The sequence below is a fragment of the Lysobacter olei genome, from assembly GCF_054777355.1.
Genome location: NZ_BAAHAT010000003.1, coordinates 167,589 through 224,970, shown reverse-complemented (window position 1 = coordinate 224,970; position 57,382 = coordinate 167,589). Strand labels below are relative to the sequence as shown.

The window sequence follows — 57,382 nt, the reverse complement described above, 5'->3', positions numbered from 1 at the left end:
GCGGGCGGGAGGACGCGGCCTTCCAGCGTCACCACCCCGTCCAGCGAGGCGACGAAGGTGTCGCCCACCTGCAGCGGACCCACCCCGGCGGGCGTGCCCATGAACACCAGGTCGCCGGCCTTCAGTACGAACAGCTTGGACAGCTCGTGCAGGATCTCCGGCACCGTCCAGATCAGGTCGGACAGCGCGCCCTGCTGGCGCACCGCCCCGTTGATGGTCAGGGTCAGGCCGCGGTCGGCCAGCCCGGACACCTCGGCGACCGGCACGATGGCACTGATCGGCGCGGAGTCGTCGAACGCCTTGCCGGTGTCCCACGGCAGGCCCTTGGCCTTGGCCGCGCCCTGCAGGTCGCGGCGGGTCAGGTCCAGGCCGACTGCGTAGCCGTACACCAACGCCTCGGCGTGGGCCGGGTCGAGCACGCCCGCCGGCGCGTCTTGGCCCAGCGCCACCACCAGCTCCACTTCATGGTGCAGGTCCTGCGTGCCGCGGGCGTAGGGCACCTGGCCATCCAGCACCAGGGCGTCCGCCGGCTTGCAGAAAAACACCGGCTGGCCGCGTTCGGCCGGGGAGGCGGGCACTGCGGCACCCATCTCGCGGGCATGGTCGGCGAAGTTGCGGCCGACGCAGAAGATGCGGCGGACCGGGAACGTGGCGGACACCTGCCCGCCGAGGCGGACCGGGACGCGCGGGATGGCCGGCGCCGGAATGACGTCGCTCATGGGGGTCTCGCGAAGGTAGGAAACCGATAGTGTGCTACGTCGGCGGCGGGCCGTCAGGGGGGCCGGGCCGCGGCGCGGCGGCGTCAGCGGTTCTGCGTCAACGCCTGCGGCGCCACCACGCGGTACTCGCCTTCCACCACGTTCGGGGCCGCGACAAGCGGCTTCGCGCGGCGCTTCCACAGGCGATAGAGCAGGCCGCCGCCGATCATCACCGCGCCGATCACCAGGCTGAAGGCCAGCAGCACCAGCACCAGCCCCAGCCCGACCAGCCCCAGCACGAAGCGCAGGACGCGGTGGCGCGGCTTGCGCGGGCCCAGGGCGGCTCGCAGGCGGGATTGGAAAGTGAAGCTGTCAAAGCGAAAGGCTTGGGCGGACATTCGGCTCGTCATGACACAATGGCGCAATACGCCGGTCACCCAAGTATCGTTCAGCCTTTCCGGTGGAGGTGTGATGGATTCGTTAAACGAGGCCCCGACCCAGGGGCCCCTGCTGGCACTTGACCGCCTCCCCGAGGGCGGTTTCGCCGAGACCGAGGCCGTCGTCGACGGCGATGCCGAGTCCCTGATCCTGTATCGCGAAGGCGACACGGTCCGGGCCTGGTTCAACATCTGCCCCCACGCGGGACGCCGCCTGGACTGGGCGCCGGGTGAGTTCCTGCGCAGCAAGGACGGGCTGCTGGTGTGCGCGGCGCACGGCGCCAGCTTCGAGCTGGGCGGCGGCGAGTGCGTGGCCGGCCCGTGCCGGGGCGAGGCCCTGCGCGCGGTTCCGGTGGTCATCCGCGATGGGGCGGTGTTCCTCGCTTAGGGCAGTCGAGGGTTCTGGAGGGAGCGGCGCAGCCGCATTCCCCGGCCACCGCAGCGCGCTCAGAACATCAGGTTGACCATCACCACCGCGATCACGGTGTAGATCAGCGACAGCGGTCCGCCCACCTGCCACAGCTCCTTGCCGGTGTAGCCGGCGGGGCCGGTCACCATCGAGATCACCGGGTTGGACGCGGTCATGAAGTTGTTGGACGCCGACAGCGCCACGATCAGCGCGTAGGCGGTCGGACTGCCGCCGGCCGCCAGCGCCAGGTTGACCGCCAGCGGCACCATCACGATGGTCGCGCCGACATGGCTGATGACCAGCGAGAACGCCGTGGTTAGCAGGGCCAGCGCCAGCTGCATCACCCAGGCCGGCGTCCCGCGGGGGAACTGCTCGATGCTGTGGCCCGCCACCCACGCCGCCGCGCCGCTGGAGTCCATCGCCCAGCCCAGCGGGATCAGGCAGGCCATCAGGAACACCGTCTTCCAGTTGATCGCCTCGTAGGCCTCGTCGATGTTGATCACGCCGGTGATCAGCATGCCGGCCACGCCGGTCATCAGCGCGATCGACACCGGCAGCCGCGAGGACAGCGCCAGCAGCATCGCCACCGCGAAGATCGCCAGTGCGACCCGCAGCTTGTGCGGGCGCTGCTCGCCCTTCGGGTAATCGGTCACCACCACCAGGTCCTTGGACTTGGCGGTCTCGGCCAGGTCCGTCCAGATGCCGTGGATCACCATCATGTCGCCCGCGCGCAGCGCCACGTCGCGCACGTTCTCGCGCAGCACGGTCTTGTCGCGGTTCACCGCCAGCAGGTCCAAGCCCATCTGCCGCCGCAGCGCCAACGCCCGCGCGGTCTTGCCAATGAACTTGGACGTGGCCGGGATCACCGCCTCGGCGATGCCGGCGCGGCTGGGGTTGAACAGGTCGCCGAAGTTGCGCAGGCGCGCGTTCATCCGCAGGAACTGGTTCTGCGCGAAATCGCTGATCTGGTCCTTGGGCCCCATCGCCCCGAGCACGCTGCCCACCCACAACCGGGTGTCGGCCGGCGGCGCCAGGCGCGCGTCGTCCCCGGTCTTCAGCGCCAGCAGCAGCGGCGCGTTGTGCAGCGCCTCGGCCTCGCCCAGCGACATGCCCACCAGCGGGCTCTCGGCGGTCACGGTCAGTTCGTAGACATCGCCCTCGATGCCGTAGGCCTTGGCGAAGTAGCTCTGGGTGCGGGCCGGCGTGGCGCCGGTGCCGTCATCCTCGCGCTCCAGCTTGTTGCCGCGGAAATGGAAGTAGGCCAGCGAGGCGGCCAGCAGCGCCAGGCCGATCGGCAGCGGCGCGAACATCTTCAGCGGCTCGATGGTGGCCGCGCCGGAGGGCAGGTTGCTGTTGGCCGCCAGCAACAGGTCGTTGAGCAGGATCAGCGGCGAGTTGCCCACCATGGTCAGCCCGCCACCCATCACGATGGCCGCCGCGATCGGCAGCAGCAGGCGCGGCAGGGTCAGGCCGGTGCGGGAGGACAGCCGCGAGGCGACGGGCAGGTACAGCGCCATCACCGACGGGTTCTGCATGATCGACGAATTGAGGCCGGCCACCGCGCCGGTCAGCAGCATCAATCGCGCTTCCACGCCGTGCGCGCGGCGCAACAGCCAGCCGGCCAGGCGGTTGAGCGCGCCGGTGCGGTCCAGCCCCGCGCCCAGGATCATCGTGGCGATGACGCTCATCACCGCGTTGGACGAGAAGCCGTTGAAGATCTCTTCCGGCGCCACCAGCCCGGCCAGGCCGAGCATCACCAGCACCACCAGCGCCACCACGTCGGCGCGGATGCGCTCGAACAGGAACATCACCATCGTGAAGCCCACCAGCCCGAGCACGAGCATCATGTCGGTGGTGAGCGTCAGCGCGGTGTCTTCCATGCCGTTGGGGTCAGGCTCTCAGGTCAGGTGTCCGCGACGCGGTCGTAGACAAGGTCCCACACGCCGTGCCCGAGCTTCTGGCCGCGCGTCTCGAAATGGGTCTGCGGACGCCATTCCGGACGCGGCACCGAGCCACGCGGGCCGGCACGGTTGCGGATGCCGGGCGTCGCGTCGAGCACGTCCCACATCTGTTCCGCATAGTCGTGCCAATCGGTGGCGAGGTGCAAGCGGCCGGTGGGCGCGAGTTTACGTACCAGCAGGGCGGCGAACTCGGGGTTCACCAGCCGGCGCTTGTTGTGTCGCTTCTTGTGCCACGGGTCCGGGAAGTAGATGCGGATCTCGTCGAGGCTGCCGTCGGCAACTTCGTGCTCCAGCACTTCCACCGCATCGTGGTGGTAGACGCGCACGTTGTCCGAGCCGTCCTCCGCCAGCGCGTTGAGCACGCGGCCCACGCCCGGGGCGTGCACTTCCAGGCCGATGAAGTCGCGGGCCTTGTCGTGGGCGCCCGCAAAGCGCAACGCCTCGCCGTTGCCAAACCCAATCTCCATCACCCGCGGCGCGTGACGGCCGAACACGGCGTCGAAGTCCTTGGGCGTGCCGGCGTAGTCCAGCCCGAAGCGCGGCCACAGCGCGTCGAACGCACGCTGCTGCGCCGGCGTGAAGCGGCCCTGGCGCAGCACGAAGCTGCGGATGCGGCGATGCCCTTCCTCGATGGTGAAGGGCTTGGGCGGCACCTTGGCGCCTTCGCTGTTGAACGGATCAGTCATGGTTCACGGGTTTGGCGCGCAATGCCGCCATCAGCCGATGAGGCCATCGATGGGTGACGAGGCGCTGGCAAAGCGCTTGCGCGGAATGCGGCCGGCCTTGAACGCGGCGCGACCGGCTTCCACCGCCAGCTTCATCGCGTGCGCCATCAGCACCGGGTCCTTGGCACCGGCAATCGCGGTGTTCATCAGCACGCCGTCGCAACCCAGCTCCATCGCGATCGCCGCGTCCGACGCGGTGCCCACGCCCGCATCGACGATGATCGGCACCTTGGCGGTCTCGATGATCTCGATCAGGTTGTACTTGTTCTGGATGCCCAGTCCCGAGCCGATCGGCGCGGCCAGCGGCATCACCGCCACGCAGCCGATCTCCTCCAGCCGCTTGGCCAGGATCGGGTCGTCGCTGGTGTAGACCATGACGTCAAAGCCGTCCTTCACCAGCAGCTCGGCCGCGGCCAGGGTCTGCACCACGTCGGGATACAGCGTCTTCTGGTCGCCCAGCACTTCGAGCTTGACCAGCTTGTGGCCGTCCAGCAGCTCGCGCGCCAGGCGGCAGGTGCGCACCGCGTCGTCGGCGGTGTAGCAGCCGGCGGTGTTGGGCAGGATGGTGTAGCGGTCCGGCGGCAGCACGTCGAGCAGGTTGGGCTGGCCCGGGTCCTGGCCGATGTTGGTGCGGCGGATCGCCACGGTCACGATTTCGGCACCCGCGGCCTCGGTGGCCCAGCGGGTCTGCTCCAGACCGGTGAACTTGCCGGTGCCGGTCAGCAGGCGGGAACGATACGACTTGCCGGCAATGACGAGCGCGTCGTCGGCCAGCGGAGTGGGGGCGTGCAGGGTCATCCCCGTATGTTAGCAGCGGCGCCCGTCGGCTGGCCGGCCCCGGTGGTCGCCCTGGGGGTGCCCGCGGGCACGTGCGTGGCCGGATTGGGTGCGGGCGCGCGTACTGACAAATGGGCGGCGCATCCAGACAGCCGGCGTTCCCCCCTGTACCCGGCGCAGATCGCAGCCCGCGGCACAGGTCCGCGAGGTACGAAATGGCACGGCTGGCGCATGCCAGCTTCGCAAAGCTTCGGGTCCGGACGCTCAGGAGGAGTGGCGGGCGGCCGGGTTACCTCACCTCGCGGAGCCTGTCCGCATTTCTCTCGTCCGGCGCGGTCCATTGACGCGCCTTCACGCGTCGCGTCGCACGCGGCCGCCCTCAGCCTCCGCCCAGCGCGTGGACGATCTCGACCCGGTCGCCCGCACAGAGCTGCCAATCGGCATGGCGGCTGCGCGGCACGATCTCTCCGTTGACTTCCACCGCCACGCGGCGGTTTTCCAGGCCTTCTGCGTGCAGCAGCAGCAGCACCGTGGCCGGGGCATGCAGGCTGCGGGGTTCGCCGTTCAACAGGATTTCCATCCGCGCATTGTCCTCGCTCCCCCGCGGCGCGGCCAGCCCGTCGTGCCGGACGGCCGCGGATTGTTAAGGAAATGTCGCGCTGCATCTTGTTCCGTGACGGCGGGCATGCTTCGATGCTCCATCCGCGAGGGTACGTTTCAGGGGGGGCGTGCCTACCGCGATCGCTCGCACCACCATTTCCGGGGAGTTACATGAAGAAGATTGTTCGCACGGCGCTGGCAGCAGCGCTGGCATTGGCGGCCGCACCGACGCTGGCACAGACCTATTCGCAGACCGTGTTCTTTGGCGACAGCCTGACTGACACGGGCTTCTATCGTCCGCTACTGGTCCAGCAGAACCCGCAGGCCGCGATCCTGGGGCGGTGGACCACCAACCCCGGACTTGTCTGGGCCGAGTACCTCGCCGACTTCTACGGCACCGGCGCCGCGCCGGCCTGGGGCCTGACCGCCACGGGTGTGGTGAATGGCACCGGCACCAACTACGCGGCAGGCGGTGCGCGGATCACCCTGCAGCCCGGCTTCGCGCCGCAGCCGCCCACCAATGCAGCGCCTTCGCTGGCGATGCAGATCAACGCCTACCTGGCACGCAACGGTGGGCGCGCAGACCCGAACGCCCTGTACACCGTCTGGGGCGGCGCGAACGACCTGTTCTTCCACCTCAACGGCCTGACCACCCAGCAGCAGTTCCTGACCGCGGCGGCCCAGCAGGTCGGCCTGGTCGGCACGCTGCAGACCGCTGGCGCGCGTTACATCCTGGTGCCGACCATGCCGGACGTGGGGCGCACGCCGTTCGGCCTGTCCCAGGGCGCGGCCGGTTCCGCGGGCATCACGGCGCTGGTGAACGGCTACAACCAGACGCTGTTCGGTGGCCTGGCGCAGGGTGGGTTGCGTGTCATTCCGCTCAATACCTTCGGCCTGCTGCACGAAGTCACGGCCTCGCCGGCGGCCTATGGCTTCAGCAACGTGACCCTGCCCGCGTGCGGCCTGACCACGTCGTTGATCTGCAGTCCCGCCAATTACCCGGCCGGCGCTGCGGAATCGTTTGCCTTCGCCGACGGCGTGCACCCCAGTTCGAGCACCAACCGCATCATCGCCCAGTACGCCGTGTCGGTGCTGGAGGGGCCGCGCCAGATGGCGCTCCTGCCCAACGCCGCCTCGATGGTCGGCCGTGCCCGTGCCGAGCGCGTGGCCGCGCAGCTGACGCCGGCCGACGGCGATGGCATGCGCTGGTGGGCCGACGTGCGCGGTGACTTCCAGCGTTATGGAAAGGGCAACACCTACGACGGTGCCGGTCCGGCGTTGAGCGTCGGTGCGAACTGGGCCCGCGGCAACGTGGTGTTCGGCGCGTTCGGTGGTTACGGCCAGCAGGCGCAGGATTGGGGCCAGAACGGCGGCAGCTTCGACCAGAGCGATGCCAGCCTGGGTGGCTTCATCGGCTGGAAGGCCGAAGGCGGTCTTTGGGCCAACGCGCAGGCCAGCTACACCCAGCTGGGCTTCGATACGGACCGCAACGTGGTGCTGGGGCCGGCGACCCGCGTCCATAGCGGCTCGTTCGACGGCAGCAACGTCACGGTCGGCGCCAGCGCAGGTTGGGAGTTCGGTGAGGGTTCGCTGCGCCACGGCCCGGTGATTGCCGTGCTGTCGCAGAAGATCGAAATCGACGCGTTCGCCGAGAACGATCCGAGCATGTCCACGTCGCTGGCCTACCCGGAGCAGAGCTTCGATTCGCTGATCGGTTCGGTGGGCTGGCAATTCAGCGGCACCATCCACGAGCACCTGAAGCCCTACGCCCGCATGACCTGGGACAAGGAGTACGAAGACGCGCCGGCCGAGGCGTTCGCGCAGCTGCAGTCGATGCCAAACACGCTGCCGTACGCGGTGCCGGGCCAGAGCTTCGACCAGTCCTACGGCACGCTCACCTTCGGTGCGCGTACGCAGCTGATGGGCATGGATGCCAACCTGGGTACCAGCATCACCGTGGGGCAGCAGGGTGGCAACCACGCCACCGTGTTCGCCTCGGTGGGCATGGGCTTCTGAGTCGGTTGCGCGGCGTCCGGTCGACGGACGCCGCGTTGCCAAGCGTGTGGCTCGCGGCATAGACTTGCCACGTCGCGGGTGTAGTTCAATGGTAGAACTGCAGCTTCCCAAGCTGCTAGCGTGGGTTCGATTCCCATCACCCGCTCCAGATCCAACGGCGGTCAACCTCGTGACAGGTTGACCGCCGTTTTTGGTTCCGGCGTCGCGGTCATCGTTGCGCAACCGCGGGCCTGAATGCTGTCGTGGACGGCGGTGCCGCATGGGTTCACCTTGGATGCGCCACGCTGTGGTGAACCGGCCGTCGCATGCGTCCCGTCCCGTCCGCTCCTCCTGCCTTGGGCGACCTCGCCATGAAGCTCGCGATCCTTTCGCGCAACACCAAGCTCTACTCCACCCGACGGCTGGTCGAGGCAGCGCGCGAGCGCGGCCACACGGTGCGCGTGCTGGACCCGCTGCGCTGCTACATGCGCATTTCCAGCGAGGGGTTCCAGATGCATTACAAGGGGCGCGAGCTGCGCGGCGTTGACGCGGTCATCCCGCGCATCGGTGCCTCGGTCACCCGCTATGGCTCGGCGGTGTTGCGCCAGTTCGAACTGATGGGCACCTGGACCCCCAACCCGTCGGATGCCGTGCTGCGTGCGCGCGATAAGCTTCGCAGCCACCAGTTGCTCGCCGCGCAGGGGATCGGCCTGCCCGTGACCGTGTTTGGCGACAACCCCGATGACACCTCGGACCTGCTGTCGATGCTGGGTCCGCCGCCCCACGTGATCAAGCTCAACGAGGGCAGCCAGGGCGCCGGCGTCATGCTGACCGAGAAGCCTTCGGCCTCGCGCGGGGTGATCGAGGCGCTGCGCGGCCTCTATGCCCAGTTCGTGGTGCAGGAGTTCATTGCCGAGGCCAAGGGCGCGGACCTGCGCTGTTTCGTGGTGGGCGACCGGGTGGTGGCGGCGATGAAGCGGCAGGCACCCAAGGGCGACTTCCGCTCCAACCTCCATCGCGGGGGACAGGCCAAGGGCATCAAGCCGACGGCGCTGGAGCAGGCCACCGCCGTCCGCGCGGCCCAGGCGCTGGGGTTGGGAGTGGCCGGCGTGGATCTGATCCGTTCCGCGCGTGGCCCGCTGGTCCTGGAGGTCAATGCGTCTCCGGGGCTGGAGGGCATCGAAGAGACGTCCGGCGTGGATGTGGCCGGCGCCGTGGTCGACCATGTGGCCGGGCAGTTGCGCTTGCGTGCGGAGGCACCTGTCGTTTCCGCGGGTTATTCCTATTTGGCGACAAATGCCGACATGATTGGCGCGAATGACGGAAGTTCCGCGCGGCGTGCCCGCAAGCGGGTCACGCGTCCGCGGCGCGCATGACGCCAGACACCCTGGTGCGGGCCGGCGACTTTAACGGCCCTTTAATCGGACCCTGCGTAACCTGCCCCTACCGCAGCTTTGCCTCTCCGCGTCAGGAATGGCCCGGGTCAGCGGGCTTCGGTATCGGGGCAACACCTTTTGGCCCAGGCGTGGCGAACCCACGTCTGGGTCTTTGTTTTGGTCGACGTCGCGCTTGCCGCCGCGCGCGATCGATTGCACCGTATGCGCATGCGACGGGCATGAAGTGGATGCTGACGGACGCTCTGGCAGAATCGGACCATGCGATGGCGCTCGCGCCATCGCGAACACTGGAACCCGCACGCGGCAACGCGGTCGAAAGACCCACACACAGGACGGTTCAATGCGCATCCTAGTCATTGAAGACAACCAGGACATTGCCGCCAACCTTGGCGACTTCCTCGAAGACCGCGGCCATACCGTGGACTTCGCCGCCGATGGCATCACCGGCCTGCACCTGGCCGTGGTGCATGATTTCGACGCCATCGTGCTCGACCTCAACCTGCCGGGCCTCGACGGCCTGGAGGTGTGCCGCAAGCTGCGCAACGAAGCGCGCAAGCAGACGCCCGTGCTGATGCTGACCGCGCGCGACAGCCTGGACAACAAGCTGGCCGGGTTCGATTCGGGCGCCGACGACTACCTGATCAAGCCCTTCGCCCTGCAGGAAGTGGAAGTGCGCTTGAATGCGCTGGCCCGCCGCGGACGTGGCGTGCAGACCCGCGTGCTCAACGTCGGCGACCTGGAATACAACCTCGATACGCTCGAGGTGCGTCGCCTGGGCAAGCTGCTGCAGCTCAACCCCACGGCGCTCAAGATCCTGCAGGCGCTGATGGAGGCGTCCCCGGCGGTGGTGACGCGACAGGAGCTGGAAACGCGGGTGTGGGGCGAGGAGCTGCCGGATTCGGACAGCCTGCGCGTGCACATCCACGGCCTGCGCGCCGTCGTGGACAAGCCGTTTGGCGAACCGATGATCCAGACCCGCCACGGCATCGGCTACCGCATTGCCCCGCCCGATGGCGCCAGCTGAGCCGGCCCCCGCGCCGCGCCGCAACCGGCGGCGTTACCGCAGGCGGCTGCGCAGCCGCATCATCCTCGGCTTCGTCCTGCTCGGCTTCGGGCTGACGATGCTGTTTGCGTTCGCGACCAACTGGACCCGCACCCGGGTCGAGAACACGCTGGTCGAGGACGTGATGAACCGCAACATCACCGAGTACGCGCGCCAGTACTTCGCCGCCCCCGACAAGAATCCTGAGCTGGGCGTGCAGCAGATGTACGGCCGCGTGGTGGGCCGCGACCGCTTCGAGGCGCTGCGGCTGGAGCAGCCCGACTGGTACGACCTCGGCGATGGCATCCACAACATCACCGGGCGCAACCCCGACGGCAGCCCGTTCGCGTACAAGCTGGCGGTGCGCAAGACGCCCAACGAGTGGTTCTTCCTCGCGTACGACATGACCCAGTCGATGCGCGGCGAGACCCAGTTCAACCGCGCCATCTACAGTTCGGTCGTGGTGTTCACCCTGCTGTCGTTGCTGGTGGGGTGGTGGTCGGCATCGCGGGTGATGAGTCCGGTGTCGGAGCTGGCGACGCGACTGAAGAAGTCCGGCCGCACCGCCCAGGCCGAAGCGCTGGCAAGCCATTTCCCGGACGACGAGGTCGGCCAGCTGGCCGCGGCCCTGGACGATTACGCCGAACGCCTGACCGAAGTCGTGCAGCGTGACCGCGAATTCAACGCCGACGTGAGCCATGAGCTGCGCACCCCGTTGGCCGTCATCCGCGGCGCAGTGGAATTGTTGCTGTCCAAGTCCGACCTTGACGACAAGACCCGCGGTCGCCTGCAGCGCGTCCAGCGTGCCGAACAGCAATGCACCGACCTGATCAGCGCGCTGTTGCTGCTGTCGCGCAACGAGCGCGGGCACGGCGCGACCGACGTGGCGCGGCAGGCCGAACAGTTGCTGGACGCGCATCGTGCGCAACTGGGTGGCAAGCCACTCGCACTGCGGCTGGAAGGCGAGCGTGGGCTGGTGGTGGACGCGCCCGAGGCTGCCGTGGCCGTGGCCCTGGGCAACCTGATCGGCAACGCGGTGAAGTACACGCCCAGCGGCGAGGTCGTGGTGTGCATCAAGGGCCAATCGATCGAGGTCATCGACTCCGGTCCGGGACTGAGCCCCGAAGATGCCGCCAAGCTGTTCCAGCGCGGCTACCGCGGCACCCACGCCGGCCATTCGCAGGGCGGGGGCATTGGCCTGTCGATCGTGCGCCGCCTGTGCGACATGTATGGCTGGGACGTGAGCGTGCGTCCGGGTGACGAGCGCGGCGTCGTGGCCACGCTCCGACTGGCGCGCTGAGCCCTAGAACGCGCGACGCCGCCGGGGATGCCGGCGGCGTCGGTGGATTGCGCGGCCCGGGAAGTCCCGGGTGTGGGCAGGGACCCCACGGGCGCCCGCCCGGTGGAATCAGTCCAGCATTTCCAGCCAGCCGTGCTTGTCGGCGGTCTTGCCGTTGAACAGGCCGAAGAACAGCTCCTGGATGCGGCGAGTGACCGGGCCGGCGTGGCCCGCGCCCACCTGGCGGCCGTCGACCGAGCGAATCGGCGTGATCTCGGCGGCGGTGCCGCACATGAACAGCTCGTCGCACAGGTACAGGTATTCGCGCGGCATGTCGCGCTCCACCACTTCGATGCCGGCGTCCTTGGCCAGCGTGATGATGGTGTTGCGGGTGATGCCGTTGAGCAGCGCGGCCGACACCGGGGTGGTGTGCAGCGCGCCATCGAACACCAGGAACAGGTTCTCGCCGGCGCCTTCGCTCAGCAGGCCGGTGGAGGCCAGCGCGATGCCCTCGCCGAAGCCCAGGCGACGCGCCTCGCGCGCGATCAGCTGGCCCGACAGGTAGTTGCCGCCGGCCTTGGCGCCAGCCGGGATGGTGTTGGGCGCGAAGCGCTGCCAGCTGGACACGCAGGCGTCGATGCCGGCTTCCAGCGCGCCTTCGCCCAGGTACGGGCCCATGAACCACGACGCCACCGACATCTCCACCGGGGTGTCGGCCGACAGGCCGAAGCCGCCCAGGCCGCGGTAGGCGAATGGACGCAGGTAGGCCTTGGTCAGGTCGTTCTTCTTGATCACCTCGCGGCAGGCCGCGTTGATCGTGGCCAGGTCGTACGGCATCGGCATGTCATAGATCCGGGCCGAGGCGTACAGGCGCTTGTTGTGGTCAGTCAGGCGGAAGATCGCCGGGCCGTTGGGCGTCTCGTAGCAGCGGATGCCTTCGAACACCGAGGAGCCGTAATGCAGGGCATGCGCCATCACGTGGGTGGTGGCCTCGGCCCAACGCTTGATCTCGCCGTTGTGCCAGATCCATTCGGGGTATTGCATGCTCATGCCAGCGTCTCGGTGGGGGCGAAACCCCGCATTTTACTGGCTGGCGGCGCGGACTGGAGGGATGGTTGCGCCGGCGAGGGTTTGGGCCGGGCCGTCGCAGGCCAGCCGGAGACGCGGCGGGACGTGCCCGGTGGGCGGCCTCAGAAGGTGATCCAGAGGCAGCCCACGTGGCGTTTCAGCGCGAAGAACGTGCGCGAAGGCGTGCTGCCATTGGGCAGCGTCTGCTCCAGCCGCAGGCCGATGGGGGCTGCACCTGCCGTCGTCTGCGGGTAGTAGTTCCCGTCTTCCCCGTCGGCCGTGGCCGGCATCACCGCTACGACATCGACCAGCGGTCGCTCGACGATGGTGCTCAGGCGCCCCATGACGCGGTACGCCGCCTCGTTCGGCATGCCCGTCCAGTGGTAGAGGGCGGCGAGGCGGTTGGGATCCCGCCGGTCGATGGCGCTGGTGACCTCATAGACCAGGTCCTGGAGGTTGCGCGGGCAGCGCGGCAGCCGGGCGCCCTTGATCACGGCCCCGCCGGCGGCAGGCCGCGGGGGCGCCGCTTCGGCCCCGATGTCACGGCAACGCTGGTCGGTGTAGGTGATGCGCCCATCCGGGGCCACGCAACGCCGCACCTGGGCCGCCACGTCGCCCGGCAGGGCGGCGAGGGAGGCCATCGCCGACGTCGCCAGGGCGAAGGGAATGAGGATGGACCGAAGCGACATGCGGGCAGGGTAGCGCCGGCGGGGAAGGGCGAACAGTGCGGGCCGTCGCGTTAGGGCGCGAGGGTTTGGGCGGGGTTCACGCCCCAGCGTCGCGACATTCCGGGCGCCCGTTCCAAGCTTGCAGCCGTGCGTCGCGGGCCGTGGGTCGTAAGGCCTCCCGCGTCGTGCGCGCGTCAGAACGCCACGAAGTAACAGCCCTGATAGCGCTTGACGTCCAGATCGACGATGCGCTGTGTCCCGCCTTCGCCAAACCACAGCTGCATGACGCCAGCGTTCGCGTTGGCCATCGCCGTGGAGGCGTCCGCCATTTGCAGGCCGGCCAAGCCGATGGTCGCGTCCAGGTAGCGCGCATCCACCAGGGGCGCGTCGTTCAGCCGATCAATGCGCTCCATGCCCATCTGGCCTTCACGGTGGCTCATCCCCGCCCACTGGAAGCTTTCCGCGATGCGATTGATGTCACCCAAGGCAAACGCACCACGCAGGTCCATGGCCAGCTGTGTGGCCGAACGTGCGCAACCGGCGGTGGGCGAGCGTCGGCCGGGGGCGCTGGGTGCGGCAAACGAAGCGTTTGCATCGGCCTGGTCGTACGAAGTGTTCGCATCGGCCAGGTCGTAGTGGGCTTCTGCCATCGCTTCCTCGCGGGCGATGCGCGTCATCAACTCACCGGACATCGGTGCCGCGGTGGCGCCGTGCACAGAGCACGGCTTATCCGTGTACACGACCGTTCCGTCGGCGCTCTGGCAGCGTTGGATGCTCGTGGCCGCGCTTACGGGCGTGGCGACGGGAATCGATGCGGCAAGCAGGGTGAGGGTGGCAATGGCACTGGCATGGAGCGTTTTCATGGCACGTGCAACGCATTACGTGGGGGTACGCAAATGCTCCCCGCGCCATCGTCAACGTCGTGTTTGAAAACAGCCCCTGGGGCTGAACCCTGCTCAAACCCCGCCGATTCGGCTCATGACGTTCAGTGTCGGTTTTGAAAGATTGAGCGTGTAGAAATGCAGGCCCGGTGCGCCGCCGTCGATCAGGCGACGGCACAATTGCGCGACCACGTCCGCGCCAAATTCGCGCACGCTTTCGACATCGTCGGCGAATGCACTCATGCGTTGCGCGACCCAGCGTGGGATCTCGGCGCCGCACAGGTCCGAGAACCGGCGGATCTGGCTGTAGTTGGAGATCGGCATGATCCCCGGCACGATCGGGATGTCGATGCCGGTCTTGCGCACGTCGTCGACGAAGCGGAAATACGAATCCGCGTTGTAGAAGTACTGCGTGATCGCGCCGTTGGCGCCGGCCTTGACCTTGGTGACGAATGCCTTGAGGTCGGCGTGCGCGTCGCGCGCCTGGGGATGCGTCTCCGGGTAGGCCGCCACTTCGATGTGGAAATGGTCGCCGGTCTCGTTGCGGATGAACTCGACCAGCTCGCTGGCGTAGCGCAGGTCGCCCGGGCTCACCATGCCCGAGGGCAGGTCGCCGCGCAGGGTGACCAGGCGGCGAGCGCCCAGCGCCTTGTAAAGCTTGAGCAGGCCGCGGATCTCCTCGCGCGAGCCGCCCATGCATGTGATGTGCGGGGCCGCGTCGTAGCCGTGCGTGCCGCGCAGGTGCTGGATGGCCTCGGGGGTGTGGCTGAGCGTGGAACCGCCGGCGCCGAAGGTGACGCTGACGTAGTCGGGGGTCTGCGCCTTGAGCTTGGCGGCCGTCTTGTCGAGCTGGGCCCGCTGCTCGTCGGTCTTCGGGGGGTAGAACTCGAAGCTGATGGGGAGGGACATGCCGGGGCCCGATGCAGGAATGGTCATCATTATATCGCTTCATCGCGATGAAGCAATCAAGTATTGGAGCGCCGTGGACCTGGCGGCACGACACCCCGCAATGGGACCGCTCCCCCGTCCGTCCCGCCGTCCAGCACGCCGGACAGCCACTCGTCACGGAAACCCTGCGGGTGCGGGGCGGCGCCGCCACGCTATGGCCACACCCAACGCAAGGAGCCCGCCATGAAGTACCTCGTCCAGTCGACCTTCCGCCATGCCTTCCGTGGCCTGGTTGCCACCCTCGCGCTGTCCTGTGCCGCGTGGCAGTCGGCACAGGCCGCCGCGCCGCAGTCGTTCCATGGGCTGGCGGTCGAAGTCGTGGGCCAGGGGCGTCCGTTGCTGATGATCCCCGGCCTCAACAGCGCCGGCGAGACCTGGCGCGACACGTGCGCCGCGTTGCAGGCCGACCAGGTGCAGTGCCACATCGTGCAGTTGCCCGGGTTTGCCGGCCTTCCGGCGGCGGCGGACGCCAGCAAGGAGGCCTGGCTGGCCGACATGCGCGAGCGCCTGCTGGCCTATGTCGACGCACGCAAGCTCAAGCGCCCGGTGGTGATCGGCCACAGCCTGGGCGGCTTCCTGGCCATGGACATGGCCAGCCGCCGCCCCCATGTGTTCGATCGCGTGGTCATCGTTGATTCGCTGCCATTCTTCAGTGCCATCCAGAATCCCGCGGCCACGGCCGAAACGGTCAAGCCGATGGCCCAGGCCATGCGCGCCCGCATGTTGTCCCAGGACGACGCCAGTTACCGCGCCGGCGTGTCGGCTTCACTCAGGGGACTGGTGCGCGACGCAAGCCGCATCCCCACGCTCACCCAGTGGGGCAACGCCAGTGACCGTGCCGTGACCAGCCAAGCAATGTACGAACTTATGACCGTCGACCTGCGTGACCAGTTGGCGCAGATCCGCACTCCCACGCTGGTGTTGGGTTCGTGGGCGGCCTATGCCCCCATGGGTGCGACCAAGGACTCCACCGCGGCCATCTTCAAGGCCCAGTACGCCAAGCTCGACGGCGTGCGTATCGAGATGAGCGAAGGCGGCTACCATTTCCTGCAGTGGGATGACCCGCAGTGGCTGCAGCAGCAGGTGCGCGAATTCATCGCGACGAAGTAATCCCGCCTGACGGGCGAGGGCCGGCCAACGCCGGCTCTTGCCTTGCGAGTGGCACCCGTTCGACAACTGGAAAGGAAACCGTCTGATGTCACGTGCCGACCTCCGCTTTGCCTTGCTCAACCTGCTGCCGGCCGCGCTGTATGCCGCGTTCATCGTGGCCGGCTTCGCCAGCATGGGCGGGCCGGTGGATGTGGCCTGGTGGCTGGGGCTGAGCTTGGGCATGGGGCTGTGGCTCGCGACGGGCGTGCTGCGCACCTTGGCGCTTCGACGCAACTGGTTTGCGCTCGGGGCCGGGGCGTTGCTGCTGCGCTTTGCGGCCGTGGTGCTGCCGGGCGCGGTGATCGTGCAGTTCGGCGCGCGCCTGGCCGTCCAGGCGGCGACTGCGCTGGGGCTGCTCCAATCGCTGCCGGGTGACGACTATGGCATCCGCGAACTGATTGCCTACTCGATCCAGGTCGCACTGATCCTGTGGCTGTGGGTCGCTGGATGGGCGGGTTGGCACCTGTTGCGCCACCGACGCCAAAGCGAGATCGCCCGCCTTCGCGCGGAATCGCAGCACAGCGCGCTGGAGCTGGACGCACTCCGGGCGCGACTCAATCCGCACTTCGTCTTCAATGCGCTCAACAATGTCCGCGCGCTGATCAACGAGGAGCCCGCCCAGGCACGCGAAGTGGTGACCCGGCTCTCCAACATCCTGCGCCACGCTCTGGAACACAGCCAGCGCGATTCGGCATCGCTGGGCGAGGAGTTGACGGTGGTGGAGGACTACCTCGCGGTCGAAGGCGTGCACTACGAGGAGCGCCTTCGCGTGCATCGCGACATCGCCACCGAGGCACGCGACGCGCGGCTGCCGCCGATGCTGCTGCAATTGCTGGTGGAGAACGCCATCAAGCACGGCATCGCGCGCACGCCGGGCGGGGGTGAACTGGGCATGTCGGCGTGGTGTGACGATGGCCGGTTGGTGATCGAAGTCAGCAATCCGGGGCGAGTGGACCAGTCCGCCGGCGGCCACGGCGTCGGGCTGGCCTACCTGCGTGCCCGCCTGGCGCGCACGCCGGGCGATCGGTTCGAACTGGTGCAGAACGGGGCGCGCGTGCTGGCGCGGCTGGAGATCGGACAATGAGTGCCCGCCCATCGCCACTCAAGGTCCTGATCGTGGACGACACCCGCCTGGCGCGCCAGGAACTGCGCACGTTGCTGGCGGACGTGGCAGACGTGGATTGCATCGGTGAGGCCGATGACGTGCCCGCCGCGAAAGCTGCCATCGAAGCGCTGCGTCCCGACCTGGTGCTGCTCGACATCCAGATGCCCTCGGGCACCGGCTTTGACGTGCTGGACGGGCTGGATCATGTGCCGTTGGTGGTATTCACGACGGCCTACGACCACTACGCCGTGCACGCCTTCGATGCCAACGCGCTGGACTACCTGGTCAAGCCGGTCGTGCCCGAGCGCCTGTCCGCAGCGCTGGCCCGCGCCCGCGCGCGGCTCGCCACCACGGCGACGGCCGACACCGAGCCGAGAACCCTGCTGGGCGCCAACGATCAGGTGTTCCTGCGCGATGGCGAGCAGTGCTGGTTCGTCGCGCTGCACGAGATCAGCCGGATCGTGGTCGATGGAAACCATGCCCGGGTGTGGTTCCGTGAGGAGAAGGCGTTGTTGCCGCGCAGCCTGAGCGCGCTGGAGGCTCGGCTGGATCCGGCGCTGTTCTTCCGCGCCAATCGCAATACGCTGGTGAACCTGCGCATGGTCAAGAACATCGACCTGGCCGTGGGGGAGGGCTACGACCTGACGCTCAAGGATGGCAGCGTGGTGGAGGTGTCGCGTCGGCAGGCGCGGGAACTGCGCGAGCGCCTGGCCCTTTGACCGGTGAGGTGTGTGCGGACGCGGCGGCCGGAACGCTTTGCGACCAGCCCGGTTGAATGAAAACGGGCGCCTGAGCGCCCGTTTTCAGTGCGACGAATCCCCGCAAGGGATCAGTAGCGGTAATGGTCCGGCTTGTACGGACCGTCCACCGGCACGCCCAGGTACGCGGCCTGCTCGGCGGTCAGCGTGGTCAGCTTCACGCCGATCTTCTCCAGGTGAAGGCGCGCGACTTCCTCGTCCAGCTTCTTCGGCAGGATGTAGACCTTGGGGTCGTACAGGTCCTTGTTGGCCCACAGGTCGATCTGCGCCAGCGTCTGGTTGGAGAAGCTGTTGCTCATCACGAAGCTGGGGTGGCCGGTGGCGCAGCCCAGGTTCACCAGACGGCCTTCGGCCAGCAGGAAGATGCTGTTGCCATTGGCGAAGGTGTACTTGTCGACCTGCGGCTTGATGTTGGTGCGTACCGCGCCCGACGCATTCAGCGCATCGACCTGGATCTCGTTGTCGAAGTGGCCGATGTTGCAGACGATGGCCTGGTCCTTCATGCCCTGCATGTGCGCCAGGGTCAGCACGTCCTTGTTGCCGGTGGTGGTGACATAGATGTCGCCACGGCCGAGGGTGGCCTCGACGGTGTTGACCTCGAAGCCCTCCATCGCCGCCTGCAGGGCGTTGATCGGGTCGATCTCGGTGACCACAACGCGCGCGCCGTAGGCCCGCAGCGAGTGCGCCGAGCCCTTGCCGACGTCGCCGTAGCCGCAGACCACCGCGACCTTGCCAGCCAGCATCACGTCCATCGCGCGCTTCAGGCCATCGGCCAGCGACTCACGGCAGCCGTACAGATTGTCGAACTTGCTCTTGGTGACCGAGTCGTTGACGTTGATCGCCGGCACCAGCAACTGGCCTTCCTGCGCCAGCTGATACAGACGGTGCACGCCGGTGGTGGTCTCTTCCGACACGCCCTTCCAGTCGCGCACGACGGTGTGCCAGTAGCCCGGGCGCTCGGCGGCGACGCGCTTGAGCAGGTTCTTGATCACCTGCACTTCGTGGTTGTCGGACGGGGTGTTGACCCAGTCGCTGCCGTTCTCCAGCTCATAGCCCTTGTGGATCAGCAGGGTGACGTCACCGCCGTCGTCCACCACCAGCTGCGGGCCGAGGAAGCCACCCTTGCCATCGGGGAAGCTCAGCGCGTCCAGGGTGCAGTCCCAGTATTCCTCCAGCGTCTCGCCCTTCCACGCGAACACCGGAGTGCCGGTCTTGGCGATGGCAGCGGCGGCATGGTCCTGGGTGCTGAAGATGTTGCACGAGGCCCAGCGCACGTCGGCGCCGATGTCCTTCAGCGTCTCGATCAGCACGCCGGTCTGGATGGTCATGTGCAGCGAGCCGGTCACGCGCACGCCCTTGAGCGGGGTGGTGGCGGCGTACTTCTTGCGGATCGACATCAGGCCCGGCATCTCGTGCTCGGCGATGTCGAGTTCCTTGCGGCCCCAGTCGGCCAGCGAGAGGTCGGCAACCTTGTAGTCGCCTTCCTGGGAGAAGGTCTTGGCAACAGCGTTCATGTGCAGCTCCGAATGTTGAAGTCCGCGCGGGGCGGGCTTTGCGGGGCACGGCCGAGAGGCTGGGTGCGGTCCGCGGACATCGGGCGCCGTTGATGCACGGCAGTGGCCTGCCGCTGGGTCCGCCGAGCCTGGCCGTGCTCTTGGGTCACGGTCGCAGCGCCCCTCGGCGAAGGCTCCCATTGTACTGCGGAAGGTCCCGCGGCGGATGCACTCGGCCCCGCCCGCTCACCGGTTCTGGCGCGGCGCGTGGACTGGGGGCAGGTGCGGTTCAGGTAGATCGTCGGCCCGCGCGGGTCGGTACTTTCGTCATTTCCCGCGGGGCGAATTGCGTGCGACGCTCCGGTGGATTTTTTGACAGGGGGTGGTGAATGAAGAATCTGTTGCGGCGGTGCTACGCCGCGGGGCTGGTGGTGGCCCTGTTGCCGTTGGAGGTGTTTGCGCAGGCCATGACGGTGCGGTCGGCACCGGCTGCCAACGACGCCGCGGCGTCCGGCTACCGATTGCCGGACGCGGCACTGCAGGCCATCGTGGACGCGCCGCGCGCACCCCAATTGCTGCTGGGTCCCAAGCGCGACACCGCCGCGCTGCTGCAGACCCCGCCGCTGCCGGGCATCGACGTGGTGGCGCAGCCGGAGCTGAAGTTGGCCGGCCTGCGCATCAACCCGCGCTCGTATGCGGCAAGCCGCTTCTCGTTTGGTATGGATTTGTGGCTGATGGATGTCGCCACTGGTGCGGAGATCCGGCTGCAGGGGCTGCCGCAGCCGCTCGCCGTGGCCAGCGTGGCGTGGTCCCCGGATCAGCGCCAGTTGGCCTTCAACCACGTCGACACCCGCACCGGGGCGAATGAATTGTGGATCGTGGACGTGGCTGCGCGTCGCGCACGCCGCCTGATGGCGCAGCCGTTGAACACGGTGGTGGGCCGTGGCTACGCGTGGATGCCGGACAGCCAGCGCCTGCTCGTGCAACTGCAGCCGGCCGGGCAGGGCACCGCCCCCAGTGCCAGCACGATCCCGACGGGGCCGAATACGCAACAAACCGAAGCCGGTGCGGGCGTGCGCCAACTGCGCACGTACCAGGACCTGCTGAAGAACGAGGGCGACGCCAACCTGTTCGAGCATTACCTCCGCTCGCAGCTGGCGCTGGTGGACCTGCAGGGCAGTGCCCGCACCGTCGGCACGCCGGCCTTGTACCTGGGTGCAGCGCCGTCGCCGGATGGCCGCCACCTGCTGGTGCAGCGCGTGGAGCGCCCGTTCTCCTACCAGGTGACCGTGGGCAGCTTCCCGCGCCGCATCGAGGTGCTGGACACCGAGGGCAAGCGCGTCCACGAGGTGGCGAAGCTGCCGCTGATCGAGGGACTGCCGCCGGGCAACGACGCGGTACCCACGGGCGTGCGCAACGTCAGCTGGCGCAGCGATGCGCCGGCCACCCTGGTGTGGGCCGAGGCACAGGACGGTGGCGATCCCAACCGCGAGGTCGCCGTGCGCGATGCGGTGTACCTGCAGGCCGCCCCCTTCAAGGCCAAGCCGACGCTGCTGGCCAAGCTGTCCTCACGCTACGCCGGAGCCACCTGGGGCCGTGGTGACCTCGCGCTGCTCGAGGAATACTGGTGGAAGACGCGCCAGCAGAAGCAGTGGCGCGTGGCTCCGGATCGTCCGCAGCAGGCGCCCGAGCTGATCCACCAGGGCTCCAGCGAGGACCGCTACAACGATCCGGGCAACCCGGCCACGGTGCGCGACGCGAACGGGTTCGAACGCCTGCAGATCGCGGCCGACACGCAGAGCATCTTCCTGCAGGGTGCTGGAGCCTCGCCGGAAGGCGATCGGCCGTTCGTGGATCGCTTCAACCTCGCCACCAAGCAGAAGACGCGGTTGTTCCACTCGCAGGCGCCGTACTACGAGGCGCCGAGCGCGATCCTCGACGATGAGGCCACGCGCCTGCTGATCACCCGGGAGTCGCCGACCGAACCCACCAACTTCTACCTGCAGGATCTGGCAACGAAGGCCGCACCGCTGGCGCTGACCCGCTTCCCGCACCCGACCCCGCAGCTGAAGGACGTGCGCAAGGAACAGATCCGCTACAAGCGCAAGGACGGCGTCGAACTGACCGGCACCCTGTACCTGCCGCCGGGCTACGACGCGCAGCGTGATGGCGCGCTGCCGGTCCTGATGTGGGCCTACCCGGCGGAGTTCAAATCCGCCGCCGCCGCCAGCCAGGTGACCGACTCGCCGTACCGCTTCAACACCATCAGCTACTGGGGTCCGCTGCCGTTCCTGGCACGGGGCTTCGCGGTGCTGGACGACCCGTCCATGCCGATCGTGGGCGAAGGCACGGCCGAGCCCAACGACACCTACGTCACGCAACTGGTGGCCAACGCGGAGGCGGCGGTGGACGAACTGGTGCGTCGTGGCGTGGGCGATCGCAACCGCATGGCCATCGGCGGCCATTCCTATGGTGCGTTCATGACCGCCAACCTGTTGGCCCACACCCGCCTGTACAAGGCCGGTATTGCCCGAAGTGGTGCCTACAACCGCACCCTGACCCCCTTCGGCTTCCAGGCCGAGGAGCGCAACTACTGGCAGGCCAAGGACGTGTACCGGTCCATGTCGCCGTTCAACTACGCCGAGCAGATCAAGGACGCGCTGCTGATCATCCACGGCGAGCAGGACAACAACTCCGGCACGTTCCCGATCCAGAGCGAGCGCATGTTCGCTGCGGTCAAGGGCATGGGCGGCACCGCCCGCCTGGTGATGCTGCCCAACGAATCGCACGGCTACCGCGCGCGCGAATCGATCCTGCACATGCTGGCCGAGAGCGACGCGTGGCTGGAGAAGTACGTCAAGGCCGCCGGTACGGGGTCGACTACGCGCGCTGCGACCGCGAAGTAAACCCCAAGCGGTAGTAGCAACGAGACGGCGCCGAATTTCGGCGCCGTTTCTTTTTTCGCAGTCCCGATGTCCAGGCCAATACGACCAAGTGTTCTTGCCCTACCAGAGCCCATTCCGCGCCTATGCGACTTGGCGACTGGAAGCGTTGGGTCAGGAGGCGGGCCGCAGGGGGCAGTGCGGAAAAGCGCGCCATGGATGGCGCGCGGCCCGACTCGCGGCAGGATGCCGCGACGGAGGGCTGCAGCACTGCCCCCTGCGGCCCGCCTCCGTGCGACCACTCCTGCAAACAAACGCCCAAAAGAAACGGGCCGCCGAAGCGACCCGTTTCCAATCCTGCATTGAACTGCCGAACGGCTTACTTCAGCTTCGCCGCCTTGCGCAGTTCCTCGGCCTTGTCCGTCTTCTCCCACGAGAAAGCGGTCGCCGTCTGCTTCTTGCCGGCGCCGTCCACGTACGACACTTCCTTCGGCTTGCGGCCGAAGTGGCCATAGGCCGCGGTGTCCTGGTAGATCGGGTGGATCAGGTCGAGCATCTTCACGATGCCGTACGGGCGCAGGTCGAAGTGCTTGCGAATCAGCTTCTCGATCTGCTCGTCCGGAATCTTGCCGGTGCCGAAGGTGGTGACCGAGATCGAGGTCGGCTCGGCCACGCCAATGGCGTACGAGACCTGCACTTCGCACTTGTCGGCCAGGCCGGCGGCGACGATGTTCTTGGCGACGTAGCGCGCGGCGTAGGCAGCCGAACGGTCGACCTTCGACGGATCCTTGCCCGAGAACGCGCCACCACCGTGGCGGGCCATGCCGCCGTAGGTGTCGACGATGATCTTGCGGCCGGTCAGGCCGCAGTCACCCACCGGGCCGCCGATCACGAAGATGCCGGTCGGGTTGATGTGGATCTTGTTCTTGGGCAGCGACTCCAGCCACTTCTTCGGCAGCACCGGGCGCAGGATGTGCTCGTACACGCCCTCGACGATGTCCTTGTGCTTCAGGCCCGGGTCGTGCTGGGTCGACAGCACCACGGCGTCGAGGCCGGCCACGTTGTGGTTGGCGTCATAGCGCAGGGTGACCTGCGACTTGGCGTCCGGGCGCAGCCACGGCAGCTTGCTGTTCTTGGCCTTGCGGACCTTGGCCTGCTGCTCGACCAGGCGGTGCGAGTAGTAGATCGGGGCCGGCATGAACTCCGGCGCCTCGTTGCAGGCGTAGCCGAACATCAGGCCCTGGTCGCCCGCGCCCTGTTCTTCCGGCTTCTTGGCCTTCTTGCTGGTGCCGTCCACGCCCGCGGCGATGTCCGGCGACTGCTTGCCCAGCATGTTGATGATGGCGCAGGTGTGGCCGTCGAAACCGACATTGGAGTTGTCGTAGCCGATGTCGTTGATGACCTTGCGGGCCAGCGACTCGATGTCGACCCACGCCGAGGTGGTCACTTCACCAGCAACGATGGCGGCACCGGTCTTGACCAGCGTCTCGCACGCCACGCGGGCACGCGGATCCTGGGCCAGGATCGCGTCGAGGACGGCGTCGGAAATCTGGTCGGCGATCTTGTCCGGATGGCCTTCGGACACCGATTCGGAGGTGAAGAGGTAGCTGGACATCGAGGCTATATCCTTGCATTCGGATAAAAGGATGGGCGCGCATGATACAAGGTTGGGCGCGTCCGTGCATTCTGCGCCTTCGGGCGTTGCCTTGCATTTAACTAGCCGCGACGCCGTTTGCATGGTGTGAGCGCTCCCGCGCTGTCACCGGTTTGACGCCGATTTGCCACGTCGCTGTATTGCCGAGGCCACACGCTGCCGGCCAACAGGGGCGGGCAATAGGCACCATGCAGGCACTCGAACAGCAGCTGCGGGAGCGCTTTCCAACGTGGTTCCGGGGGCGACGCGCCACCCTGGCGCGGCCACTGTTGCGGACCATCGGACGCTGGTCGCGCTTCGATGAGGTGGCGGCCTTCCTGCAGTCCAATGGCCACCTGCGCGATTTCGATTTCGTGCAGGCCGCCCTCGATTACCTGCAAGTGCGGCATGAGGCCGATCCCGACGAGGTGCGCCGGATCCCGCCGACGGGGCGGTTGCTGATCGTGGCCAACCACCCCTCCGGCGCGCTGGATGCCTTGGCGCTGCTGCAGCAAGTGGGCCGCGTGCGCCGCGATGTCAAGATCATCGCCAACGACCTGCTGGCATCGCTGGACGGCCTGCGCGGTCTGCTGCTGCCGGTACGCATCCTGGGCGGGCGCCCGGGCGCGGACAGCCTGCGTGCCGTTGAGCAGGCGCTGCAGGCGGAGCAGTGCGTGATCATCTTCCCCGCGGGCGAGGTTGCGCGGCTGGGGTTGCGCGGTGTGACTGACGGGCGCTGGCGCCGGGGCTTCCTGCGCTTTGCCCGGAGCACCCATGCGCCGGTGCTTCCCATCCGGGTGGAGGCGCGCAACTCGGCGTTGTTCTACGGCGCCTCGGCGCTGTTCAAGCCCGCCGGTACAGCGCTGCTGGCACGGGAAATGTTCGCCCGCCGGGCGCGGCGGATCGTGTTGCGCATCGGTCGGCCGCTGCACCTGCCGGCCGATGGCGATCCCGCCCGGCACCTGCGCGAGGTGCGCCGGGAACTGCACGCCATCGGAACCCCCCGCGAGCGTAGCGTCGAATCCGGACCGGCGCCGCTGGTTGAAGCGGTGCCGGTCGCGGAGGTGTGTGCCGGGATCCATGCGATGCCGCTGCTGGGACTGACGGCTGACGGGCGCGAGATTCGTTGCGGACGGTTGCGCACGGGCTCGCCGCTGCTGCGTGAAATCGGCCGGCTGAGGGAACTGACGTTCCGTGCCGTGGGCGAGGGCACCGGACGCGGCCTTGACGTGGACATCTACGATGGCTGGTACGAGCACATCGTGCTCTGGGACGCGGGCGCGCAGAAGATTGCAGGGGCGTACCGCGTTGCCCGCGGTTCGGCGGTACTGGCCGAACACGGCCTGGCGGGCCTCTACACCGCATCCCTGTTTCGCTATGCCGATGACGCCATTCAGCGTATCGCGGCCGGCATGGAGCTTGGGCGCAGTTTCGTCGTGCCGGAATACTGGGGCAGCCGCAGCATCGACTACCTTTGGCAGGGGATCGGGGCCTACCTGGTGCGGCATCCCGGCGTGCGCTATCTGTTCGGCCCAGTGTCGATCAGCGCGGCCCTGTCGGCCGAGGCACGCGAGCAGATCGTGGCCTATTACGATCGCTTCTACGGCTCGCGTGAGTTGCACGCCGAGTCGAAGCAGCCGTTCGCCTACCGCGCCGCACCGCATCCGTTTGGCGAAATGGATGCGGAGACCGCGTTCCGTGTCCTCAAGGCCAACCTCGATGCCCTCGGGGCCACGCTGCCGATGCTGTACAAGCAGTACACCGAGCTGTGCGAACCTGGCGGCGCGCGCTTCCTGGCGTTCGGGGTGGACCCGGACTTCAGTGATGCGGTGGACGGGCTGATCGAGGTTGACCTGCATACGCTGCGCCCGAAGAAGCGCGAACGTTACCTGGGAGGCGGCCGCGCGACGCCGACGCCTACGGGGTCGGTGAGCGGAGTGCCCGCGTGAGTGCGCCGGTGGCGTCGTTGCAGCATCGCCGCCGGGCCGTGTTCATCTCCGACGTGCATCTGGGTTCCAAGCATTGCCACGCCGCGGAACTGGCGGACTTCCTCGCAGGACTGCGCTGCGATCGCCTGTACTTGGTCGGCGACATCGTGGACCTGTGGTGGATGTCGATGCGGCGGGCCGTGTGGACGCCGGCACAGCAGCGGGTGTTCGAGGGGCTCCATGCGCTGGCGCGCGCCGGCACCGAACTCATTTACGTGCCCGGAAACCATGATCGTTCCGCGCGGCGATTCTGCGGGCTGGTGCTGCCGCGCATGCAGGTGCGGCGACGGGCCATCCACACCGCGCTCGACGGTCGTCGCCTGCTGGTGACGCATGGCGACGATTACGATGGCATTACGCATTTTGGCGGTTTGCAGGAGCGCTTCGGCGACTGGCTGTACTACCGGATCCTCACCGGCAATCAATGGGTCAACCAGTTGCGGCGTCGCCTCGGGCTGCGCTACTGGTCGCTGGCCGAGTTCCTGAAGCGCCGGAGTGCGGCGGCCGAGCGCTACATCGCCCGCTTTGTCCAGGCCGGTGCGGAAGACGCGAAACGTCGCGGTCTGGATGGGGTGATTTGCGGGCACATCCACCGCGCGGCCCTGTTCGAGCGTGATGGCCAGATCTATGCCAACGACGGCGACTGGGTGGAGAGCCTGACCGCGATCTGCGAGGACCCCGACGGGACGTTCCGGCTGCTGTCGCACACGGGGCAGACCCTGGCCATGGTGGCACCGCGCGCCGCAGGTTCACCCGAGTCCGACAGACTTTCCGACGCCGCTTGAATCCGGCGCACGTCGTATGGCCTGGCGTCCCGCAGACGCCTGTTCCAGCGCATCATGGCGGGGTCGGGTCCAGGGTGATGGCCGCGACCAGCACGCGGCGGTCGTACAGCGCCGAGGACGCCGGGTGCAACCGCAATCCAACCAACTCCCGCTCCGGGTAGGGGTTTTCGACACGGGTCGAATACAGACTCGCCCCCATGCCGGGGCCGACTTCGTCACGCGATGTCGAGCCCCGCCAGGCCAATGCCACGCGAGACTTGGACTCCGCGACATCCTTCCCGCCCACTTCCAATTGGCTTGTCCAACGCCGCGTCACCGCCGTGCCGTCCCGGTACACGAAGTCCAGCAGGGCCGTCGGCTCGGCAAGGTTGAAGTCGTACGGAGGTGCGCCAATGGCGGACAGCAGGTGGACCGATCGGAAGTGGCCGGGCGGCACGGTGATCGTCAGCGGGGCATCGCCCTGCGATGGCAGGCGAAGCAGGCCGCGGATGTCGTAGTCGCGGCCCCCCAGACGCTCCATCCCCATGGGGATCCCGCAGGGATTTCCCATCGCCAGGTTGTGCACGTGGTAGCTGCTGGCAATGTCCAGGGTGTCGACGAGGGGGGTCGTGTAGTAGGGGCCCAGGTCCAGCAGATGGGGCGGTGTCTGCGCCAAACGTGGGGGGATCGCATTGCCCTGGCAAGACCACACGGAGGCGTGTCGCGTCTGAAGCTGGGGCAACGTGTCGGTGCGATCCCGCCAGCTTTCGCGCAACGCCGCTGACGGAGGCACGTAGGTCGTGCTGGGCGGTGGCGCCAGTAGCGCAGCCTCTTCTTCAATCACATGCGTGGCCCGCCGGTCTGGCTCCAGCGGCCAGAGCAGCCAGCGCCCCAGGATCGTTCGGGCAAGAACGGATCGCCCGTCAGGCGCGAAGGCAACCTGGGCCACGATGTCGTTGGCCGGTAGCCATGCCTGGAGTGGCGGCCCCAGCGCGGTCCCATTGACTGCATCGACCAGCATGACGCCGTTGACCAAGGCCTGCGCGAGGATGGCGCCGTCGGCCGACAATGCCTGTGCCCGGGCAAGCTGGCTCTCGCCGGCCAGCGCGACGGGAATCCGTTTCCCGTCGAGGCGGACGATGATCGACAGGTCCGTGCTGGCCGTTCCGCCGGGGCGCCCGCTGATCGCGATTGCGCCGCCGGTGGGTTCAAGCACCAGGCTGTCGATGCTGGCATTGAGGGGCATGGCCTGCAGCAGGCGGCCATCCTCCAAGCTCCAGCGCTGCAATTCGCTACGCAGGCCGTTGTCGCGGCTTTCGGTGGCCTGCACGATCTGCCCGCGCGTTTCGTCGAACTCGGCCGCGATCACGGTCGACTCGGGTCGGGCGTTGGCGAACACCAGGCGCGGATGCCGCAGGTCGCGGATGGCATAGAGGCGGCTTCCGGCGCCGTCCACCGCCAGCATGGATTGACCGTCACGGGAAAGTCGGGCCGTGGACAGCGACATGTCGCCAGCAGGGCCGATGGGATGTCCAAGCGTGAGGTCGAATGCCTGCACCCGGCTCTGTCCGGGTGCGACGGGTGGCGCGGCCAACCACCGCGTCACCAGGACGCGCCCATCGCCGCTGACCAGCAGATCCATCGGGGAACCGCCAAGCCGGATCGGTGGGTACCGTGGTGCGAGGTTTGGGGCCTGGAGCACATGGACGTGATCGCCTGCGGTCACGACCACATCGTGACCATTCGGGGACAGCGATGCGAAGCCGATCGGATGATCGAAATCGACCCAGGGGGACGCGGGCCGGTAAGTGTTTGCATCGACCAGGCGCAGGCGCAGGCCGTCCACTTCCACCAGCCGGCGCCCGTCAAATCTCAGCGGCCACTCCCTTCGCGGTGCGGCCAGCCACGCTCGCTCGGGCGATGCAGGGAGACGCCAGAGCCGTACCACGCCGTCCTGGCTGCCGGTGACGAGCACGCCGGACTGCAGGTTGAAGCTGCTGGCAAACCGGGGAATGAAGGAGTGGTGCGTGATCTCCGGTGCGACGCGGACCACCTGACCGCCCCGACCTTTGATCGAATCAATGGCCCACATCGCGACACGATCCCAATGCATGGCCAGCGCCAGGCAATGGTCTCCGTCCTCGTCACACTGCAACTGGTGGCCCCACAACTCACGTCGCAACACAATCCGGCCGATGGACGTGCCCGCCGGCAGTGACCAGAGCGAGAGTTCGCCCTGACGCGTCGAGACCGCCAACCGGCGGCCTCCCGCGCTGGTCGACAACCAGGTCACTTCACCGCCGGCATCAGCGAGCAGCAGACGCTGCTCCCCCGTCGTCGTATCCACCAGCAGGACGCGGCCTTGCTGCGTGCCCAGGACCAGCCAACGTCCATCCGGCGTGCTGGTCCACGCGATGAACCCATCGTCGGGGCGACCGATGTCGATGCGATGGCGCACCGCCAGCGTGCGACCGTCGAGCACCTCAACGCTCTCCAGGTTCGGGCGGTAACCAATGAACGTAGCGCCTGCCGGTATCAACCAGCTGGGACGGTAAGGATGGCCGGGGACGGGAATCCGGGTCGTGGCCAACAGGGTGCCGTCGGCCCGGTGCAACGTCAGGCGGCCGTCCTCGGATTGCAGCAGGACACGCTGCCCATCGTCGCTCCAACTTTCGCCGACGACCCTCGAATCCACCGGCACCGTGCTCTGGCGACCATCGGCGAGGGCGAGGCGATAGGTGCGATAGCCGGCCGGACGCATCTGGCCCATCGTCCAATGCTCGCTGACCACCAGATGGGTGCCATCGGGCGTGAAGACCAGCCGGCGCAGTTGGCCATCCCAGGAGGCCTGATGCTGATTCAGTTTCGTGCGCCAACGCAGCTTCCCGGTGGCGCGTTCGTAGAGCGCGACCGTGAGCGGTTCCAAGCCCAGCGCTATGAACTTGCCATCCGGGCTCAAGGTCGCAACGTGGACGGCGGCATTCGCGTCAAAGACGCCGAGCAGCGCCGGCATCCGCGATCTGGCGATGCCCAATCGCAATCGCTCATGGCGCGCTTCCGCGGCGGCGCCGATGGCCTCCTGCTCGCGCAGGTTGGCGGCCAGTGACGACAAGGCCGCATAGCCGCGGGAATCTTCGAACTGCCGCCATGCAATCTCTTCACGCTGGGCCCACAGGTTCCTGCTGGCGTCCAGCGAGTGGACTTCGGCCCGCTGCCATTCACGCGCGGCAATCAGCACGCCGGCCAGCAGCGCCGCCAGCGCCACGGCACTGGCCACCGCCAGTCGCGGTTCGCGGCGCATCCATTGCCACGCGTGCTGCGCGGCGTTGAGCGGACGCGCGCGCACTTCCCGGCCTTCGATGAAACGGCCGAGGTCATCGGCCAGCGCGCGGGCGCTGCGGTAGCGTTGCGCCGGATCCTTGTGGAGACAACGCAGGCAGATCGCTTCCAGGTCGCGGGGCAGGCCCTCGTTGTAGCGCCGAGGGGTGCGAACCGTGCCTTCATGCACCAGCGTGACGACGGCCTGCGGTGAGTCGCCCTCGAACGGGGGGTGTCCCGTCAGTGACTCGTAGAGGATGGCGCCCAGTCCCCAGACGTCGGTGGCGGCGCTAAGCTTGTCGCCTCGTACCTGCACCTGCTCCGGTGCCATGTACCCCGGTGTCCCCGAGACGCGTTCATTGTCGACCAGTCCTTCGGCGCCGACACGACGCGCAAGGCCAAAGTCCGTGATCCTGGGCACGTGGTCATTGCCAAGGATGACGTTCCCGGACTTGAGGTCCAGGTGCAGCATGCCTTGGCGATGGGCGTAATCCACGGCCTCGGCGACGGTGCGCAACAGCACGGCGGCATCCCGAGGGGACAGGGGCCCTTGTTCTTGCAGGTGCTCGGCCAGCGATCGGCCTTCCACCAGTTGCATCGCGTAATACACCTGCCCGTCGAAATCACCGATTTCGTAAACCGCGACAATGTTGGGATGCTGCAGCAAGGCCGCATGCCGGGCTTCGCGCCGCAACGTGGCGACAAACTCCGGCGCTGCCCATATCCCACCGGACAGCAACTTCAACGCAACCTCCCGATCAAGCGAGCGCTGGAATGCACGGTAGATGACGCCCATGCCCCCGCGCCCGATGACTTGCCGCAGTTCGAAGTCCCCGAACTCGCGCTGGCTCGGATCGTCGGGATCGGGCTCCGATGAGCGCGCCACCCGGCCGTCCGCGCCCGGCACCACCGTTTCCTGGCCAAACGCCAAACGCACCACGGCGGAATTCATCCACCATCGGGTGTCACGTGGGTTCCGTTGTCCCTTCTCATCGGGCATGACGGCTACACGTCGTGGCCCACGTCGGCCAGCTCGCGAAGCGCATTCAGCTCGGCGTCCAGTGAGGCGGTATCGGAGACGGTTTCGGCAAGTTCCTCGCGAATCAGTTCCCGCAGCCGCTGCCGCAAGCGCCGCACATTGACTGCCACGGTGTTGGGCTTCATTCCAAGCGACCGGGCGACATTGGCATAGTCGTTTGCCGCCGGCGCTTCGACCAGGAACGGCGACAGTGCGGCAAGCAGGGCCTCGTGGTGCGCAAGTCGCGCCTCCTCCTCAAGTCGCTGGCGGGCGTGATCCACCAGCGTGAGCACCCACAGGCGGTTGAACTCCTGCTCGGGCGAGGACGCCGCGCCATCCGGCAAAGCCACGTCGTCTATGTCGACCCGGACCAAGCGGCCACCGCGCTTCCCGGCCAGCCGGCTGGCCCATTCATTGGCCAGGAAGTGGCGCAGCACCGACAACATGTAGGTTCGAAAGCGGCCTCGCTCGGGGTCCGCGCGTGCGTCCCAGCGTTGCTCCAGAAGGCGGGCGAAGAACTCCTGCGTCAGATCCTCTGCGTCGGCGGAGCCAAACCCGTGTTCACGTATGTATCCCAGTACAGGGTAGCGATAGCGCGTGCAGATGGATTCGAGCGCCGCGCGCGCGCCTTCTTCTCCGCCCTGGCCACCAAGGATGATGCTCCACTGCGTGGTCATGAAGCGGGACAATCGCGCCTCCTGGTGCAAAGAGGAAGCGCGCCATCGCAAGGGCTTCCTGCCGGTATCAACGGGGCACGGTGCGGCCGGTCGGCCAACGGCAATCAAACGATGTGGAACAACGTGGCACGTGCGTCCACGGGCGCAAATCGCACCGCCTCCGGTGCATCCCAGCCGCGATGGGTGCGCTGGGCCTGCTGCAATGCCTCAAGCCATTCCTCCCGCCTCAGGCCGGTGTCCTTCACGTCGATGCCGGCGAAGTCCGCCGCCACTTGGCGGAAATGGCAGAAGCTCTCGTAGTCGGCAATTTCCGCGCGCAAGTTTTGCAGGGCGACGTCCACCAGTAGCGCGTCGTCCAGGAGTCCGATGCTGGGAAGGTGGTCGGGCAGCACATCTTCCGGATTGTCGATGTAATCGCGCAGCGCATCAGTGCGTTGAAGCACGTCCGCAGACGCGTGCCAGTCGTCGTCTGCCGCCAGTTGCTTGAGGTGGTCCCACGCGCGCATGCGTGATTCCACGAACGCCGGCGTCACACCCGTTGGATAACGCTCCAGTACCCTGCGTGCCGCCGTGGCGAACTGATCGGTGCCCAAGGGTTTGGCATTGGGATCCATGCGCCGCATCGCATCATTGAACAGCGGCAGACGCGCGCCATCCAACTCGTATCCGCCCGCGTTGTGCCGACGGCCAAATTGGCTTCCGATCACATCACCCAGTCCGTTTGGAAACGTGTCGGTGATCCGCTTGGAAACGTTCATGTCAACCTCCGGGAGTGGCCAAGGTGGCGCGTCGCCGGCAGCGCCGTTCACGACAACCGTCACGCTCCCATTCCGGATTCTTTGTCCGCGATGACAATGCGGCGATGCCCCGATCGGGGGACTTTGGGGTGGCTCAGGCGGCGGACGGCAGTGACGGCGCGACGCCTTCCGCGAGCGCATCGAAGTAATCGCGCGTCACGCGTAGCTGCGCCACGGCATCATCGGCCCGATTGACGATCGCCCTGAACGCGGCGTTCTCCGGCCGGTCCTTTGCGTACCAGCCCAGATGCTTGCGCGCGATGCGCACGCCGGATGGCTCGCCGTAGAAGGCGTGCAGGTGCTGCAGGTGTCCCACCAGTACATCCCGGACTTCGGCCAGCGTGGGGGCGGGCAGGTGCGTGCCGGTAGCCAGGTAATGGGCGATCTCTCGAAAGATCCAGGGCCGCCCCTGTGCGGCGCGTCCTACCATCACCGCGTCGCACCCGGTAAGGCGCAACACCTGTGCCGCTTTGGCCGGGGTGTCGATGTCGCCGTTTGCGATGACGGGGATGGAAAGCGCGGCCTTGATGGTCGCGATGGTGTCGTACTCGGCTACGCCCGTGTACTGCTGGTCGCGCGTGCGCCCGTGGACGGCCAAGGCGGCAATACCCGATGACTCCGCAATGCGGGCAATGGCCAGAGCGTTGCGCTGGTCGGCGGCCCAGCCGGTGCGGATCTTGAGGGTCACCGGCACGTCGACCGCGCCGACGACCGCTTCAAGAATGCGCGCCACCAACGCCTCGTCACGCATCAGTGCGGAGCCTGCCCAGGCATTGCACACCTTCTTGGCCGGGCAGCCCATGTTGATGTCGATGATCTGCGCGCCGTGATCCACGTTATGGCGGGCCGCTTCCGCCATCACCTCGGGGATGGTGCCGGCGATCTGAACGCTGATCGGAGCCGGCTCGCCCTCGTGGTCCATCCTGTGGCGCGACTTGGCCGTGCGCCAGAACCGTGGATCGCTCGTGGTCATTTCCGACACGCACAGGCCGGCGCCGAGCTGCTTGCACAGCACGCGGAAGGGTTTGTCGGTGACCCCGGCCATCGGCGCGAGGATGACCTTGGGCGCAATCTCATACGGTCCGATGCGCATGGTGCGCATTGTACGGGGACCGGGCGCCCCAGGCGTCAGAACGGGCCGAAGCGGCCTTCCACCTCATCGCGGCGGGGCATCGACAACGCCGCGCCGGCCCGCTCGGTGGACACCCCCGCAAAGGCCCCAGCAAACCGCACGTGTGCCTGGAACGCGCGGCCCGGCTCGCTCGCCAGCGACGCGGCCAGCGCGCCATTGAAGGCGTCGCCCGCGCCGGTCGTGTCCACGGGCGTCACCGCCGAAGCCGGCACGCGATAGTGGTCATCGGCATCGCCGCGCAGGCACTGCGGCGGGTGCGAGACGAAACAACCCGCCGCCCCCAGCGTCAGCACCACGCTGGCATTGGGTTGCCAACCGCGACACAAGCCATGCAGTTCGCCATCGGGCAGGCCCGCGAGCGACTCGGGGTCCACCGTCGGGCCCCCATCGCGGGCCAGGTGCGCACAGAACTCGGTCTCATTGGGCGTGGCTACGTCCACGTACGCCCAGAGGGTCGCCGGCACCGCGGTATTGGCAGGTGCCGGGTTGAGCAGGGTCGTCACGCCGGCCGTTCGCGCGGTGCGCAGCGCCGCGGTCACGGCCTCCACGGGAGACTCCAACTGCACCAACACCACGGCCGACGTTTCAATCTGCGACCGTTGCGCCGTCACAAACTCGGGCGAGAGCGCCGCATTGGCACCGGCTCCGATCACGATGCTGTTTCGGCCCGCGTGGTCCACGTAGATGCCCGCCGTGCCGGTGGGCAGCTCACTGCGCTGGTCATGCAGGTCGATGTCATCCGCCGCCCCCAAGGCCCGCGCCCACTGCGCGCCCACGTCCTCGCCCAGGGCGCAGACGAAGGCGGTGGCCGCGCCGGCACGCGCCGCGGCCGTCGCCTGGTTGAAGCCCTTGCCGCCGGGCCCGGTGCTGTACTCGCCGCTCAGGGTCTGGCCGGGCACCGGCAATTCGGCGCAGCGCCACACGTGGTCGACGTTGAACGAGCCGACCACCGTCACCCGGCCCCTGGCGGTCATGTCATCACCCGAACTGGGTCAGCACGCCCGCGATGGTCGCGGTCATCAGCGTGGCGATGGTGCCGCCCAGCACCGCGCGCAGGCCAAACCGCGCCAGGTCCTGGCGACGGTCCGGGGCCAGCCCGCCGATGCCGCCGATCTGGATGGCGATCGAGCTGAAGTTGGCGAAGCCGCACAGCGCGTAGGTGGCGATCAGCTTGCCCTGCTCGGTCAGCGCCACGCCGGCCACCTTGCCGTTGACGATGTCCGCCAGCTGCAGGTACGCCACGAATTCGTTGATCACGATCTTCTGTCCGATCAGGCCGCCGACCAGGGTCGCGTCCTGCCACGGCACGCCGATCAGCCAGGCCACCGGCGCCAGCACGTAGCCCAGCAGGGTCGCCATGTCGGTCGGCTTGCCCAGCATCGCCTGCAGCCCGGTGACCTCGCCGATCCAGGTCAGCGGCCAGTTGAGCAGCGCAATCAGCGCGATGAATGCCAGCAACATCGCGCCGATGTTCAGCGCCAACCGCAGGCCATCGCCCGCGCCGGCGGCCGCCGCGTCGATGATGTTGCTGGTGGTCTTTTCCACTTCCATCTTGACCGTGCCGCGGGTCAGCGGCGTGCCGGTTTCAGGGATCAGCAGCTTGGCCACCACCATCGTGGCCGGCGCGGCCATGATCGACGCCGCCAGCAGGTGCTTGGCGTAGTACGCCTGCTGCTCCGGGTCGCCGCCGCCCAGCATGCCCACGTAGGCCGCCAGGACGCCGCCCGCGATGTGCGCCATGCCGCCGATCATCATCGTGATCAGCTCCGACTCGGTCATCCGGCTGATGTACGGGCGCACCGTCAGCGGCGCCTCGGTCTGCCCGATAAACACGCTGGCGCACACGCTGGTGGTCTCCGCACCGGAAACCCTCATCACCTTGGTAATGGCCCACGCCATCGCGCGCACGATCGCCTGCATCACGCCCAGGTGGTACAGCACGCTCATCAGTGCCGCGAAGAAAATGATGGTCGGCAGCACCTGGAAGGCAAAGATGAACCCGTACTTGGACGTGTCCATCAGCCCGCCGAAGATGAAGTTGGAGCCGGCGTTGACGAAGCTCAGCACCTTCACGAAGCCGTGGCCCAGCGCATCGAACACGTCGCGGCCGCCCGGCACCAGCAGCACCACGGCCGCGAAGGCCACCTGCAGGGCGACGCCGGTGGCGACGAGGCGCCAGTCCACCGACTTGCGGTTGTTCGAGAATAGCCAGGCCAGTCCGATCAGGACGACGAGACCGAACAGGCCAAAGGCCACTCGGGTGATTGCTTCCACGTGACGGTTTCCCCCGGCCGGACGCGGCCGTATGTCGGCGCAGCCTAGTGCAGGCCCCGCGTGAACGGCAAGCCGTCGGGCCTCAGCCGTCCCGCGCCACCACCCGGTTGCGGCCTTCGAGTTTGGCCGTCTGCAGGCGCTTGTCGGCCCGGCGCAGCAGGTGGGACAGGTCCTGCCCGTCCTGCGGGAATCCCGCGATTCCCGCACTGAAGGTAATGGGCCGCGGCTGGTCGCCACGCTCGGGTTCGAACGGGTGTTCGGCCAGGATCCTGCGGATCGCGTCGACGCGTTCCCAGGCCGTGCCGACGGGCTTGCGCAATACCATCACGAACTCTGCGCCGCTGACCCGCACCAGTTGTTCACCGCCCTCCAACTGGCCACGCAGCGAGGCCACCACATGGCGGAGTGCGCGGTCGCCTGCATGCTGGCCCAGCTCGTCATTGATGCGCTTGAAGTGGTCCAGGTCGAGCATCGCCACGCTGAGGCTGCCGCCCTCGCGCTTGACCACGTCCAGCAGTTGCGGCACGCGGTGCATCAGCCAGGTGCGGTTGGGCAGGCGGGTCAGGCCGTCGGTGCCGGACATCTCGACCAGTCGCTGCATCCGGTACACCAGCATCGTCGTGACCGCCGTGACGAAGGCGAGCAGGACCAGTCGCTGCATCTGGTTGCCCACGGTCACGGCGCCGTATTCGGCCGACATCAGCAGTTCCGGCGAGCCGGCCACCAGGAACGCCAAGACCACCAGCAGGCCGTACTGCCCCACGGCCAGTGCGCCGGCGAGCAGCGTGGTTCGGCCGTCATTGCGCAACGCCGTCACCAGGATGGCCAGCACATACCCGCACCACACCACCATGCTGTTCAGGCCGGCCGCCAGGTGATTGATGGCCAACAGCACCAGCAGCGCCGACGTGGCGGTGACGTCGAAGGTCGTGGTGGCGAAGGGCAGCCAGCGGTACCTCCGCCTGCGCCTTGCCAGGGCCAGCCATGCCAGGGCGACGGCATTGAACAGCACCGCCCCCGTCAGCCCGAGCAGGGTCTCGGCGACCGTGCTGCCCATGAGGTTGTCCACCAGAGGCAGCAACAGCAGCAGCCCGGCCACGACCACGCGAATGCGGGCCACCAGCAGTTCGCCGGAGGCACCAATCTCCAACATCATTTCATCGGGCCGCGCGAGCAGCGCGGCGCCTAGCTTGCGGAAGAGTCTGGTGGCGTCGGACATGAAATGCGTCCCCAGGGCCTGGCGGGGAGCATAACCCTCCCGCCGTGATCGTTGTCGGCCCGACGCCGGTATGCCGCAAAGCGCCATCCAGCCCCATGGACCCAAGGCCCCCGTCAAGTTCCAGGCCATCCGCGTCCTCCCGGCTACACTGGTGAACCTTCGTGTTCCGGATTCATCGGGAGTTGTCCATGCACTATCGTCGCCTCGGCTCATCCGGCCTGCAGGTGTCCGCCCTGTCCTTCGGGGCCTGGGTGACGTTTGGCTCGCAGATCGGGCGCGGGACCGCGCGTGAACTGATCGCCACCGCCTGGGACCACGGCGTCAACTTCTTCGACAATGCCGAGAGCTATGCCAAGGGCGAAGCCGAGACGGTGATGGGCGACGTCATCGCCGACCTGCGGCTGCCGCGCGATGGCTACTGCGTGTCCAGCAAAGTGTTCTTCGGCAGCGCCCGGGAGCCGCGTCCCACGCAGAAGGGGCTGTCGCGCAAGCACGTCACCGACGCCTGCCACGCCGCGCTGCGCCGGTTGCGGGTGGACTACCTGGACCTGTATTACTGCCACCGCCCCGATGCCGAGACGCCCATCGCGGAGACCGTCTGGGCGATGGATGCGCTGGTGCGGCAGGGCAAGGTCCTGTACTGGGGCACGTCCGAATGGTCGGCCGTGCAGATTCGTGAGGCGCACGAAGTGGCGCGCGCGCACCACCTCCACGCCCCGACCATGGAGCAGCCCCAATACAACCTGCTGCACCGCGAGCGGGTGGAAGCGGAGTACGCGCCGCTGTACGCCGAGTACGGCATGGGCACCACCACGTTTTCCCCCTTGGCCTCGGGGCTGCTTACCGGAAAGTACAACGCAGGCTTCCCGACTGACGCCCGCTTGGGGCTGGAAGGAATGGAGTGGCTGCAGCCCATCGTGCTCGGGCAGGACGACGACCGCATGGAGCGCGCGCGTCGATTCACGTCGCTCGCGGCGGAGATGGGACTCGCGCCGGCGGCCCTGGCCATCGCCTGGTGCCTGCGCAATCCGCATGTGTCGTCCGTGATCCTGGGGGCGAGCCGTCCGGAGCAACTGCTGCAGAACCTGGCGGCATTGCAGTTGGGCAATGAGCTGGGCGAGGACACCTGGGCACGGGTGGAGGCAACGGTCGCCTGAGGCCGTCTGCCCCGCGCGAACGGGCCCGCCACGATCCCCACGCCCTATACTCGAACCCATCATTGGACGAGGGGGCGTAGATGGAAATCCTGGCAGTCGTATTGCTGGTCGCGGGCGTGGTGGTGCTGTTCAAGACCGTGCGGATGGTGCCGCAGGGCTATGAGTGGACGGTGGAGCGCTTCGGCAAGTACACCCACACCATGACCCCGGGCCTGCACTTCCTGATCCCGGTGGTGTACGGGGTGGGGCGCAAGATCAACATGATGGAGCAGGTGATGGACGTCCCCAGCCAGGACGTCATCACCAAGGACAACGCCGTAGTGAAGGTCGATGGCGTGGTCTATTTCCAGGTGCTGGACGCGGCCAAGGCCGCCTATGAGGTGGCCACGCTGGAAATCGCCATCCTCAACCTGGTGATGACCAACATCCGTACCGCCATCGGTTCGATGGACCTCGACGAGTCGCTGTCCAAGCGCGACGAGATCAACGCCAAGGTGCTGGTCGCGGTGGACCAGGCCACCCATCCGTGGGGCCTGAAGGTCAACCGCATCGAACTGAAGGACATCCAGCCGCCGCGTGACCTGGTCGACTCGATGGCGCGGCAGATGAAGGCCGAGCGCGAGAAGCGTGCCAACATCCTTGAGGCGGAAGGCTTCCGCCAAGCCGCCATCCTCAAGGCGGAGGGTGACAAGCAGGCCGTGATCCTCGAGGCCGAGGGCGAGAAGGAAGCCGCCTTCCGCGAGGCCGAGGCCCGCGAGCGCCTGGCCGAGGCGGAGGCGAAGGCGACCCAGATGGTGTCCAACGCGATCGCCTCGGGCAACGTGCAGGCCATCAATTACTTCATCGCGCAGAAGTACATCGAGGCGTTCAAGTCGCTGGCCGAGGCGCCCAACCAGAAGTTCGTGATGATGCCGATGGAATCCGCCGGCGTGATCGGTTCGCTGGGTGGCATCGCCGAACTGGCCAAGCAGGCGCTGGAGCAACCGGCGCGCGCCGCGACCAAGGGGGGGTGAACCATGCAATGGAACGGTCCAATGGTGGTGTGGGCGGCGCTGGCGCTCGCGTTGTTCGCCGCCGAAACGCTGGCGCCCGGTGCCTTCCTGCTGTGGTTGGGCTTTGCCGCCGTCGCGGTGTTCCTGCTGGTGACTGTCCTGCCGGACGTAACGGTGCTGGCGCAGGTGGCGGCCTTCGTCGTGCTGGCGTTCGTGTCGATCCAGGTCTACCGCACCTGGTTCCGCAACCGCGGACGCGAGAGCGACCAGCCCATGCTCAACCGCCGCGCCGAGCAGCTGGTGGGGCGCGTGGTGCCGCTGGACCAAGCCATCATCAATGGCGTCGGCCGCGTGCAGATTGCGGACGCCTTCTGGGATGTGGTGGGCCCCGACGCGCCTGCCGGCACCGCCGTGCGGGTGATCGCGGTGGACGGCATGACGCTGCGGGTACGGCCCGCGGATTGATCGCAGCGCACTACATAAGCATGCGCCTGCGTATGCGGCCGGCGAGCAGGTGACGAGGGCGGCCAGAGGCCGCCTTCGTCTTGGGATGTCCTGATCTGGGATAATCCCTGTCCCCACGTCACCCAATGCAGGCCCACCGACGATGACCCAGAAGACCATCCTCAACGACACCCATCGCGCGCTCGGCGCCAAGATGGTCGACTTCGGCGGTTGGGACATGCCCATCCACTACGGGTCGCAGATCGACGAGCACCACCTCGTGCGCAAGGACGCCGGCATGTTCGACGTCTCGCACATGACCGTAGTCGACCTGCGCGGTGAGCAGGTCCGCCCGTTCCTGCGCAAGCTGGTCGCCAACTCCGTCGACAAGCTCAAGGTGCCGGGCAAGGCGCTCTACACCGGCATGCTCAACGAGCAGGGCGGCGTCATCGATGACCTGATCATCTATTTCCGCGACGAGCAGTTCTTCCGCCTGGTGGTCAACGCCGCCACCCGGGAGAAGGACCTGGCATGGATCACCGAGCAGGCCAAGCCGTTCGGCGTCACCGTTACCGAGCGTCCGGAGTTCGGCATTATCGCGGTGCAGGGCCCGACCGCCCGCGAGCGCGTCCTCGGCCTGCTGCGCGAGGAAGACCGCGCGGCCATCGGCAAGATGGGCAAGTTCGTGGCCGGCGAGGCCAAGACCACCGATGGCATCGACGTGTTCGTGGCCCGCACCGGTTACACCGGCGAGGATGGTTTCGAGATCGTCGTGCCGGAGCAGCACGCAGTCGCGTTCTGGAATGCGCTGCTGGCGGCAGGCGTCAAGCCGGCGGGCCTCGGTGCCCGCGATACCCTGCGCCTGGAAGCCGGCATGAACCTCTATGGCCAGGACATGGACGACACCGTGTCGCCGTATGAAGCCGCGATGGGCTGGACCGTGTCGCTCGACGAAGGTCGGGATTTCATTGGACGTGCCGTGCTGGAGCAGCAGAAGGCCAGCGGTGCCCCGCGCCAGTTGATCGGCCTGGTGATGGACGAAAAGGGCGTGCTGCGCCACGGCCAGAAGGTGCTCACTGCCCACGGCGAGGGCGAGATCCTGTCGGGCACGTTCTCGCCGACGCTGGGTAAGGCCATCGCATTCGCACGCGTGCCGGCGGGCGACATCCCGCTGGGCAGCGCGGGTAACGTGCGCGTCGACATCCGCGGCAAGGAGGTCCCGGTGCGCGTGGTCAAGTTCCCGTTCGTCCGCGACGGCCAGCCGCAGGAAGGCGTCCTCGCCTGACCCCGTCTTCCGGCGGCGTCGCTGCCGCCGGATTGCTTCACTGCAGCACAAGTCGTCGGGCCCGCGGCGGTTGCGCGGCCCGGCGCTTGGTTAAACTACATTCCCCTCAACCCACACACGTACCACCGGAGCACCCCCCATGAGTGAGATTCCCGGCGACCTCAAGTTCCTCAAGTCCCACGAGTGGGCCCGCGTCGAAGGCGACGGCAAGGTGACGGTCGGCATTTCCGACCACGCCCAGGGCCTGCTGGGCGACCTGGTCTACGTCGAACTGCCGAACGTTGGCGACAGCGTGCAAGCTGGCAATGCCTGCGCCGTGGTGGAGTCGGTCAAGGCCGCCTCCGACGTGTACGCGCCGGTCAGCGGCACCGTCACCGCCGTCAACAGCGCGCTGGCCGACAAGCCGGAAACCATCAACGAAGACGCTTACGGCGAGGGTTGGCTGTTCACCGTGGCGATCGACGACGCCGAACAGCTCAACGAGCTGCTGGGTCCGGACGACTACGCCGAGCTGCTGGAAGACGAAGACCACTGAGTCAAACCACGCATTGCTTCCCCACCGGCCGCCTCGTGCGGCCGGTGTCGTTTTGGGTGGTCGGCATGGTTCTTCGTGTCCGAAATTGTGCGCGCAACGGCCGCGCACTTTCGCGCAAATTGGCGTGCTGCGTCGCGAAATCGCCGCCTTCTCAAAAAAAATTTTCAGGTCGTGCCAGGTGCCCGGCAATCCGTCGGGCGCCCGCTCTCGACTCTATTGGCGAATGTGCCCGCTGGGGCTGTTTGTTCGTCGGTGGTTGAAGAAAACACCTAGAAAAAAGCAATTTTGAAAATGCGACGGATGCGTTGAGGAAAAAACAGAGGCCGTCTTGAATGGTTCGGAGAGGGTGCGCGACGCGGCGCGCGCGCCAGCCGCACGTCGCCACTGGTGCGATTTTTTTCAAAGGGGTTGTTGACACTATGAAAAAGCGTGATTAGGTTTCGCCCAGCAGATGCTTCCTGCAAAAACGAGTGAGCCGAACAAACGCGACAACGCGCAGTGCAAAACGAACCTCCGCCCGTGCAGCCCTGACGGTGGACGCAGGATTCGTTTCCCCCGCGCAATCGCGATCGGCTCCAGAAGCCCAACCCGGTTCGTCTTGGACGGATCGGGTTTTTGTTTGCCACGGCTCCAGCCGGGTGTCGGCGCGGGGCGGTAGCAGTTCCAAATTCCAGGCGGCGCGAAGCGGGTTGCGCGTTGGCCGATCGAATCCGTTCCCGTGCCCGCATGGCACGGACGGTGGGTCGCGGTATCCAATTCCGCGGCATTGTTTAGTACTGGGCGCTTCACCCCGATAGACCACTGACGAGGAGCCATACCATGGCCGTTAAGAAAGCTGCCAAGAAGTCCGCCGCCAAGAAAGCGGTGAAGAAGGTCGCCAAGAAGGCTGCCGCCAAGAAGACCGTGAAGAAGGCCGCTGCCAAGAAGGCAGTGAAGAAGGTTGCCAAGAAGGCCGCCAAGAAGACCGTGAAGAAGGCTGCTGCCAAGAAGACGGTGAAGAAGGCTGCTGCCAAGAAGACCGCCAAGAAGGCTGTGAAGAAGGCTGCTGCCAAGAAGACCGCCAAGAAGGCCGTCAAGAAGACCGCCAAGAAGGCCGTCAAGAAGGCTGCTGCCAAGAAGACCGTGAAGAAGGCTGCCAAGAAGGCTGCCAAGAAGCCGGTCGCCAAGAAGGCTGCCAAGAAGGTCGCCAAGAAGCCGGCCGCCAAGAAGGCTGCCAAGAAGCCGGCGGCGAAGAAGGTTGCCAAGAAGCGCGCCAAGAAGGCCGCTCCGGCTGCCATGCCGGTGACCCCGGCGCCGATGATCTAAGAAAGCCCCGATACCAAGAAGCACGCGGTACCCAACGCTCCCTTCCCGCAGCCCAGGCGGGGAGGGAGTTTTTTATTGCCTCGGCGCACGCAAGCATCCGCCCCCAGAGAGCGCATCGCCTGGGTTGGCTGGCCAACCTGAATGTCGGGCAACCTCTGGCAATTGGGCGGGTTCGTGGGCGCTTTCCTGGTTTCTGCGGCGACTAGGATCAGATGGCCGGGGATTTCTGGTGCCACTTCACCTCTCCATTGGAGGGGGCTTGTTTGGCAGGACAGTCAGGACGTCCTCGGCATCAGGAAGGGCGCATTCAATACGCGCTCAACAGCACCAACAAACGATGGAGTCGTTATGAAAAGTGCAATGGCAATTGCCCTCTTGGCCGTGACGTTCAGTGCTGCGGCAGGATCCGGCGTCGAGAGCCGACCCAATGTCGCGATTGACCCCAGTGCCATGGCCGTGCAGGCCAACCCAGCCTGGGACGTGGCGCCCAAGCTCATCCAGGGCAAGACCCCCATCTATCCCGTTTCGCAGCTTGTGGCGGGCAAGTCGGGCGCGTCGATCATCGTCTATACGATCGGCACCGACGGCAAGGCAAAGGACATCCTGATCGAGCAGACGGATGACCAGCGCTATGCCAACCATGTGCGCGTTGTACTGAAGGATTGGAGCTTCCACCCGGCGACGAAGGCCGGTATTCCGGTCGAGGCTCGCGTGCGGCAGACGTTCAAGTTCCAGCAGCAATAACCGGCCAAACGCAGAAGAGGCGAGCCAGTCCGGCTCGCCTCTTCTGGAATGACCTTTCGCGGCGTCGACTTCGGCGGCCGCGCCTCCAGCCAATAACCTCAGCGCGGAGCCGCACTCGCCTTGGTAGCAGCCGCGCCAGCCGGTGCCGGCAACTCGGCGCCATCGACGTACAACGGCGTCTCATTGACATCCACGTCCAGCCACCGCTGCTGCGGCAGGCCCACGGCGCGGTCGAGGATGGTCGGCAACAGGCCCGACGGCACCGAGCTTTCGCTGTTCCAGAGCAGCGCGACGCCAAAGTCGCGGTCCGGCAGCATGGCGATCAAGCCCCGGTAGCCCTGCACTGCGCCGCCATGGAAGACCACGCGCTCGCCGGCGTAGTCATACACCCGCCAGCCCAGCGCGTAGCTCGCCGAGTTGAGCCGCGTACGCCGCCATGACGACCCGCGGATCTCGGTCGGCGTGGACACCAAGGGCTGGTGCAGCGTCGCCAGCAGCGGCGCGGGCAACACGTCCGGGCGATAACCGGTGTGGGCGAGCAGGTACTGGGCCATGTCGCTGGCGCTCGCATTGACGCCGGCGGCCGGCGCCACCTGATAGTACGTCGACTTCGGTCGCACCGAGACCCAACCACCACGGCCCCTGACGTGCGGCTTCGCCCAGCGCGCGCTGGATTCGATGCCCTCCAGCCCGAGGCTGGCATCGTTCATCCCGAGTGGCTTGAGGATGCGGCGCTGCACTTCCTGACTGTAGAAGTCGCCGGTGGCCGCGAAGACGATGTCGCCGACCAGGCTGAAGGCAATGTTCTGGTAGCCGTAGCAGGTGCCCGGTTGGCACTTGAGCGGCGCGTTGGCCAGCTTGTGGGTCAGCGTGCGGTAATCGGTGTAGGCCTCGAGTTCCCGGTCGTAGGCATTGTGCGGCAGGCCCACGCGGTGGCTGAGCAGGTCAGCCACGGTGATGTTGCGCGCCGCGTTCGGGTCGCTCAGGCGGAACTCGGGCAGGTAGCGGACCACCTTGCTGTCCCAACGCAGCGCACCGTCGTTGACCAGCATGCCGGTCAAGGTGCCCGCGAAGCTCTTCGAGAGCGATGCCAGACGGAAAACGGTGTGGGCATCCACCGGCTCGGCGGCTTTCACGTCGGTAATGCCGTAGCCGCGCGCGCTGAGCACGCGGCCGTTGTGCACCACCGCCATCGCCAGCCCGGGCACGCGCTGGTTGGCGACCAGTTGCTGCGCCATCGCTTCGATCTGGTGGACGTCGAACCCGCCGGCCAGCGGCTTCATCGCCTGTCGCGCATAGGTGCTGCGGTGCTGCTGTCGCGCGATGTCGTGCTCAGACCCGTCGGCGCGGGCCGCGGACGCAGCGTTGGGTTGCGACGGCCGCCAGTGCATCGGCGTCTGCGCGGTCGAACCCAAGGTCAAGGTGAGAAGGATGGCCGATGCGCCGATGCGCATGGTCGTCCGTGACCGCCGGGGTGCGTGTTCTTTCATCGTTCGCAACGCCTGCGTATGCTCAAGCTTCGGTCGATGATAGCGCCGTTCTCAAGGATGTGGGGGAGGAATGATGGTCAGCTTCATGATTCTGTTGGTTTTGGTGATCGGCATCGCGCTCTGGGCAGTGGGCCAGTACAACGGGCTGATCGCGGCCCGCAACGCGTTCAGGAACGCATTTGCCCAGATCGACGTGCAGTTGCAGCGCCGTTTTGAACTGATTCCCAACCTGGTGGAGACCGCCAAGGGCTATCTGACGCATGAACGCGAGACGCTGGAGGCGGTGATCGCGGCCCGCGGCGCGGCAATGGCGGGCCTGTCGGCCGCCCACGCCAGCCCGGGTGATCCCGCCGCCATGGCCCAGTTGGCGAATACGCAAGGCCAGCTGAACGGGGCCTTGAGCCGGTTGCTGGCGGTGGCCGAGGCCTATCCGGACCTCAAGGCCAACCAGAACATGATGCAGCTCACCGAAGAGTTGACCAGCACGGAGAACAAGGTCGCCTTCGCCCGGCAGGCCTACAACGATGCGGTGATGGGCTACAACAACCGCCGCGAGGTGTTCCCGGCCAGCCTCATCGCCAACAACTTCCGTTTCCTGCCGGCGGCACTGCTGGAAATTCCGGCCGAGAAGGCGCAGATGCGCGAGGCGCCGCAGGTCAGGTTCTGACGGCATGAACTTCTTCGAGCGCCAGGACCAGGCCCGACGCATGTCGGGCCGGCTTCTGTTGCTGTTTGGCGCGGCGGTACTCGGCATCGTGATCGCGGTGATGGCGGTGATGTCGGTGTTCCTCGGGCCCCGACCGGGGCCGCTCTTGACGGGGGCCGTCGCGACGCTGGCGGTCATCGGGTTGGGGTCGCTGTACCGCATCAGCAGCCTGGGCAGCGGCGGCGAAGTGATCGCCCGGGAGATGGGTGGCGTGCTGGTGCCCGAGGACACGCGCGACCCGGCGCTGCGCCGCTTGCGCAATGTGGTCGAAGAGATTGCCATCGCGTCCGGCGTGGCGGTGCCGAACGTATTCGTGCTGGAGCACGAGGCCGCCATCAACGCTTTTGCCGCAGGCTATGCGCCCTCGGATGCCGCCATCGCGGTCACGCGCGGCGCGTTGGAGCGGCTGAACCGCGACGAATTGCAGGGCGTCATCGCCCACGAATTCAGCCATATCCTCAATGGCGACATGCGGCTGAACATCCGGCTGATCGGCGTGCTGTTCGGCATCCTGATGGTGGGGCTGGTGGGCCGCAAGGTGCTGGAGCACGGCCGGTTCAGTGGTGGGCGTCGCAACAGCGGGGCAGCGGTCGTCCTGATCGCCGCGCTTGCGGCGATGGTGATCGGTTACGTGGGCCTGTTCTTCGCGCGGATGATCAAGGCGGGCGTCAGCCGCAGCCGCGAGCGATTGGCCGATGCCTCGGCGGTGCAGTTCACGCGGCAGGCAGCGGGACTGGCCGGCGCGTTGAAGAAGATCGCCGGCCTGCACGAAGGTTCCCGGATGGCCGAACGTGGCCAAGCCGAGGAAGTGAGCCACATGCTGTTCGGTGACGGGGTCGGGTTCCGTGGCTGGTTCGCCACCCACCCGCCCCTGCTGGAGCGCATCCAGGCGCTGGAGCCGTCGTTCGGCGAGGCCGAACTGGCCCGCCTGTCGCACGAGTGGGCCGTGCATCCGCCGCAGGGCCTGGAGGAAGACGCCCATCTGGGGTTCGCTGGTGCGGAGGCCAACACCGCCCTCCCGGCCGCCAATTCGGAGCATGTGCTTGCACCGGGTCGGGTGGTGGAAGAGGTGGCGGCTCCGCGCGCAGAGGATTTCGTGCTGGCCGGTGCGATCGTGGAAAGCTTGCCACCCGCGGTGCACGCCCTGGCTACGCGACGTGAGTCGGTGATGCTGCTGCTGATTGGCCTGCTGCTGGACCAGGATGTCCAGGTGCGCGAGCGGCAATTGTTCGAAGTGGCGGCCCGCATGGGCCAGGACGTGGCGGGCGGTGCACGCCTGCTGCACGAACGCCATCTGGCAGACCTGCACCCCATGCACCGGCTGCCGCTGGCGTCGATCGCCTTCCCGGTCCTGCGGTTGAGGCCGCGACCGGAGCTCGATCTCTTCATGGATACGACAGGCGCACTGGTCAACGCTGACGGCAAGGTGTCGCTGTTCGAGTATTGCCTGGGGCGCCTGTTGACCGTGCAGGTGCGCGAGTCGCTGGACCCCTCGCGCTACGCGCGCTTCGGACGCACCAAGCTGGGTGGCGCGCGCCGCGAGATCGCCACGCTGCTGGCCGTGTTGGCCCAGCACGGACACGCCGATGCCGAGACGGCGCGCTATGCCTACCTGCGCGGAATCCAGCGCGTGCTGCCGGTCGACGCGCTTCCGTACCTGCCGCGCCCCCAGGGCGTGGCGGCGCTGGATGAGGTGTGGATGCCGCTCGACTCCCTGGACCCTCTGGCCAAGCAGTTGCTGGTGGAGGCGCTGACGGTGACCATCAGCCACGACGGACGCACCACCGTGGCGGAGGCTGAGTTGCTGCGCACGATTTGCGCCATGCTGCATTGCCCGCTGCCACCGACGTTGCAGCCGTCACCGCGCCCGGTCGCGTAGCCTGGTGGTCCGGCGGGACCTGCCCGCCGCCTGCCGTCAGACGTCCCGGATCAGGTCCGCCGCGCGTTCAGCCAGCATGATGGTGGGCGCGTTCGTGTTGCCGCCGATCAGCGTGGGCATCACCGAGGCATCGACGACCCGCAAGCCTTCCACGCCGCGCACGCGCAGCTGCGTATCGACCACGGACGCGGCATCGTTGCCCATCCGGCACGTGCCGATGGGGTGGTAGACGCTTTCGGCCTTGGCGCGGACGAAAGCTTCCAGTCCGGCGTCGTCCAGATCCTCCCGGGCTGGGAATATGGGCGTGCCACGGTATGGCGCGAATGCGGGCTGCGCCAGCACCTCGCGCGACAGGCGCGCGCATTCGACCATCATCTTCAGGTCGAAACCCTCGGCGTCGCCAAGGTAGTTGGGATCGATGCGTGGTTTGTCGCCGGCCCTCCCGCTGGCCAACGACACGCGGCCGCGGCTGCGTGGCCGCAGGAAGCAGGCATGCACCGTGTAGCCATCGCCCGGCAGGCGATGCCGGCCATGGTCGTCCAGCATCGCCGGCACGAAGTGCATCTGGATGTCCGGACGCTCGTCGGGCGCGAAGCGCGAGCGGATGAAGGCACCTGCCTCGGCGATGTTGCTGCTGCCCGCGCCGCTGTGGCCGCGCAGGTAATAGTCGAAGGCAACCTTGAGGTCGCTCAGCCGGTCATAAGTGATGCGTTGGGTGGCGTGGTAGAGCGTGCAGACGTCCAGGTGGTCCTGCAGGTTGTCGCCTACCTGCGGCGCGTCCACCCGGACTTCGATACCGTGGCGGCGCAGGTCTGCGGCCGGGCCAATGCCCGACAGCATCAGCAACTGCGGTGAGTTGATCGCGCCACCGGACAACAAGACTTCGCGATTGGCGGCCTGGTGGAAGGCCTTGCCGCCGGCGGTGTAGGTCACGCCATTGGCACGCAGCGCGCCACCCTCCTGGGAGAACGTGATGCGGTTGACCAGCGCACCGGTCACCACATGGAGGTTCTGTCGCGTGCGCACCGGGTGCAGGTAGGCCACCGCGCTGGAGCATCGCGCGCCGTTCTTCTGCGTCACCTGGTAGAGCCCAAAGCCTTCCTGCATGGGGCCGTTGAAGTCGCGGTTGGCCGGGTACCCCGCCTGGCGGCCGGCCTCGATGAAGACGTGCGACAGCGGATTCGTGTAGCGCAGGTCGGACACGTGCAGCGGTCCGTTGCTGCCATGCAGCCGGTCGGCGCCGCGCTCGTTGTGCTCGGCCCTCCGGAAATAGGGCAGCACCGATGCCCAGTCCCAACCGCTGGCGCCCGCCTCGGCCCATTCGTCGTAGTCGCGAGGTACACCGCGGACGTAGCACATGGCATTGATCGAACTGGAGCCGCCCAGGACTTTGCCGCGTGGCCACCACAGCGCGCGATTGTCCAAGGCTGGAACGGGCGCGGTGTTGTAGTCCCAGTTGACGCCCTTCTGGCCCACGAGCTTGGCCAGGCCTGCCGGCATGTGGATGAAGGGGTGCCAGTCGCGTGGCCCCGCTTCCAGCAGCAGGACCTTCACGTGGGGGTCTTCGCTCAGCCGGTTGGCAAGCACGCAGCCGGCCGAGCCGGCGCCAATGATGATGTAGTCGTACACACGCAAGTCCGCTGGCGTCACGCAGGGAGGCTAGGCGCCGAAGGTAGAGCAAATGCTCGGCGCGCCGGGGGTTCCTCATGCTGCCCTGATCGGATACCGTGGCGCCAGCCACCCCAAGGTCACGCCCGTGCGCTCCGCCCAACCTTCGGCTCCCGGTCGGTTCCGTGCCGCACTGGCCGAATCGCCGCCACTGTGGTGGTCGCTGCTCTATTTCTTCTGCCTGTTGTGCGGCTACTACGTGCTGCGGCCCGTGCGCGACGCGATGGGCGCGTCCGGCAACGTGGCCGACGTGTTTCCCCACTGGCTGGTGGCGTGGGCCTCGCGGGCGGGATGGGATCTGGGCGGCCTGACCCTGCAAGTCCTGTTCACCGTCACCTTCGTGGCCATGGTGGTGCTGCAACCGCTGTATGGCGCGTTGGTCTCACGGTTTCCGCGGCGGGTGTTCCTACCAGCGGTGTACCTGTTCTTCATCGCCTGCCTGCTGGGATTCCATTGGGTTTTCGATCACGAATGGAGCGGCCGCGGCGCGGCCTTCTTCGTCTGGACCGCCGTGTTCAACCTGTTCGCGGTGAGCGTGTTCTGGAGCTTCATGGCCGACGTGTTCGACAACGCGCAGGCCAAGCGCTTCTATGGCTACATCGGAGCGGGCGGCACCATTGGGGCCCTCGTGGGTCCCGTGCTCACGCGGGTGCTGGTGGAGCGCGTCGGCGTGGACAACCTGCTGCTGATTTCCGCCGGTTTCCTTGGGGCATGCCTGCTGTGCATCATGAAACTGCGTCCATGGGCCCTGCGCAGCGAGCTGGCCCGGGGCGAGGCGAGTGGTGAGGCCGCCATGGGCGGGTCGGTCCTCGCGGGCATCCGGCTGGTCCTGTCCGATCCGCTGCTGCGCGCCCTGGCGATGCTGATGTTCTTCGGCGTCGGCGTGGGAACGCTGCTGTACAACGAGCAGGCGGCCATCGCCAAGGCCAGCTTCATCGCCGACGAGGCCCGCACGGCCTATTACGCCAACATCGATCTGGCGATCAACGCGCTGACCATCACCACGCAGTTGCTGGTCACGCGCTGGCTGCTGCGTCGGTATGGCATCGCGCCGGCGCTGTTGTTGCCGGGCATTGCCATCGTGTTCGGATTCGCCCTGCTGGCGGCATCGCCGCTGCCAATGCTGGTGGCCGCGGTGCAGGTACTGACGCGCTCCAGTGAGTTCTCACTGGGCAAGCCGGCGCGGGAGACGATCTACACCCGGGTGGACCGGGAGTCGCGCTACAAGGCCAAGGCGGTCATCGATACCGTGGTTTACCGCGCGGGCGACCTCAGTTTCGTGTGGCTGCACAAGTTCCTGGCGGTGTTTGGCCCGGCAACGGTGTTCGCTGCCGGGGTGGGCGTGGCCGGCCTGTTCCTGTTCAGTGCATGGCGGGTCGTTCGCGAACAACCACCGGTCCCGGAGGGCGTGCCCGCGGCGACGTGACGTGTTCAGCCCGTCCGCGCATCGCGGCGCGGCGAGCGGGGCGACACCCACATCGCGATGCGTGCGCGGAACACGGGTTCGCCGCCCTCGTCGCGCACCTCCACCGTCACCGGGGCTTCAAACCCGGCCTCCGCGGCCTCCAGCGGGCGCTCCGGGAGAGCAACGGCGTGCATCGTGCCGGTCGCCTTCTTCAGGTAGTCCACGCTCATGCCTTTGGGGATCCAGCGCATGGTCGGTGGCAACGTAGCGTCGGTCATGACCCCGGCCGCGAGCTCCGCCATGTTGCACAGGGCAATGGCATGCACGGTTCCCAGGTGATTGTGCACGCGCCTGCGATCCCGCATGCGCACCTCGCAGCGTCCGGGCTCGAGCGCGACGATCAGTGGCGCGATCGTGCCGAAATAGGGGGCCTTGAAGCAGACGGCGCGGGAAAACAGCCAACGGCCACCTGGGAGCGCGGCGGCCTGGCGGTAGAGCTTGAGAAGTCGTGTCTGCACGCGGGTTCCTGTCTCAGTGGCGTGACGAAGCCGAAGGCTTGGGGTTCTGGAATGAAGCTTGGCGCGGTTCCGGTCCCGTGACAGACTCGGGCCTCAGCACACTGTCATGGATGATCGGAGGTCGTGGAACGTGATGCCGCTTGCGTGGGCGCTGTTGCCCCTGGTGCTGTCGATTGCCGGCACCTCCGCTGGCGCAGCCAGTGGGGGCGAGTCCGCGGCGACGGCCGGCAGCGCGGAGCGGGTCCCGCCGGTCCGGCTGGTCGAGGAGATCCGGACCATCGAACTCCAGGCCGCCACGTTCGAGGAACTGCGCGACCAGCTCCGACGTGACGGCTTGCTGATGACGACCCTGGGAAGTCACGGCCTTACCGCCAGCCGCATTGAAGTGCAGTATGAGTTTGATGCGGCCCGGCGGCCGTGCCAGATCGGCCGCGCGGAGGTCAGCGCGCATGTCGTCGTCACGTTGCCCGACTGGCGCCCGCAGCGACCTCCTTCGAACGCGCAACGTCAGCAGTGGGAGCACTGGCTGGCAGCGCTGCATCGACACGAAGCCAGGCACGCCGCGGATGCAGTGACGACGGCGGGACAACTCAGGGCCGCGCTGCTGGCCCAGATGCCCCGGCCGCGGTGCCGCGATCTCGACTGGGACGTGCAGCGCCAGATTGACCGGGCGCTGCTCAAGCTGCAGCTGAAAGGGGAGCGGTTTGACCAGGCCACCGACCACGGTCGGCGCGCCGGCGTTGAACTGTGAGTCCCCTTCGTCGACGCATCGGTTCGATCCGTCGACGAAGGCCATCCCGCTGGAGCGCCGTGCTCAGGCCGCGTTGCGGGCCGGGTTCGCGGTCGGCCGGTAGCCGGCCGAGCGCAACTCCTCCGCGTCGAAGTCGTCAACGCTGATGGTGTCGATCGTCAGTTCGCGCAACTCTTCCAGCAGCTTGCGCTCGTCCGCCGTGATCCAGCCTTCGCGCACGCCCTCGTCCAGTTGCGTGGTGAAGTCGTGGGCCGCGATGTCGCTGTTCTTCAGCGCCTTGACGAACTTGCGCTCCACCGGCTCGGCCAGGATGGCCTTCTGCAGGTAGCTGTTGATGCGGCCCGCCGGGTTGTTCTCACACGGCGTGGTAAACACGCCCGCTGCCAGGCGGTCACGCGCCTCGTTGGGCGACATCAGCAACGAAGCGACCTTGTGGCACAGGCGGTCGCTCGGGTACTGCGCACGACGGCCCAGCGGGAACACCAGCGCCCACAGCAGCCAGCCGATCGGGCGGATGGGGAAGTTGCGCAGCGCCCCGGAGAACGCGTTCTCGATCTTGAACACCGCGTTGTGGATGGACCACGCCAGCAGCGGCTGGTCGGAGGCCGGACGGCCTTCGTCCTCATAGCGCTTGAGCAGGGCACTGGCGATGTACAGGTTGCTGAGCACGTCGCCCAGGCGGCCCGACAGCGACTCCTTGAACTTGAGCTTGCCGCCCAGCAGCAGCATCGAGGTGTCGGCCATCAGCGCCAGCGCGGCCGAATAACGGTTGAGCTTGCGGTAGTAGCGACGGGTGTAGGTGTCCCCCGGCGCGGCGCCGACCTTGGCGCCCGAGAGGCCGAACCACAGCGAGCGCACGGCATTGGAGATGGCGAACCCGATGTGGCCAAACAGCGCCGCGTCGAAGTCGCGCATGCGCGCCGCCGCATCCGGGTTGGTGGCCGCCTTCATTTCCTTGAGCACCCACGGGTGGCACAGGATGGCGCCCTGGCCGAAGATCATCAGAGAGCGCGTCATGATGTTCGCGCCTTCCACCGTGATGGCGATCGGCGATGCCTGCCAGGCGCGGCCCGCGAAGTTGCGCGGGCCGAGGATGATGCCCTTGCCGCCGATGATGTCCATCACGTCCTTGGCGACCTCGCGGCCCATCTCGGTGCAGTGGTACTTGGAGATGGTCGACGGCACCGCCGGCAGTTCGCCGCGCGCCACGGCCGCGGCCGAGGCCTCTGCCAGCGCGCTCACGGTGTAGGCATTGCCGCCGATGCGCGCCAAGGCTTCTTCCACGCCTTCAAAACGGCCGATCGACAGGCCGAACTGCTTGCGGATCCGCGCGTAGGCACCCGTTGCGATCGCGCCGATCTTCGAGCCGCCACTGGCGGTGGAGGGCAGGGTGATGGAACGGCCGATCGACAGGCATTCGACCAGCATCTGCCAGCCCTTGCCGGCCATTGCTTCGCCGCCGATCAGCTGGCTGAGCGGAATGAACACGTCCTTGCCGCGCACCGGGCCGTTCTGGAACGGGCTGTTGAGCGGCATGGCGCGGCGACCGACCTCGACACCGGCAGTGTCACGCGGCAGCAGGGCCAGCGTGATGCCGATGTCTTCCTTGTCGCCAATCAGGCCCTCCGGGTCGTACATGCGGAACGCCAGGCCAATCAGCGAGGCAACCGGCGCCAGGGTGATGTAGCGCTTGTCGAAGGTCAGCTTCACGCCGACCACGCGCGCACCGTTCCAGTCGCCCATGCAGACGATGCCGTAGTCCGGGATCGACGTGGCATCCGAGCCCGCCCACGGGCCGGTCAGTGCGAAGCACGGTACCTCGCGGCCATCGGCCAGGCGCGGCAGGTAATGGTCCTTCTGCTCCTGCGTGCCGTAGTGCATCAGCAGTTCCGCGGGGCCCAGCGAGTTGGGCACGCCCACGGTGGAGCTGACCACCGACGAGATCGAGGCGAGCTTCTGGATCACCTTGTGGTTGCCCAGCGCGGTGAAGCCCAGGCCGCCGTACTCCTTCGGCACGATCATGCCGAAGAACTTGTTCTTCTTGATGAAGTCCCACAGCGCCGGCGAGAGATCGGCATCCACGTGGGTGATCTGCCAGTCGTTGGTCATCCGGCACAGCTCTTCCACCGGGCCGTCGAGGAAGGCCTGCTCATCCGGACGCAGCGTGGGCTTGGGCTGGCTGGCCAGCACGTCCCAGTCGGGACGGCCGGAGAACAATTGCCCTTCCCAGCCCACGGTCCCCGCTTCAAGCGCGACGCGCTCGGTTTCCGACAGCGGCGGCAGGATCTTGGTGTAGAAGCCCAGCAGCGGCTTGGTGATGAAGGACAGGCGGATCTGCGGCAGCAGCAGCGGCACGGCGACCAGTGCGAGCAGCACGCCGGCCACGACCGTCGTGGTGCCGTTGGCGCCCAGCAGCCAGCAGGCCACGAGAACGGCAGCGGTCAGCGCTGCCCAGACGGCCAAGCGCAGGCGGTGGTAGGCCGCAATCGCGCCCACCAGCAGGAAGGCAAGGAAGGGAACGGCGATGCTCATGGTCGTGCTCCGGCGGGCGCCAGGCCCGCTGCTTCAGGCAGGGTCGATGTGAAGGTCGGGCGGCACCGGTTCAATGGGGGTCTGAAGCAGTGGGCCGCATTCCGGGCGGCACTCACTCATTCAAACGCTGGCATCAAACGAGTACCATACGACCGAGTATGGAATTGCCGAATCCGCCCTGTCAACTGGCCTGATGATGCATTGCAATACTGCTTTGGCCCCAGCCGTACGTTTAGAATTGTCAGATGAACGATGCTGAATTGAGCAAGCCCGAGCGCAGCGGCCGCCTGAGCGCTGACGATTGGGCCCAGGCCGCACTGGACATGATTGCCGAGCAGGGCGTGGCGGCCGTGGCCGTCGAGCCGCTGGCCCGGCGACTTGGCGTCACCAAGGGCAGCTTCTACTGGCACTTCCCGTCCCGGGATGCGTTGCTGGTGGCCGCGCTGGAACGCTGGGAAAAGCTGGAGCTTGAAACGGTCTGGGGCCAGCTGGAAGCCGTGCCTGATCCGCGCCAGCGCCTGCGCGCGCTGTTCGAGATGGTCGCGCATGAGTTCAAGTCCCACGTCATCTATTCCGAACTGTTGAAGGCGGCGGACAACGCGGCCGTGCAGCCGGTGATCGGCCGCGTCTCCGAACGCCGCCTGGATTACTTGACGGCAGCCTTCCGCCAGGCCGGCCTCGGGCGCACCGACGCCCAGCACCGCGCGCGGCTGGCCTATTCCGCCTACGTGGGCTTCCTGCAGCTCAACCTGCAGCTGCACCAGACCCGAATGCAGCACGAAGAGTTCGAGGCCTATGTCGAGCACATGATGGCCACGCTCATCCCCGCTGCCTGATTTTCTTACCTGTTAGTTCCGCCCGTAAGGGCCGGAGGAGTATCTGTGAACGCATCCACCCAAGACCTTTCCTTCTCCTCAACCGTCGAAGGAGGGGCCGGCAGCCGACTGCCGTCGTTGAACGACTGGGTGGCCCAGGTCGCGGCGCTCACGCGCCCGGCCGCGATTCACTGGTGCGACGGCAGCGATGCCGAAAATGAAGCCCTCGTGGCCCGCATGCTGGCCGACGGCACCCTGCACAAGCTCAACGAAGAGACCCACCCGGGCAGCTACCTCCATCGCTCGCACCCGGACGACGTCGCCCGCGTGGAGCACCTGACCTTCGTGTGCACCACGCACCACGAGGACGCCGGCCCGAACAACAACTGGATGGCGCCGGAAGAGGGCCATGCGGAGATGGATGCGCTGTTCGACGGCTGCATGCAGGGCCGCACGATGTACGTGATTCCCTATTGCATGGGCCCGATCGACTCCCCGCTGTCACGTTGCGGCGTGGAAATCACCGACAGCCCGTACGTGGTCGCCAACATGCGCATCATGACCCGCATGGGCGCACCGGCGCTGGCGCGCATCGAGCGCGAGGGCACGTTCGTGAAGGGCCTGCACTCCATCGGCGAGCTGGACCCGAACCGCCGCTTCATCATGCACTTCCCCGAAGAGCTGACGATCAAGTCGTACGGCTCGGGTTACGGTGGCAACGCGCTGCTCGGCAAGAAGTGCCACGCGCTGCGCATCGCATCGCACCAGGCCAAGTCGGAAGGGTGGCTGGCCGAACACATGCTGATCCTCGGCATTGAGAACCCGCAGGGCGAGACGCATTACGTCGCCGCCGCGTTCCCGTCGGCGTGCGGCAAGACCAACCTGGCCATGCTGATTCCGCCGGAGGGCTACCGCAACGCCGGCTGGAAGGTTTGGACGATCGGCGACGACATCTGCTGGATGCGCCCGGGGGCCGACGGCCGCCTGTACGCGATCAACCCCGAAGCCGGCTTCTTCGGCGTGGCGCCGGGCACCTCGCGCAATTCCAATGCCAATGCGCTGGCCTCGATCCAGAGCAGCACGATCTTCACCAACGTGGGCGTCACCGCCGACAACCAGCCGTGGTGGGAAGGCCTGGAGAACGGCCAGACCCCGGTGATCGACTGGCGCGGCAACCCGTACGACCCGGCCAAGGGCCCGGCCGCGCACCCGAACTCCCGCTTCACCGTGAGCGCCAAGCAGTGCCCCTCGTACTCGCCGATGGCCGAGGGCCCGCAGGGCGTACCGATTTCCGCGATTGTGTTCGGCGGCCGTCGCGCCTCGCTCGTTCCGCTGGTATTCGAGGCCCGCGACTGGACGCATGGCGTCCTCGTCGGCGCCGCGATGGGTTCGGAAACCACTGCCGCGGCCACCGGTGCCGTGGGCGTGATGCGCCGCGACCCGATGGCGATGAAGCCCTTCTGCGGCTACAACTTCGCCGACTACTTCAGCCACTGGCTGTCGTTCGACAAGGAAGGTGCCAAGCTGCCGAAGGTCTTCCACGTCAACTGGTTCCGCAAGGGTGACGGCGGCAAGTTCCTGTGGCCGGGCTTCGGCGACAACCTGCGCGTGCTCGAGTGGATGATCCAGCGGGTGAAGGGCGAGGCGGATGCCGTCGAGACGCCGATCGGTGCGCTGCCGGCCGACGGTGCGCTCAACCTCGAGGGCGTGAAGCTGAGCGAGGAGGGAAAGGCCAAGCTGTTCGGCTTCGACCGCGATGCGTGGGCGGCCGAGTTCGACAGCATCGGCGAGTACCTGGAAGAGTACGGCCCCCGCATGCCGCAGGCGCTGAAGGATGAGCAGCAGCGCATCGCCGGTCTGCTGGCCGGCTGACGCATGCAACGTCCGGACGCCCCTTCCTCGCCGTTGGCGCCCTCGCGCGAGGTGCTGATCGACGGCTTGCGCCTGAAGGTGTTCGACGGGTATTTGGAAAGCGCGGGCGCGCACTTTGAAGCGCTTTCCAAGGCCGCGTTCACCCGTACGGAGGTGGCGCGGCCGGAAACGGTCGGCTACAAGCACTGGGTG

General features: G+C 67.3%; 47 protein-coding genes, 1 tRNA gene, 1 pseudogene and 2 riboswitches (2 of these 51 only partly in view). Of the genes and pseudogenes, 26 read left to right on the top strand and 23 right to left on the bottom strand.

What is annotated here, in order from left to right:
* Positions 1-719, bottom strand: partial view of a fumarylacetoacetate hydrolase family protein gene (locus ACYVBS_RS05940; protein WP_460822433.1) — the 5' portion only. It extends 16 nt beyond the left edge of the window; the window shows 719 of its 735 coding nt (coding positions 1-719); the start codon lies at positions 717-719; the stop codon falls past the left edge of the window.
* A gap of 83 nt (positions 720-802) precedes the next feature.
* On the bottom strand, positions 803-1,096 hold the full coding sequence (locus tag ACYVBS_RS05935; RefSeq protein ID WP_460822432.1) for a hypothetical protein: 294 nt from the start codon (positions 1,094-1,096) through the stop codon (positions 803-805).
* A 73-nt stretch (positions 1,097-1,169) separates the two neighbouring features.
* Between ACYVBS_RS05935 and ACYVBS_RS05930 the strand changes: the two genes are divergently transcribed.
* Positions 1,170-1,523, top strand: coding sequence for a Rieske (2Fe-2S) protein (locus ACYVBS_RS05930; protein ID WP_460822431.1), 354 nt, complete (start codon positions 1,170-1,172; stop codon positions 1,521-1,523).
* Between the two features lie 59 nt (positions 1,524-1,582).
* Here the strand turns inward: ACYVBS_RS05930 and ACYVBS_RS05925 are convergent, their stop codons facing one another.
* The 4 genes from ACYVBS_RS05925 to thiS form a co-directional block, all read right to left on the bottom strand.
* Positions 1,583-3,424 (bottom strand): SLC13 family permease, encoded by a 1,842-nt coding sequence (locus tag ACYVBS_RS05925; protein ID WP_460822430.1) that lies wholly within the window; start codon positions 3,422-3,424, stop codon positions 1,583-1,585.
* A gap of 23 nt (positions 3,425-3,447) precedes the next feature.
* Positions 3,448-4,191 (bottom strand): tRNA (guanosine(46)-N7)-methyltransferase TrmB, encoded by a 744-nt coding sequence (trmB, locus tag ACYVBS_RS05920; protein WP_460822429.1) that lies wholly within the window; start codon positions 4,189-4,191, stop codon positions 3,448-3,450.
* 30 nt (positions 4,192-4,221) lie between these two features.
* Positions 4,222-5,028 carry a thiazole synthase gene (locus ACYVBS_RS05915; RefSeq protein WP_460822428.1) on the bottom strand — a complete coding sequence of 269 codons (807 nt, stop codon included), beginning with the start codon at positions 5,026-5,028 and terminating at the stop codon, positions 4,222-4,224.
* Between the two features lie 186 nt (positions 5,029-5,214).
* Positions 5,215-5,304, top strand: a riboswitch (cyclic di-GMP riboswitch).
* Between the two features lie 82 nt (positions 5,305-5,386).
* On the bottom strand, positions 5,387-5,587 hold the full coding sequence (thiS, locus tag ACYVBS_RS05910; RefSeq protein WP_460822427.1) for a sulfur carrier protein ThiS: 201 nt from the start codon (positions 5,585-5,587) through the stop codon (positions 5,387-5,389).
* A gap of 215 nt (positions 5,588-5,802) precedes the next feature.
* Here thiS and ACYVBS_RS05905 point away from each other — a divergent pair, with 215 nt between their 5' ends.
* The 5 genes and pseudogenes from ACYVBS_RS05905 (at position 5,803) to ACYVBS_RS05885 (ending at position 11,341) form a co-directional block, all read left to right on the top strand.
* Entirely contained in the window at positions 5,803-7,623 is a 1,821-nt protein-coding gene (locus tag ACYVBS_RS05905) for an autotransporter domain-containing protein (RefSeq protein WP_460822622.1), read from the top strand.
* Positions 7,624-7,697: 74 nt separating this feature from the next.
* A tRNA-Gly gene (locus ACYVBS_RS05900) sits at positions 7,698-7,771 on the top strand.
* A 202-nt stretch (positions 7,772-7,973) separates the two neighbouring features.
* A pseudogene (gene rimK, locus ACYVBS_RS05895) lies at positions 7,974-8,846 on the top strand (30S ribosomal protein S6--L-glutamate ligase); the annotation flags it as partial.
* 493 nt (positions 8,847-9,339) lie between these two features.
* The gene (locus tag ACYVBS_RS05890) at positions 9,340-10,023 is read left to right on the top strand and encodes a response regulator transcription factor (protein WP_460822426.1); all 684 of its coding nucleotides are present in this window, start codon (positions 9,340-9,342) and stop codon (positions 10,021-10,023) included.
* On the top strand, positions 10,010-11,341 hold the full coding sequence (locus ACYVBS_RS05885) for a sensor histidine kinase (protein WP_460822425.1): 1,332 nt from the start codon (positions 10,010-10,012) through the stop codon (positions 11,339-11,341). Before ACYVBS_RS05890 ends, ACYVBS_RS05885 begins: the two co-directional genes overlap by 14 nt.
* 108 nt (positions 11,342-11,449) lie before the next feature.
* Here ACYVBS_RS05885 and ACYVBS_RS05880 read toward each other — a convergent pair whose 3' ends face one another.
* The 4 genes from ACYVBS_RS05880 to metF form a co-directional block, all read right to left on the bottom strand.
* The gene (locus ACYVBS_RS05880) at positions 11,450-12,370 is read right to left on the bottom strand and encodes a branched-chain amino acid transaminase (RefSeq protein WP_460822424.1); all 921 of its coding nucleotides are present in this window, start codon (positions 12,368-12,370) and stop codon (positions 11,450-11,452) included.
* A 140-nt stretch (positions 12,371-12,510) separates the two neighbouring features.
* Positions 12,511-13,077: a DUF4124 domain-containing protein gene (locus tag ACYVBS_RS05875; RefSeq protein WP_460822423.1), complete on the bottom strand. Its 567-nt coding sequence runs from the start codon at positions 13,075-13,077 to the stop codon at positions 12,511-12,513.
* 173 nt (positions 13,078-13,250) lie between these two features.
* Positions 13,251-13,919: a hypothetical protein gene (locus ACYVBS_RS05870; protein WP_460822421.1), complete on the bottom strand. Its 669-nt coding sequence runs from the start codon at positions 13,917-13,919 to the stop codon at positions 13,251-13,253.
* A gap of 93 nt (positions 13,920-14,012) precedes the next feature.
* Positions 14,013-14,846 carry a methylenetetrahydrofolate reductase [NAD(P)H] gene (metF, locus tag ACYVBS_RS05865; RefSeq protein ID WP_460822420.1) on the bottom strand — a complete coding sequence of 278 codons (834 nt, stop codon included), beginning with the start codon at positions 14,844-14,846 and terminating at the stop codon, positions 14,013-14,015.
* A gap of 222 nt (positions 14,847-15,068) precedes the next feature.
* Between metF and ACYVBS_RS05860 the strand changes: the two genes are divergently transcribed.
* The 3 genes from ACYVBS_RS05860 to ACYVBS_RS05850 all read left to right on the top strand — a co-directional run bounded on the left by ACYVBS_RS05860 (position 15,069) and on the right by ACYVBS_RS05850 (position 17,858).
* A complete protein-coding gene (locus tag ACYVBS_RS05860) occupies positions 15,069-15,995 on the top strand; it encodes an alpha/beta fold hydrolase (RefSeq protein WP_460822419.1) in 927 nt (308 codons plus the stop codon).
* An 85-nt stretch (positions 15,996-16,080) separates the two neighbouring features.
* Positions 16,081-17,118, top strand: a complete 1,038-nt coding sequence (locus ACYVBS_RS05855) for a sensor histidine kinase (protein WP_460822417.1) — start codon at positions 16,081-16,083, stop codon at positions 17,116-17,118.
* Positions 17,115-17,858 (top strand): LytR/AlgR family response regulator transcription factor, encoded by a 744-nt coding sequence (locus tag ACYVBS_RS05850; protein WP_460822415.1) that lies wholly within the window; start codon positions 17,115-17,117, stop codon positions 17,856-17,858. The genes ACYVBS_RS05855 and ACYVBS_RS05850 overlap by 4 nt, the downstream gene beginning before the upstream one ends.
* A gap of 110 nt (positions 17,859-17,968) precedes the next feature.
* Here ACYVBS_RS05850 and ahcY read toward each other — a convergent pair whose 3' ends face one another.
* The gene (gene ahcY / locus ACYVBS_RS05845; protein ID WP_460822414.1) at positions 17,969-19,411 is read right to left on the bottom strand and encodes an adenosylhomocysteinase; all 1,443 of its coding nucleotides are present in this window, start codon (positions 19,409-19,411) and stop codon (positions 17,969-17,971) included.
* 74 nt (positions 19,412-19,485) lie between these two features.
* A riboswitch (S-adenosyl-L-homocysteine riboswitch) is annotated at positions 19,486-19,582 on the bottom strand.
* Positions 19,583-19,779: 197 nt separating this feature from the next.
* On the opposite strand from ahcY, the gene ACYVBS_RS05840 reads away from it, so the two are divergent.
* On the top strand, positions 19,780-22,296 hold the full coding sequence (locus tag ACYVBS_RS05840) for a S9 family peptidase (protein WP_460822413.1): 2,517 nt from the start codon (positions 19,780-19,782) through the stop codon (positions 22,294-22,296).
* Positions 22,297-22,651: 355 nt separating this feature from the next.
* On the opposite strand, the gene metK is transcribed toward ACYVBS_RS05840, so the two are convergent.
* Positions 22,652-23,887, bottom strand: coding sequence for a methionine adenosyltransferase (gene metK / locus ACYVBS_RS05835; protein ID WP_460822411.1), 1,236 nt, complete (start codon positions 23,885-23,887; stop codon positions 22,652-22,654).
* 227 nt (positions 23,888-24,114) lie between these two features.
* On the opposite strand from metK, the gene olsF reads away from it, so the two are divergent.
* Entirely contained in the window at positions 24,115-25,854 is a 1,740-nt protein-coding gene (gene olsF / locus ACYVBS_RS05830) for a bifunctional ornithine lipid synthase OlsF (RefSeq protein WP_460822410.1), read from the top strand.
* The gene (locus ACYVBS_RS05825; protein WP_460822408.1) at positions 25,851-26,678 is read left to right on the top strand and encodes a UDP-2,3-diacylglucosamine diphosphatase; all 828 of its coding nucleotides are present in this window, start codon (positions 25,851-25,853) and stop codon (positions 26,676-26,678) included. The genes olsF and ACYVBS_RS05825 overlap by 4 nt, the downstream gene beginning before the upstream one ends.
* 52 nt (positions 26,679-26,730) lie before the next feature.
* On the opposite strand, the gene ACYVBS_RS05820 is transcribed toward ACYVBS_RS05825, so the two are convergent.
* The 7 genes from ACYVBS_RS05820 to ACYVBS_RS05790 form a co-directional block, all read right to left on the bottom strand.
* On the bottom strand, positions 26,731-30,927 hold the full coding sequence (locus ACYVBS_RS05820) for a WD40 repeat domain-containing serine/threonine protein kinase (protein WP_460822406.1): 4,197 nt from the start codon (positions 30,925-30,927) through the stop codon (positions 26,731-26,733).
* Positions 30,928-30,980: 53 nt separating this feature from the next.
* Positions 30,981-31,682, bottom strand: a complete 702-nt coding sequence (locus tag ACYVBS_RS05815) for an RNA polymerase sigma factor (protein ID WP_460822404.1) — start codon at positions 31,680-31,682, stop codon at positions 30,981-30,983.
* Positions 31,683-31,774: 92 nt separating this feature from the next.
* Positions 31,775-32,428, bottom strand: a complete 654-nt coding sequence (locus ACYVBS_RS05810; RefSeq protein WP_460822403.1) for a YkvA family protein — start codon at positions 32,426-32,428, stop codon at positions 31,775-31,777.
* 133 nt (positions 32,429-32,561) lie between these two features.
* Positions 32,562-33,560: a tRNA dihydrouridine synthase DusB gene (gene dusB, locus ACYVBS_RS05805; protein ID WP_460822402.1), complete on the bottom strand. Its 999-nt coding sequence runs from the start codon at positions 33,558-33,560 to the stop codon at positions 32,562-32,564.
* 35 nt (positions 33,561-33,595) lie between these two features.
* Entirely contained in the window at positions 33,596-34,573 is a 978-nt protein-coding gene (locus tag ACYVBS_RS05800; RefSeq protein ID WP_460822401.1) for a ribokinase, read from the bottom strand.
* Positions 34,574-34,577: 4 nt separating this feature from the next.
* Positions 34,578-35,873: a NupC/NupG family nucleoside CNT transporter gene (locus tag ACYVBS_RS05795; RefSeq protein ID WP_460822400.1), complete on the bottom strand. Its 1,296-nt coding sequence runs from the start codon at positions 35,871-35,873 to the stop codon at positions 34,578-34,580.
* Positions 35,874-35,955: 82 nt separating this feature from the next.
* Positions 35,956-37,092 carry a GGDEF domain-containing protein gene (locus ACYVBS_RS05790; RefSeq protein ID WP_460822398.1) on the bottom strand — a complete coding sequence of 379 codons (1,137 nt, stop codon included), beginning with the start codon at positions 37,090-37,092 and terminating at the stop codon, positions 35,956-35,958.
* Between the two features lie 188 nt (positions 37,093-37,280).
* On the opposite strand from ACYVBS_RS05790, the gene ACYVBS_RS05785 reads away from it, so the two are divergent.
* The 7 genes from ACYVBS_RS05785 to ACYVBS_RS05755 all read left to right on the top strand — a co-directional run bounded on the left by ACYVBS_RS05785 (position 37,281) and on the right by ACYVBS_RS05755 (position 43,554).
* Positions 37,281-38,249 carry an aldo/keto reductase gene (locus ACYVBS_RS05785; RefSeq protein ID WP_460822396.1) on the top strand — a complete coding sequence of 323 codons (969 nt, stop codon included), beginning with the start codon at positions 37,281-37,283 and terminating at the stop codon, positions 38,247-38,249.
* Positions 38,250-38,329: 80 nt separating this feature from the next.
* Positions 38,330-39,262: an SPFH domain-containing protein gene (locus tag ACYVBS_RS05780; protein WP_460822395.1), complete on the top strand. Its 933-nt coding sequence runs from the start codon at positions 38,330-38,332 to the stop codon at positions 39,260-39,262.
* Between the two features lie 3 nt (positions 39,263-39,265).
* Positions 39,266-39,706 (top strand): NfeD family protein, encoded by a 441-nt coding sequence (locus tag ACYVBS_RS05775; RefSeq protein WP_460822394.1) that lies wholly within the window; start codon positions 39,266-39,268, stop codon positions 39,704-39,706.
* A gap of 142 nt (positions 39,707-39,848) precedes the next feature.
* Complete coding sequence (gene gcvT, locus ACYVBS_RS05770; protein ID WP_460822392.1) at positions 39,849-40,970, top strand: glycine cleavage system aminomethyltransferase GcvT; 1,122 nt, start codon at positions 39,849-39,851, stop codon at positions 40,968-40,970.
* A gap of 139 nt (positions 40,971-41,109) precedes the next feature.
* Positions 41,110-41,505 (top strand): glycine cleavage system protein GcvH, encoded by a 396-nt coding sequence (gene gcvH, locus ACYVBS_RS05765; protein ID WP_460822391.1) that lies wholly within the window; start codon positions 41,110-41,112, stop codon positions 41,503-41,505.
* An 819-nt stretch (positions 41,506-42,324) separates the two neighbouring features.
* Positions 42,325-42,810 carry a hypothetical protein gene (locus tag ACYVBS_RS05760; protein WP_460822389.1) on the top strand — a complete coding sequence of 162 codons (486 nt, stop codon included), beginning with the start codon at positions 42,325-42,327 and terminating at the stop codon, positions 42,808-42,810.
* A gap of 360 nt (positions 42,811-43,170) precedes the next feature.
* Positions 43,171-43,554, top strand: a complete 384-nt coding sequence (locus tag ACYVBS_RS05755) for an energy transducer TonB (protein ID WP_460822387.1) — start codon at positions 43,171-43,173, stop codon at positions 43,552-43,554.
* 98 nt (positions 43,555-43,652) lie between these two features.
* Here ACYVBS_RS05755 and ACYVBS_RS05750 read toward each other — a convergent pair whose 3' ends face one another.
* On the bottom strand, positions 43,653-45,008 hold the full coding sequence (locus tag ACYVBS_RS05750) for a serine hydrolase domain-containing protein (protein ID WP_460822386.1): 1,356 nt from the start codon (positions 45,006-45,008) through the stop codon (positions 43,653-43,655).
* 121 nt (positions 45,009-45,129) lie between these two features.
* On the opposite strand from ACYVBS_RS05750, the gene ACYVBS_RS05745 reads away from it, so the two are divergent.
* Together ACYVBS_RS05745 and ACYVBS_RS05740 are read left to right on the top strand one after the other, a co-directional pair.
* The gene (locus ACYVBS_RS05745; protein ID WP_460822385.1) at positions 45,130-45,711 is read left to right on the top strand and encodes a LemA family protein; all 582 of its coding nucleotides are present in this window, start codon (positions 45,130-45,132) and stop codon (positions 45,709-45,711) included.
* A 4-nt stretch (positions 45,712-45,715) separates the two neighbouring features.
* Positions 45,716-47,629 carry a M48 family metallopeptidase gene (locus ACYVBS_RS05740; protein ID WP_460822384.1) on the top strand — a complete coding sequence of 638 codons (1,914 nt, stop codon included), beginning with the start codon at positions 45,716-45,718 and terminating at the stop codon, positions 47,627-47,629.
* Positions 47,630-47,665: 36 nt separating this feature from the next.
* On the opposite strand, the gene ACYVBS_RS05735 is transcribed toward ACYVBS_RS05740, so the two are convergent.
* Complete coding sequence (locus ACYVBS_RS05735; protein ID WP_460822621.1) at positions 47,666-49,258, bottom strand: GMC family oxidoreductase; 1,593 nt, start codon at positions 49,256-49,258, stop codon at positions 47,666-47,668.
* Between the two features lie 127 nt (positions 49,259-49,385).
* Here ACYVBS_RS05735 and ACYVBS_RS05730 point away from each other — a divergent pair, with 127 nt between their 5' ends.
* Positions 49,386-50,723 carry an NTP/NDP exchange transporter gene (locus ACYVBS_RS05730; protein WP_460822383.1) on the top strand — a complete coding sequence of 446 codons (1,338 nt, stop codon included), beginning with the start codon at positions 49,386-49,388 and terminating at the stop codon, positions 50,721-50,723.
* 5 nt (positions 50,724-50,728) lie between these two features.
* Here the strand turns inward: ACYVBS_RS05730 and ACYVBS_RS05725 are convergent, their stop codons facing one another.
* Positions 50,729-51,220: a hotdog fold domain-containing protein gene (locus ACYVBS_RS05725; protein WP_460822381.1), complete on the bottom strand. Its 492-nt coding sequence runs from the start codon at positions 51,218-51,220 to the stop codon at positions 50,729-50,731.
* A gap of 106 nt (positions 51,221-51,326) precedes the next feature.
* Here ACYVBS_RS05725 and ACYVBS_RS05720 point away from each other — a divergent pair, with 106 nt between their 5' ends.
* On the top strand, positions 51,327-51,971 hold the full coding sequence (locus ACYVBS_RS05720) for a DUF922 domain-containing protein (RefSeq protein ID WP_460822380.1): 645 nt from the start codon (positions 51,327-51,329) through the stop codon (positions 51,969-51,971).
* 63 nt (positions 51,972-52,034) lie between these two features.
* Here ACYVBS_RS05720 and ACYVBS_RS05715 read toward each other — a convergent pair whose 3' ends face one another.
* Entirely contained in the window at positions 52,035-54,503 is a 2,469-nt protein-coding gene (locus ACYVBS_RS05715; protein ID WP_460822379.1) for an acyl-CoA dehydrogenase, read from the bottom strand.
* Positions 54,504-54,748: 245 nt separating this feature from the next.
* Here ACYVBS_RS05715 and ACYVBS_RS05710 point away from each other — a divergent pair, with 245 nt between their 5' ends.
* From ACYVBS_RS05710 to ACYVBS_RS05700, 3 genes are all read left to right on the top strand, one after another.
* Positions 54,749-55,339, top strand: a complete 591-nt coding sequence (locus ACYVBS_RS05710; protein ID WP_460822378.1) for a TetR/AcrR family transcriptional regulator — start codon at positions 54,749-54,751, stop codon at positions 55,337-55,339.
* Between the two features lie 108 nt (positions 55,340-55,447).
* Positions 55,448-57,190 carry a phosphoenolpyruvate carboxykinase (GTP) gene (locus ACYVBS_RS05705; RefSeq protein WP_460822620.1) on the top strand — a complete coding sequence of 581 codons (1,743 nt, stop codon included), beginning with the start codon at positions 55,448-55,450 and terminating at the stop codon, positions 57,188-57,190.
* 3 nt (positions 57,191-57,193) lie between these two features.
* A protein-coding gene (locus tag ACYVBS_RS05700) for a 2OG-Fe(II) oxygenase (RefSeq protein WP_460822377.1) crosses the window boundary here: on the top strand, positions 57,194-57,382 show its 5' portion. The gene runs 399 nt beyond the window's last position; 189 of the gene's 588 nt are visible here — the first part of the coding sequence; the start codon lies at positions 57,194-57,196; its stop codon lies off the right edge, out of view.

Coding starts and splice junctions, on each gene's coding strand:
- ACYVBS_RS05800 (WP_460822401.1), bottom strand. CDS start 34,573: ATGACCGCCAGGGGCCGGGTGACGGTGGTCGGCTCGTTCAACGTCGAC.
- ACYVBS_RS05885 (WP_460822425.1), top strand. CDS start 10,010: ATGGCGCCAGCTGAGCCGGCCCCCGCGCCGCGCCGCAACCGGCGGCGT.
- ACYVBS_RS05760 (WP_460822389.1), top strand. CDS start 42,325: ATGGCCGTTAAGAAAGCTGCCAAGAAGTCCGCCGCCAAGAAAGCGGTG.
- ACYVBS_RS05750 (WP_460822386.1), bottom strand. CDS start 45,008: ATGCGCATCGGCGCATCGGCCATCCTTCTCACCTTGACCTTGGGTTCG.
- ACYVBS_RS05855 (WP_460822417.1), top strand. CDS start 16,081: ATGTCACGTGCCGACCTCCGCTTTGCCTTGCTCAACCTGCTGCCGGCC.
- thiS (WP_460822427.1), bottom strand. CDS start 5,587: ATGGAAATCCTGTTGAACGGCGAACCCCGCAGCCTGCATGCCCCGGCC.
- dusB (WP_460822402.1), bottom strand. CDS start 33,560: ATGCGCATCGGACCGTATGAGATTGCGCCCAAGGTCATCCTCGCGCCG.
- trmB (WP_460822429.1), bottom strand. CDS start 4,191: ATGACTGATCCGTTCAACAGCGAAGGCGCCAAGGTGCCGCCCAAGCCC.
- ACYVBS_RS05860 (WP_460822419.1), top strand. CDS start 15,069: ATGAAGTACCTCGTCCAGTCGACCTTCCGCCATGCCTTCCGTGGCCTG.
- ACYVBS_RS05925 (WP_460822430.1), bottom strand. CDS start 3,424: ATGGAAGACACCGCGCTGACGCTCACCACCGACATGATGCTCGTGCTC.
- ACYVBS_RS05755 (WP_460822387.1), top strand. CDS start 43,171: ATGGCAATTGCCCTCTTGGCCGTGACGTTCAGTGCTGCGGCAGGATCC.
- metF (WP_460822420.1), bottom strand. CDS start 14,846: ATGTCCCTCCCCATCAGCTTCGAGTTCTACCCCCCGAAGACCGACGAG.
- ACYVBS_RS05710 (WP_460822378.1), top strand. CDS start 54,749: ATGAACGATGCTGAATTGAGCAAGCCCGAGCGCAGCGGCCGCCTGAGC.
- gcvT (WP_460822392.1), top strand. CDS start 39,849: ATGACCCAGAAGACCATCCTCAACGACACCCATCGCGCGCTCGGCGCC.
- ACYVBS_RS05740 (WP_460822384.1), top strand. CDS start 45,716: ATGAACTTCTTCGAGCGCCAGGACCAGGCCCGACGCATGTCGGGCCGG.
- ACYVBS_RS05850 (WP_460822415.1), top strand. CDS start 17,115: ATGAGTGCCCGCCCATCGCCACTCAAGGTCCTGATCGTGGACGACACC.
- ACYVBS_RS05930 (WP_460822431.1), top strand. CDS start 1,170: ATGGATTCGTTAAACGAGGCCCCGACCCAGGGGCCCCTGCTGGCACTT.
- metK (WP_460822411.1), bottom strand. CDS start 23,887: ATGTCCAGCTACCTCTTCACCTCCGAATCGGTGTCCGAAGGCCATCCG.
- ACYVBS_RS05890 (WP_460822426.1), top strand. CDS start 9,340: ATGCGCATCCTAGTCATTGAAGACAACCAGGACATTGCCGCCAACCTT.
- ACYVBS_RS05915 (WP_460822428.1), bottom strand. CDS start 5,028: ATGACCCTGCACGCCCCCACTCCGCTGGCCGACGACGCGCTCGTCATT.
- ACYVBS_RS05840 (WP_460822413.1), top strand. CDS start 19,780: ATGAAGAATCTGTTGCGGCGGTGCTACGCCGCGGGGCTGGTGGTGGCC.
- ACYVBS_RS05775 (WP_460822394.1), top strand. CDS start 39,266: ATGCAATGGAACGGTCCAATGGTGGTGTGGGCGGCGCTGGCGCTCGCG.
- ACYVBS_RS05785 (WP_460822396.1), top strand. CDS start 37,281: ATGCACTATCGTCGCCTCGGCTCATCCGGCCTGCAGGTGTCCGCCCTG.
- ahcY (WP_460822414.1), bottom strand. CDS start 19,411: ATGAACGCTGTTGCCAAGACCTTCTCCCAGGAAGGCGACTACAAGGTT.
- ACYVBS_RS05870 (WP_460822421.1), bottom strand. CDS start 13,919: ATGAAAACGCTCCATGCCAGTGCCATTGCCACCCTCACCCTGCTTGCC.
- ACYVBS_RS05715 (WP_460822379.1), bottom strand. CDS start 54,503: ATGAGCATCGCCGTTCCCTTCCTTGCCTTCCTGCTGGTGGGCGCGATT.
- ACYVBS_RS05745 (WP_460822385.1), top strand. CDS start 45,130: ATGATTCTGTTGGTTTTGGTGATCGGCATCGCGCTCTGGGCAGTGGGC.
- ACYVBS_RS05720 (WP_460822380.1), top strand. CDS start 51,327: ATGGATGATCGGAGGTCGTGGAACGTGATGCCGCTTGCGTGGGCGCTG.
- ACYVBS_RS05780 (WP_460822395.1), top strand. CDS start 38,330: ATGGAAATCCTGGCAGTCGTATTGCTGGTCGCGGGCGTGGTGGTGCTG.
- ACYVBS_RS05820 (WP_460822406.1), bottom strand. CDS start 30,927: ATGAATTCCGCCGTGGTGCGTTTGGCGTTTGGCCAGGAAACGGTGGTG.
- ACYVBS_RS05935 (WP_460822432.1), bottom strand. CDS start 1,096: ATGTCCGCCCAAGCCTTTCGCTTTGACAGCTTCACTTTCCAATCCCGC.
- ACYVBS_RS05875 (WP_460822423.1), bottom strand. CDS start 13,077: ATGTCGCTTCGGTCCATCCTCATTCCCTTCGCCCTGGCGACGTCGGCG.
- olsF (WP_460822410.1), top strand. CDS start 24,115: ATGCAGGCACTCGAACAGCAGCTGCGGGAGCGCTTTCCAACGTGGTTC.
- ACYVBS_RS05810 (WP_460822403.1), bottom strand. CDS start 32,428: ATGAACGTTTCCAAGCGGATCACCGACACGTTTCCAAACGGACTGGGT.
- ACYVBS_RS05790 (WP_460822398.1), bottom strand. CDS start 37,092: ATGTCCGACGCCACCAGACTCTTCCGCAAGCTAGGCGCCGCGCTGCTC.
- gcvH (WP_460822391.1), top strand. CDS start 41,110: ATGAGTGAGATTCCCGGCGACCTCAAGTTCCTCAAGTCCCACGAGTGG.
- ACYVBS_RS05880 (WP_460822424.1), bottom strand. CDS start 12,370: ATGAGCATGCAATACCCCGAATGGATCTGGCACAACGGCGAGATCAAG.